The 55,748-nt window shown below is 66.6% G+C and carries 54 protein-coding genes and 1 riboswitch (1 of these 55 only partly in view); of the genes, 36 read left to right on the forward strand and 18 right to left on the reverse strand.

Features of this window, described 5'->3' with window-relative positions; translation table 11 throughout:
• Positions 1–2: 2 nt before the first annotated feature.
• From I8N54_RS03725 to I8N54_RS03745, 5 genes are all read left to right on the forward strand, one after another.
• The gene (locus tag I8N54_RS03725) at positions 3–2,897 is read left to right on the forward strand and encodes a helicase-related protein (RefSeq protein WP_140193856.1); all 2,895 of its coding nucleotides are present in this window, start codon (positions 3–5) and stop codon (positions 2,895–2,897) included.
• A 3-nt stretch (positions 2,898–2,900) separates the two neighbouring features.
• Positions 2,901–3,290, forward strand: coding sequence for an RNA-binding S4 domain-containing protein (locus I8N54_RS03730; protein WP_140193855.1), 390 nt, complete (start codon positions 2,901–2,903; stop codon positions 3,288–3,290).
• 54 nt (positions 3,291–3,344) lie between these two features.
• Positions 3,345–3,680 (forward strand): ferredoxin FdxA, encoded by a 336-nt coding sequence (gene fdxA / locus I8N54_RS03735; RefSeq protein ID WP_140193854.1) that lies wholly within the window; start codon positions 3,345–3,347, stop codon positions 3,678–3,680.
• A 246-nt stretch (positions 3,681–3,926) separates the two neighbouring features.
• A complete protein-coding gene (locus tag I8N54_RS03740) occupies positions 3,927–4,439 on the forward strand; it encodes a CarD family transcriptional regulator (RefSeq protein WP_140193853.1) in 513 nt (170 codons plus the stop codon).
• A 71-nt stretch (positions 4,440–4,510) separates the two neighbouring features.
• Positions 4,511–4,924, forward strand: a complete 414-nt coding sequence (locus tag I8N54_RS03745) for a cupin domain-containing protein (protein WP_197097511.1) — start codon at positions 4,511–4,513, stop codon at positions 4,922–4,924.
• 40 nt (positions 4,925–4,964) lie between these two features.
• Here I8N54_RS03745 and purD read toward each other — a convergent pair whose 3' ends face one another.
• Complete coding sequence (gene purD, locus I8N54_RS03750; RefSeq protein WP_140193852.1) at positions 4,965–6,227, reverse strand: phosphoribosylamine--glycine ligase; 1,263 nt, start codon at positions 6,225–6,227, stop codon at positions 4,965–4,967.
• A gap of 93 nt (positions 6,228–6,320) precedes the next feature.
• On the opposite strand from purD, the gene xseA reads away from it, so the two are divergent.
• Entirely contained in the window at positions 6,321–7,883 is a 1,563-nt protein-coding gene (gene xseA, locus I8N54_RS03755) for an exodeoxyribonuclease VII large subunit (protein ID WP_408635343.1), read from the forward strand.
• A 4-nt stretch (positions 7,884–7,887) separates the two neighbouring features.
• Here the strand turns inward: xseA and I8N54_RS03760 are convergent, their stop codons facing one another.
• Entirely contained in the window at positions 7,888–8,280 is a 393-nt protein-coding gene (locus I8N54_RS03760; protein ID WP_140193851.1) for a hypothetical protein, read from the reverse strand.
• 57 nt (positions 8,281–8,337) lie between these two features.
• The gene (locus I8N54_RS03765; protein ID WP_140193850.1) at positions 8,338–9,387 is read right to left on the reverse strand and encodes an alkane 1-monooxygenase; all 1,050 of its coding nucleotides are present in this window, start codon (positions 9,385–9,387) and stop codon (positions 8,338–8,340) included.
• A gap of 150 nt (positions 9,388–9,537) precedes the next feature.
• Between I8N54_RS03765 and I8N54_RS03770 the strand changes: the two genes are divergently transcribed.
• The 3 genes from I8N54_RS03770 (at position 9,538) to I8N54_RS03780 (ending at position 12,910) form a co-directional block, all read left to right on the forward strand.
• Positions 9,538–11,238 (forward strand): NAD(P)H-dependent oxidoreductase subunit E, encoded by a 1,701-nt coding sequence (locus tag I8N54_RS03770; RefSeq protein ID WP_140193849.1) that lies wholly within the window; start codon positions 9,538–9,540, stop codon positions 11,236–11,238.
• A 73-nt stretch (positions 11,239–11,311) separates the two neighbouring features.
• On the forward strand, positions 11,312–12,469 hold the full coding sequence (ftsY, locus tag I8N54_RS03775; protein ID WP_140193848.1) for a signal recognition particle-docking protein FtsY: 1,158 nt from the start codon (positions 11,312–11,314) through the stop codon (positions 12,467–12,469).
• 48 nt (positions 12,470–12,517) lie between these two features.
• Positions 12,518–12,910, forward strand: a complete 393-nt coding sequence (locus I8N54_RS03780) for a GNAT family N-acetyltransferase (protein WP_140193847.1) — start codon at positions 12,518–12,520, stop codon at positions 12,908–12,910.
• Here I8N54_RS03780 and I8N54_RS03785 read toward each other — a convergent pair whose 3' ends face one another.
• Positions 12,911–13,405: an MgtC/SapB family protein gene (locus tag I8N54_RS03785; protein WP_140193846.1), complete on the reverse strand. Its 495-nt coding sequence runs from the start codon at positions 13,403–13,405 to the stop codon at positions 12,911–12,913.
• 108 nt (positions 13,406–13,513) lie between these two features.
• Between I8N54_RS03785 and I8N54_RS03790 the strand changes: the two genes are divergently transcribed.
• Both I8N54_RS03790 and I8N54_RS03795 read left to right on the forward strand, forming a co-directional pair.
• Positions 13,514–14,416, forward strand: a complete 903-nt coding sequence (locus tag I8N54_RS03790) for a DMT family transporter (protein ID WP_140193845.1) — start codon at positions 13,514–13,516, stop codon at positions 14,414–14,416.
• A 9-nt stretch (positions 14,417–14,425) separates the two neighbouring features.
• A complete protein-coding gene (locus tag I8N54_RS03795) occupies positions 14,426–15,040 on the forward strand; it encodes an inner membrane-spanning protein YciB (RefSeq protein WP_140193844.1) in 615 nt (204 codons plus the stop codon).
• Between the two features lie 4 nt (positions 15,041–15,044).
• Here I8N54_RS03795 and I8N54_RS03800 read toward each other — a convergent pair whose 3' ends face one another.
• Both I8N54_RS03800 and I8N54_RS03805 read right to left on the reverse strand, forming a co-directional pair.
• Positions 15,045–15,356, reverse strand: a complete 312-nt coding sequence (locus I8N54_RS03800) for a PilZ domain-containing protein (RefSeq protein ID WP_140193843.1) — start codon at positions 15,354–15,356, stop codon at positions 15,045–15,047.
• Positions 15,357–15,402: 46 nt separating this feature from the next.
• Complete coding sequence (locus I8N54_RS03805) at positions 15,403–16,284, reverse strand: alpha/beta fold hydrolase (RefSeq protein WP_140193842.1); 882 nt, start codon at positions 16,282–16,284, stop codon at positions 15,403–15,405.
• Positions 16,285–16,414: 130 nt separating this feature from the next.
• Positions 16,415–16,493, forward strand: a riboswitch (SAM riboswitch).
• Between the two features lie 48 nt (positions 16,494–16,541).
• Here I8N54_RS03805 and metZ point away from each other — a divergent pair.
• The 3 genes from metZ to I8N54_RS03820 all read left to right on the forward strand — a co-directional run bounded on the left by metZ (position 16,542) and on the right by I8N54_RS03820 (position 20,432).
• Positions 16,542–17,717 (forward strand): O-succinylhomoserine sulfhydrylase, encoded by a 1,176-nt coding sequence (gene metZ, locus I8N54_RS03810; RefSeq protein WP_140193841.1) that lies wholly within the window; start codon positions 16,542–16,544, stop codon positions 17,715–17,717.
• 90 nt (positions 17,718–17,807) lie between these two features.
• Positions 17,808–18,914: a GTP cyclohydrolase FolE2 gene (gene folE2, locus I8N54_RS03815; RefSeq protein ID WP_140193840.1), complete on the forward strand. Its 1,107-nt coding sequence runs from the start codon at positions 17,808–17,810 to the stop codon at positions 18,912–18,914.
• Positions 18,915–18,983: 69 nt separating this feature from the next.
• Positions 18,984–20,432: a TrkH family potassium uptake protein gene (locus tag I8N54_RS03820; protein ID WP_140193839.1), complete on the forward strand. Its 1,449-nt coding sequence runs from the start codon at positions 18,984–18,986 to the stop codon at positions 20,430–20,432.
• Positions 20,433–20,895: 463 nt separating this feature from the next.
• Here the strand turns inward: I8N54_RS03820 and I8N54_RS03825 are convergent, their stop codons facing one another.
• Positions 20,896–22,701, reverse strand: coding sequence for a trypsin-like peptidase domain-containing protein (locus tag I8N54_RS03825; protein ID WP_140193838.1), 1,806 nt, complete (start codon positions 22,699–22,701; stop codon positions 20,896–20,898).
• 185 nt (positions 22,702–22,886) lie between these two features.
• On the opposite strand from I8N54_RS03825, the gene I8N54_RS03830 reads away from it, so the two are divergent.
• The 8 genes from I8N54_RS03830 (at position 22,887) to glmM (ending at position 33,180) form a co-directional block, all read left to right on the forward strand.
• On the forward strand, positions 22,887–23,807 hold the full coding sequence (locus tag I8N54_RS03830) for a glycine--tRNA ligase subunit alpha (protein ID WP_140193837.1): 921 nt from the start codon (positions 22,887–22,889) through the stop codon (positions 23,805–23,807).
• Positions 23,804–24,334, forward strand: a complete 531-nt coding sequence (locus I8N54_RS03835; RefSeq protein WP_140193836.1) for a DUF6446 family protein — start codon at positions 23,804–23,806, stop codon at positions 24,332–24,334. The genes I8N54_RS03830 and I8N54_RS03835 overlap by 4 nt, the downstream gene beginning before the upstream one ends.
• Positions 24,334–26,448, forward strand: coding sequence for a glycine--tRNA ligase subunit beta (glyS, locus tag I8N54_RS03840; protein WP_140193835.1), 2,115 nt, complete (start codon positions 24,334–24,336; stop codon positions 26,446–26,448). The genes I8N54_RS03835 and glyS overlap by 1 nt, the downstream gene beginning before the upstream one ends.
• 61 nt (positions 26,449–26,509) lie before the next feature.
• On the forward strand, positions 26,510–29,053 hold the full coding sequence (locus I8N54_RS03845) for a putative PEP-binding protein (RefSeq protein WP_140193834.1): 2,544 nt from the start codon (positions 26,510–26,512) through the stop codon (positions 29,051–29,053).
• Positions 29,054–29,242: 189 nt separating this feature from the next.
• Positions 29,243–29,887, forward strand: coding sequence for a cell wall hydrolase (locus tag I8N54_RS03850; protein ID WP_140193833.1), 645 nt, complete (start codon positions 29,243–29,245; stop codon positions 29,885–29,887).
• A 91-nt stretch (positions 29,888–29,978) separates the two neighbouring features.
• Entirely contained in the window at positions 29,979–30,851 is an 873-nt protein-coding gene (locus tag I8N54_RS03855; RefSeq protein ID WP_140193832.1) for a dihydroneopterin aldolase, read from the forward strand.
• Positions 30,848–31,825 (forward strand): dihydropteroate synthase, encoded by a 978-nt coding sequence (folP, locus tag I8N54_RS03860; RefSeq protein ID WP_140193831.1) that lies wholly within the window; start codon positions 30,848–30,850, stop codon positions 31,823–31,825. Before I8N54_RS03855 ends, folP begins: the two co-directional genes overlap by 4 nt.
• A 5-nt stretch (positions 31,826–31,830) precedes the next feature.
• On the forward strand, positions 31,831–33,180 hold the full coding sequence (glmM, locus tag I8N54_RS03865; protein WP_140193830.1) for a phosphoglucosamine mutase: 1,350 nt from the start codon (positions 31,831–31,833) through the stop codon (positions 33,178–33,180).
• Here the strand turns inward: glmM and I8N54_RS03870 are convergent.
• Complete coding sequence (locus I8N54_RS03870; RefSeq protein WP_140193829.1) at positions 33,177–34,076, reverse strand: DMT family transporter; 900 nt, start codon at positions 34,074–34,076, stop codon at positions 33,177–33,179. The two genes, glmM and I8N54_RS03870, sit on opposite strands and share 4 nt — an antisense overlap.
• Positions 34,077–34,817: 741 nt before the next feature.
• Here I8N54_RS03870 and I8N54_RS03875 point away from each other — a divergent pair.
• Positions 34,818–36,014: a hypothetical protein gene (locus tag I8N54_RS03875; protein ID WP_140193828.1), complete on the forward strand. Its 1,197-nt coding sequence runs from the start codon at positions 34,818–34,820 to the stop codon at positions 36,012–36,014.
• A 126-nt stretch (positions 36,015–36,140) separates the two neighbouring features.
• On the opposite strand, the gene I8N54_RS03880 is transcribed toward I8N54_RS03875, so the two are convergent.
• Both I8N54_RS03880 and I8N54_RS03885 read right to left on the reverse strand, forming a co-directional pair.
• Entirely contained in the window at positions 36,141–37,064 is a 924-nt protein-coding gene (locus tag I8N54_RS03880; RefSeq protein WP_140193827.1) for an aminotransferase class IV, read from the reverse strand.
• Between the two features lie 75 nt (positions 37,065–37,139).
• Complete coding sequence (locus I8N54_RS03885) at positions 37,140–37,448, reverse strand: hypothetical protein (RefSeq protein WP_140193826.1); 309 nt, start codon at positions 37,446–37,448, stop codon at positions 37,140–37,142.
• Between the two features lie 217 nt (positions 37,449–37,665).
• On the opposite strand from I8N54_RS03885, the gene ppk2 reads away from it, so the two are divergent.
• Positions 37,666–38,574, forward strand: coding sequence for a polyphosphate kinase 2 (gene ppk2 / locus I8N54_RS03890; protein WP_140195613.1), 909 nt, complete (start codon positions 37,666–37,668; stop codon positions 38,572–38,574).
• Between the two features lie 9 nt (positions 38,575–38,583).
• Here the strand turns inward: ppk2 and I8N54_RS03895 are convergent, their stop codons facing one another.
• A complete protein-coding gene (locus tag I8N54_RS03895) occupies positions 38,584–39,114 on the reverse strand; it encodes a dihydrofolate reductase family protein (protein WP_140193825.1) in 531 nt (176 codons plus the stop codon).
• A 247-nt stretch (positions 39,115–39,361) separates the two neighbouring features.
• On the opposite strand from I8N54_RS03895, the gene I8N54_RS03900 reads away from it, so the two are divergent.
• From I8N54_RS03900 to I8N54_RS03915, 4 genes are all read left to right on the forward strand, one after another.
• Positions 39,362–40,369, forward strand: a complete 1,008-nt coding sequence (locus tag I8N54_RS03900; RefSeq protein ID WP_231592504.1) for an ABC transporter substrate-binding protein — start codon at positions 39,362–39,364, stop codon at positions 40,367–40,369.
• Positions 40,370–40,425: 56 nt separating this feature from the next.
• Positions 40,426–41,229, forward strand: a complete 804-nt coding sequence (locus I8N54_RS03905; RefSeq protein ID WP_140193823.1) for an ABC transporter ATP-binding protein — start codon at positions 40,426–40,428, stop codon at positions 41,227–41,229.
• Entirely contained in the window at positions 41,229–41,993 is a 765-nt protein-coding gene (locus I8N54_RS03910) for an ABC transporter permease (RefSeq protein ID WP_140193822.1), read from the forward strand. Before I8N54_RS03905 ends, I8N54_RS03910 begins: the two co-directional genes overlap by 1 nt.
• Positions 41,994–42,123: 130 nt before the next feature.
• Complete coding sequence (locus I8N54_RS03915) at positions 42,124–43,782, forward strand: NAD+ synthase (protein WP_140193821.1); 1,659 nt, start codon at positions 42,124–42,126, stop codon at positions 43,780–43,782.
• A gap of 6 nt (positions 43,783–43,788) precedes the next feature.
• Here the strand turns inward: I8N54_RS03915 and I8N54_RS03920 are convergent, their stop codons facing one another.
• The gene (locus I8N54_RS03920) at positions 43,789–44,280 is read right to left on the reverse strand and encodes a cupin domain-containing protein (RefSeq protein ID WP_231592501.1); all 492 of its coding nucleotides are present in this window, start codon (positions 44,278–44,280) and stop codon (positions 43,789–43,791) included.
• A gap of 212 nt (positions 44,281–44,492) precedes the next feature.
• On the opposite strand from I8N54_RS03920, the gene I8N54_RS03925 reads away from it, so the two are divergent.
• The 3 genes from I8N54_RS03925 to I8N54_RS03935 all read left to right on the forward strand — a co-directional run bounded on the left by I8N54_RS03925 (position 44,493) and on the right by I8N54_RS03935 (position 46,511).
• Complete coding sequence (locus I8N54_RS03925) at positions 44,493–45,245, forward strand: DUF1236 domain-containing protein (protein ID WP_140193820.1); 753 nt, start codon at positions 44,493–44,495, stop codon at positions 45,243–45,245.
• 193 nt (positions 45,246–45,438) lie between these two features.
• Positions 45,439–46,032, forward strand: a complete 594-nt coding sequence (locus I8N54_RS03930) for an NAD(P)H-dependent oxidoreductase (protein WP_140193819.1) — start codon at positions 45,439–45,441, stop codon at positions 46,030–46,032.
• A 50-nt stretch (positions 46,033–46,082) separates the two neighbouring features.
• Positions 46,083–46,511: a DUF1801 domain-containing protein gene (locus tag I8N54_RS03935; RefSeq protein ID WP_140193818.1), complete on the forward strand. Its 429-nt coding sequence runs from the start codon at positions 46,083–46,085 to the stop codon at positions 46,509–46,511.
• On the opposite strand, the gene I8N54_RS03940 is transcribed toward I8N54_RS03935, so the two are convergent.
• Together I8N54_RS03940 and I8N54_RS03945 are read right to left on the reverse strand one after the other, a co-directional pair.
• The gene (locus tag I8N54_RS03940; RefSeq protein ID WP_140193817.1) at positions 46,508–47,455 is read right to left on the reverse strand and encodes a 1-phosphofructokinase family hexose kinase; all 948 of its coding nucleotides are present in this window, start codon (positions 47,453–47,455) and stop codon (positions 46,508–46,510) included. The two genes, I8N54_RS03935 and I8N54_RS03940, sit on opposite strands and share 4 nt — an antisense overlap.
• Positions 47,456–47,699: 244 nt before the next feature.
• The gene (locus tag I8N54_RS03945; protein WP_140193816.1) at positions 47,700–48,092 is read right to left on the reverse strand and encodes a metallopeptidase family protein; all 393 of its coding nucleotides are present in this window, start codon (positions 48,090–48,092) and stop codon (positions 47,700–47,702) included.
• A 48-nt stretch (positions 48,093–48,140) separates the two neighbouring features.
• On the opposite strand from I8N54_RS03945, the gene gltX reads away from it, so the two are divergent.
• Positions 48,141–49,460 (forward strand): glutamate--tRNA ligase, encoded by a 1,320-nt coding sequence (gltX, locus tag I8N54_RS03950; protein WP_140193815.1) that lies wholly within the window; start codon positions 48,141–48,143, stop codon positions 49,458–49,460.
• A gap of 107 nt (positions 49,461–49,567) precedes the next feature.
• Positions 49,568–49,969: a DoxX family protein gene (locus tag I8N54_RS03955; RefSeq protein WP_140193814.1), complete on the forward strand. Its 402-nt coding sequence runs from the start codon at positions 49,568–49,570 to the stop codon at positions 49,967–49,969.
• Positions 49,970–50,003: 34 nt separating this feature from the next.
• On the opposite strand, the gene I8N54_RS03960 is transcribed toward I8N54_RS03955, so the two are convergent.
• The 3 genes from I8N54_RS03960 to I8N54_RS03970 are packed head-to-tail and all read right to left on the reverse strand — an operon-like array spanning position 50,004 to position 53,799.
• A complete protein-coding gene (locus tag I8N54_RS03960; protein WP_140193813.1) occupies positions 50,004–50,582 on the reverse strand; it encodes a gamma-glutamylcyclotransferase family protein in 579 nt (192 codons plus the stop codon).
• Positions 50,579–53,104, reverse strand: a complete 2,526-nt coding sequence (locus I8N54_RS03965) for an ABC transporter permease (protein WP_140193812.1) — start codon at positions 53,102–53,104, stop codon at positions 50,579–50,581. The genes I8N54_RS03960 and I8N54_RS03965 overlap by 4 nt, the downstream gene beginning before the upstream one ends.
• Positions 53,101–53,799 carry an ABC transporter ATP-binding protein gene (locus I8N54_RS03970; RefSeq protein WP_140193811.1) on the reverse strand — a complete coding sequence of 233 codons (699 nt, stop codon included), beginning with the start codon at positions 53,797–53,799 and terminating at the stop codon, positions 53,101–53,103. Before I8N54_RS03970 ends, I8N54_RS03965 begins: the two co-directional genes overlap by 4 nt.
• A 76-nt stretch (positions 53,800–53,875) precedes the next feature.
• Between I8N54_RS03970 and I8N54_RS03975 the strand changes: the two genes are divergently transcribed.
• Both I8N54_RS03975 and I8N54_RS03980 read left to right on the forward strand, forming a co-directional pair.
• Positions 53,876–54,484, forward strand: a complete 609-nt coding sequence (locus I8N54_RS03975; RefSeq protein WP_231592499.1) for an arylesterase — start codon at positions 53,876–53,878, stop codon at positions 54,482–54,484.
• Position 54,485: 1 nt separating this feature from the next.
• Entirely contained in the window at positions 54,486–55,097 is a 612-nt protein-coding gene (locus tag I8N54_RS03980; RefSeq protein WP_140193809.1) for an SOS response-associated peptidase, read from the forward strand.
• 3 nt (positions 55,098–55,100) lie between these two features.
• Here I8N54_RS03980 and I8N54_RS03985 read toward each other — a convergent pair whose 3' ends face one another.
• On the reverse strand, positions 55,101–55,307 hold the full coding sequence (locus I8N54_RS03985) for a cold-shock protein (protein ID WP_140193808.1): 207 nt from the start codon (positions 55,305–55,307) through the stop codon (positions 55,101–55,103).
• Positions 55,308–55,602: 295 nt separating this feature from the next.
• Between I8N54_RS03985 and I8N54_RS03990 the strand changes: the two genes are divergently transcribed.
• Positions 55,603–55,748 carry the 5' portion of a hypothetical protein gene (locus I8N54_RS03990; protein ID WP_140193807.1) on the forward strand. Its footprint extends 121 nt past the window's final position, so the window shows 146 of its 267 coding nt (coding positions 1–146); it begins with the start codon at positions 55,603–55,605; its stop codon lies off the right edge, out of view.

Raw genomic sequence — 55,748 nt, forward strand, 5'->3', positions numbered from 1 at the left:
TCATGAATTCTGCGTCGCGGATAACCGCTGTGCTCGGCCCGACCAATACGGGCAAAACCCACTACGCCATCGAGAGGATGCTCGGCCATCGGACCGGGATCATCGGGCTGCCGCTGCGCCTGCTGGCGCGCGAGGTCTATGACCGGATCGTCGCCGCACGCGGGCCCTCCTGCGTCGCGCTTCTTACCGGGGAAGAGCGGATCGTACCGGCACGGGCGCAATACTGGGTCTGCACGGTGGAGGCGATGCCTCCGGGGATGGGGTGCGATTTCCTCGCCATCGACGAGATCCAGCTCTGTGCCGATGCCGAGCGGGGCCATGTCTTCACCGACCGTCTGCTGAATGCGCGCGGGCTGCACGAGACGTTGTTCATGGGGGCGGAGACGATGCGCCCGGCCATCGCCGCGATGGTGCCGAAGGTGCAGTTCATGAAACGGGAGCGTTTCAGCCAGCTGTCCTACGCAGGTGCGAAAAAGCTGAGCCGGATGCCCGGGCGGGCGGCGATCGTCGGCTTCTCGGTTGAAAATGTCTATGCCATCGCGGAGCTGCTCCGCCGCCAGAAGGGTGGCGCGGCGGTCGTGATGGGCGCGCTCAGCCCCCGGACGCGGAACGCGCAGGTCGAGATGTACCAGAACGGCGACGTCGACTACCTCGTCGCGACGGACGCGATCGGGATGGGGCTCAACCTCGACATCGATCACGTCGCCTTCTCCTCGCTGGCAAAGTTCGACGGGCGGCGGATGCGGCCGCTCTTCACGGAAGAGCTCGCCCAGATCGCCGGGCGGGCCGGGCGGCACATGAACCATGGCTCCTTCGGGGTGACGGGCGAGGCGCCCGAGCTGGAAGAGGACGTCGTTGAGGCGATCACCAACCATTCCTTCCGGCCGGTGAAGAAGCTGCAGTGGCGCAACTCCAAGATGGAGTTCGGCACGGTCGGCCGGCTGATCGGCAGTCTCGAGAAGAAGACCGACGATCCGTGGCTCACCCGCGTGAGGGAGAGCGACGACCTCGGCGCGCTGAAGGCGCTGGCGGCAGATGCCGAAGTCGGGGCGCGGGCGAGCGATCCCGACTCGGTCCGGCTGCTGTGGGATGTCTGCCGGGTTCCGGACTTTCGCGGCATCAGCCATGCCGAACATACCAACCTGCTCACCCAGCTGTTCGGGTTCCTCCACCAGACGGGCCGAGTGCCCGACGACTGGATGGCGCGGCAGGTCAAGCGGCTCGACCGGGTCGACGGCGACATCGACACGATCAGCAAGCGACTGGCGTATATCCGCACATGGACGTACGTCGCTCAGCGGAAAGGGTGGGTTTCCGATGAAGAGCGTTGGCGTGGCGAGACACGTGCGGTAGAAGACCGCCTGTCGGATGCGCTCCACGGCGCACTGACCCAGAGATTTGTGGACCGGCGGACCAGTATCCTGCTTCGCCGGCTCAAGCAGAAGGAGGCCATGTTGGCCGAGGTGAACGACAAGGGCGAAGTGACTGTCGAAGGTCAGTTCGTGGGGAGGCTCGAAGGGTTCCGGTTCCGTGCGGACAAGACCGGCGCGCCTGATGAGGACAAGACTGTGCGGCAGGCCGCGGTTCAGGCGCTCGCGCCCGAGTTCCACCTTCGGGCGGACAGGTTCTACAACGCGCCCGATCCGGAGATCGACTTTACCGAGCAGGGCGGCCTCATGTGGGGCGACCAGGCGATCGGCAAGCTCGTCGCCGGGGACGACCCGCTGAAACCGCGGGTGCAGGCCTTCGTCGACGAGGCCGCGGGCCCCGACGTCGCCGCCAAGGTCGAGCGCCGGTTGCAGCATTTCATCGACCGCAAGATCGCCTCGGCGTTCGAACCGCTCTTGAAGATGAGCGGCGACGAGACGTTGCAGGGGCTCGCGCGGGGCTTTGCCTTCCGCATGGTCGAGAACTTCGGGATCATCCCGCGCGGCGACGTCGCGCAGGAGGTCAAGGGCCTCGACCAGGACGCGCGCGCCTCGCTGCGCAAGCACGGCGTGCGGTTCGGGCAGTTCACCATCTTCCAGCCGCTGCTTCTGAAGCCCGCGCCGACGCGGCTGCGGCTCGTTCTGTGGTCGCTGACCAAGGGGCTCGACGTGTTCCCCGAAGCGCCGCCGGCCGGCCTCGTCACCGTGCCGAGCGTCGATGACGCCGTGCCGGGTGTCTACGCGATGTCCGGATACCGCGCCGCGGGTGAGCGGGCGATCCGCATCGACATGCTGGAGCGGCTCGCCGACATGCTGCGCGATCAGGATACGCGCGGCGGGTTCGAGGCGACGGCGGACATGCTGTCGATCACCGGCATGACGCTGGAGCAGTTCGCGAACCTGATGCAGGGCCTCGGCTACAAGGCGGAGAAGGGCGAGCGGGCGAAAGTGCGGCCCGCCCCCGTCGAGACGCCGGTGGAGGCCCCTGTGGAGGCAACCGATCCTCCCGATCCGCAGCAGCCGGACGTGCCGATGCCGCCGGACCCGGTCCCCGACCAGCCCGACGTGCCTGCGCCCGATCCCTCGCCGGTCGAGCCGGACCTTCCGCCGGAAGCTCCGCCCGCCGCGCCGGACGAGAGCGTGCCGACGCCGCCCCCCGAAATGCCCGAGGACACCGCCGCCGCAGAGGCGCTGGCCGAGGACGCGGTCGCGGATGCGCCGGCCGAGGACGAGGTCGAGGTCTACTACACCTTCGTCTGGGCCGGTCGTGCGCGGACCGAGAACCGGGGACGCGACAACGCGCAGGGCAACCGTGGCCGCGGCAAGAAGCCGAAGGGCAAGGGCGGCAGCAAGGGCGGACCGCCGAACAAGGGCCCCCGGACCGCCGAGGCGCGCCCGCCCCGCAAGGAAAAGAAGATCGATCCCGACAATCCCTTCGCGGCGGCACTCGCCGGGTTCAAGACGAACTGAGCCTTGAGCGGCGAGCCTCGCCCGACGATCCGGCTCGACAAGTGGCTGTGGCAGGCGCGGTTCTTCAAGTCGCGCAGCCTTGCCGCCGGTGTTGTCGGCGCAGGCAAGGTGCGGGTCGGCGGGCAGCCGGTCTCCAAGCCGTCGCGGTCGGTCGGGCCGCAGGACGTGCTGACCTTCCCGCAAGGCAAGGCCGTCCGGGTCGTGCGCATCCTCGAGATCGGAACGAGGCGCGGTCCGGCGACCGAGGCGCAGGCGCTCTACGAGGACCTGTCGCCGCCGCCGCCTCCCAAAACGCCTGAAAATCCGCGTTACGAGGGTAAGGGGCGCCCGACAGGCAAGCAACGGCGGGACATGCAGAAGGGGGTGTTCGGGGATGAACCGGGCGACGCTTGAAGCCCCGGCGGCATTGGTCTAGCTAGCCCCGAAGAGAACCTGGACCGAGACGGCATGACATACATCGTCAACGACAATTGCATCGCCTGCAAATATACCGACTGCGTCGAGGTTTGCCCCGTGGATTGCTTCTACGAGGGTGAGAACATGCTGGTGATCCACCCCGACGAGTGCATCGACTGCGGCGTGTGCGAGCCGGAATGCCCGGCGGACGCGATCCGGCCCGACACGGAGCCGGACATGGAGAAGTGGGTGGAGTTCAACCGCAAGTACTCCGAGATGTGGCCGGTCATCATCACCAAGAAGGATCCGCTGCCGAACGCCGAAGAGATGGACGGCAAGGACGGCAAGATGGAGCTCTTCTCGGAGAAGGCCGGCGAAGGCGGCTGACGAATCGGCCCGGCCCGCTTTTTGACCGGGAGGTCAATAAACTGGCGGTGGCAAGTCGTTGAAACCGAAGCGTTTCAGGGGCGGCTTCTGCTGTGATGCTTCCATTGGGCGCATTTTTGTGGTATGGTTCCAACAATGCTGCCAACTAAATGACCCTGACATGAAGACGACCGCACCATCCGGACAGTTTTGCCCGGTGCTTTCGTCGTTGTCGTCGGGGTTTCGGTGCCGCCTGGAAGGACCAAGATGACCAAGAACAAGAACGATTTCAGCGCCAACGACTTCGTCGTCTATCCGGCGCACGGTGTCGGCCAGATCGTCTCGATCGAAAAGCAGGAGGTCGCGGGCTTCGAACTGGAGCTGTTCGTGATCTCCTTCGAGAAGGACAAGATGACCCTCCGCGTTCCGACTCACAAGGCCGAGGAAGTGGGCATGCGCTCGCTCTCGTCGCCGGATGTCGTCGCGCACGCGATGAAAACCCTGAAGGGCAAGGCGAAGGTCAAGAAGGCCATGTGGTCCCGCCGCGCGCAGGAATATGAACAGAAGATCAACTCGGGCGACCTGATCGCGATCGCCGAGGTGGTGCGCGACCTGCACCGCGCCGACGACCAGCGGGAGCAGTCGTATTCCGAGCGTCAGCTTTACGAAGCCGCGCTCGAGCGTCTGACCCGCGAAATCGCGGCCGTCGGCGGCAACGACGAGAAGTCCGCCGCCAAGGAGATCGACGACGTTCTGGTGAGCCGCGCCGCCGCGGCCTGAGGCTCGTCATTGACGAATTGATCCACGCCGCTCCGGTTTCGGGGCGGCGTTTTTCGTTTGGAGGAGTGGCGATGGCGGGGACGGTCCTGGGGCCGGGGCAAGGTCGAGACTGGGCGATGGGCCGGATCGGCGCGACCTTCAAGGCGGACGCCGCCGAGACGGGGGGCCGAAGCTCCGTCTCTGAGTGGCGGTTGGAGCCGGATTGCGCGGGTCCCGGGGCACACCGGCACGAGGCGGAGGACGAGGTCTTCTACGTGCTGGCGGGACAGCCGAGCGTGCTGGTCGGCGACACGTGGCACAGGCTGAAGCCGGGGGCCTGCGTCTATGTCCCGGCCGGGGTCATGCACGATTTCTGCAATCCGGGCGCGGAGGCCGCGGTCTTGCTCAATGTCTTCATCGGGGCAGGGTTCGAAAAGGACATGCCCATGGTGTCGGCCTGGTTCGCGGAGAACCCGGTTGGCGCGGCTCCGGAGGCGGCAGGCTGATCGCGCCACCGCGCCACGTCGCCACGTGGCGGATTTGGGATCAGAGCGCGCGCCAGCCGATGTCCGTCCGGTGGAAGCCCTCGGGCCAATCGACGGCGTGGGCCAGGGCATAGGCGGCGTCGCGGGCCTCTTGCAGGGACGCGCCGCGCGCGGTCGCGTTCAGGACGCGGCCTCCGGTTGCGACGGTCTTGCCGTCCCGTGACGCAGTCCCCGCGTGGAACATCATGCGGTGGCTGTCCTCGGGCAGCGCGTCGAGGCCCCGGATCTCGGTGCCCTTCTCGTAGACACCGGGATAGCCCTGGGCTGCCAGAACCACGGTCATCGCGTGATCTTCGGCCCAGGTCGGGCGGACGTCGGACAGGCGGCCCTCGGCGGCGGCCTGGAACAGGTCGAGCACCTGCCCGCCGAGCCGCATCATGATGACCTGCGCCTCGGGGTCGCCGAAACGGACGTTGTATTCGACGAGGCGGGGCTGACCGTCCTTTATCATAAGGCCGGCGAACAGGATGCCGGTGAAGGGGGTGCCACGCTCGACCATCGCTTTCATCGTGGGGCGGATGATCTCGTCCACTGTGCGACGGGCGATCTCGTCGGTGAGGACCGGCGCGGGGGAGTAGGCGCCCATGCCGCCGGTGTTCGGCCCCTCGTCGCCGTCGAAGGCACGCTTGTGGTCCTGCGCGGTGCCGACGGCCAGCACGTCCTCGCCGTCGACGAGGAAGAAGTAGGAGGCTTCCTCGCCCTCCATGAACTCCTCGATCACGACTTCGGCGCCCGCGTCGCCGTAGGCGCCGGAGAACATGTCGTCGAGCGCTCCGAGCGCCTCGTCCAAAGTCATGGCGACGGTGACGCCCTTGCCTGCGGCGAGGCCGTCGGCCTTGATGACGATGGGCGCGCCCTGCGCGGTGACGTAGTCCCGCGCGGCGCCGGCCTCGCTGAAGCGGGCGTAGGCGGCGGTCGGCGCGCCGGCGATGTCGCAGATTTCCTTGGTGAAGGCCTTCGAGGATTCGAGCTGCGCCGCTTCCGCCGAAGGGCCGAGCACGGTGAGGCCGGCAGCGCGCAGGCGGTCGGCGACGCCGGCGGCGAGCGGCGCTTCCGGGCCGACGATGGTGAGGTCGATGGCCTGATCGCCGGCGAATTCCGCCACCGCGTCACCGTCGAGTATGTCGAGGTCCGCGCATTCCGCGATCCGGGCGATCCCGGCATTGCCCGGCGCGACGATCAGTCGGTCGCATTTCGGGTTCTGGGAGATGGCCCAGGCGATGGCGTGCTCCCGCCCGCCGCTGCCGAGGATCAGGATGTTCATGCGCGCCTCCGTCCGGTTCGCGGTTCTCCTAGCCGCGCCGGGAGTGGCGGGCAACCGTTGAACGCGGGGCCCGACCGGGGCTATCAGGTGGGCATGATGGACCTTTTCGAAGACGGCACCGGAAACGCCCCGGAATTCACGGTGTCCGAGATCTCGGGCGCGGTGAAGAAGACGCTCGAGGACAGCTTCGGCCGGATCCGCGTGCGCGGTGAGGTGGGGCGCGTGTTCAAGGCGCGCTCCGGGCACCTCTATTACGACATCAAGGACGACCGGAACGTGCTGGCCTGCACGACGTGGAAGGGCCAGATCGCGAGCCTGTCGGTCACCCCGGAAGAGGGGATGGAGGTCATCGTCACCGGACGGCTGACGAGCTTCGGCGCGCAGTCGAAATACAACCTGAACGTCGACGAGGTCTCGGTCGCCGGGGTCGGCGCACTGATGGCGATGTTCGAGAAGCGCAAGAAGGCGCTGGAGGCGGAGGGCCTCTTCGCGGCGGAACGCAAGCGGCCCGTCCCCTACCTGCCGGAAGTGATCGGCGTCGTGACCTCGCCCTCGGGCGCGGTGATCCGCGACATCCTGCACCGGCTGCGGGAGCGCTTCCCGCGCAAGGTGCTGGTCTGGCCGGTCGCGGTGCAGGGCAAGGCCTGCGCGCCGGAAGTCGCCCGCGCGATCGAGGGGTTCAACGCGATGACGCCGGGCGGCGCGCTGCCCCGGCCCGACCTGCTGATCGTTGCGCGGGGCGGCGGCTCGATCGAGGATCTGTGGGGCTTCAACGAAGAGATCGTCGCCCGCGCCGCCGCCGCGTCGGACATCCCACTGATCTCCGCCGTGGGGCACGAGACCGACACGACGCTGATCGACTTCGTCTCCGACCGCCGCGCGCCGACGCCGACCGCCGCGGCGGAGATGGCGGTGCCGGTGCGGCTGGAGCTGATGGCGCTGAACGACCAGCAGGGCGCGCGGCTGACGCGGGCGCTGGGTCAGGGCGTGATGAGCCGGCGGCAGAGGCTGACCGACCTTGCCCGCGGGCTTGGCCGGCCGGAATCGCTGACGGAGGGCGCGCGGCAGCGGCTCGATTCGTTTGACACGCGGTTGCCGGTGGCGCTGCGGGCGCTCGCCTCGCGCAAGGAGGCGGCACTTTCGTCGGTCGCGGGGGCGTTGCGGCCCGGTGCGCTGCGGCGGCTCATCGGGCAGAATCGGCGGACGGCGGACGCGCTGGCGGGGCGTCTCGGCCCCGCACTCGGCCGTGTCGCGGCGACCCGGCGGGAGCGGTTCGACGGGGTGGCCGGGCGACTGCGGCCGGATCGGCTGTCGCGGGGCGTGGTGGATCAGCGGCGGTCCTTCGATGCCTTGTCACTGCGCCTGTCGCGGGCGGCCGTGACGGATCACGCGGCGCGGCGCGACCGGCTGGCGGCGATGGATCGCCTGCGCGAGACGCTCGGCTACAAGCAGACACTGGCGCGCGGATATGCGGTGGTCTGGGGCGACGACGGCGTGGTCACCACTGTTGCGGGTGCGCAGGCGGCCTCTAAACTCGAGATCCAGTTCGCGGACGGTCGGATGGAGGCCGGCAGTGGCGTCGCCGCCACGACCGCCCCGAAGCCGGCGCGAAAGAAGGGTGACGACGGCCCCGAAGGTCAGGGCGAGCTGTTCTGATCGGTCAGGAGCCGAAGTTCTCGCAGACCAGTTCCTCGTCCCCTTGCCGCGCTTCGTAGTCGAGGCTGCGGGCGGGCTCTTCGAGGAAGACGGTGCGCAGTCCGACGTCGGTCTCGTAGATTTCCCAGCATTGCGGGTTTTCGGGGTCGTGGTCGTAGCGGAAACAGATCGCCTCGCCCTCGGGATACCACGTGCCGAGGCTGCACTCGCCGTCGAGGAACGACCAGATCACCTTCTGGTCGGCCATGTAGCGCTCGATCCCGTAGGGCTCTCCGTCCAGCAGAAAGGTGTAGGTGTTGCCGTCCGTGATCTCGGCGAATTCGTCGGGGCCGAGCATGTCCTGCGCGGCGAGCGTGGCCGGGGCCAACAGGAGGGCGATCAGAAGCGCGTGTCTCATGGCGCGGAGATTGCCCGATGCCGTGGCGGCTGGCCAGCGCGAAGCGGTCGCGTCGGTTCACTGAGCCGCGAGCGGCCGGGTGCGGTTGCGCCATTCGGCGGCGCGGGGGTCCATCACCTTGCGCCAGCGCGGCGGGATCAGTGCGAGGCAGGCCATGATCGGCAGCGAGCGCGGCAGCATCGGCGCATCCTCCGGCAGGGTCAGCGCGGGGTAGGGCGTCGTCGGGTGCGCGTGGTGGTCGGAATGTCGCGGTGCGTTCAGCATCAGCGCCGAGGAGAACCAGTGCGGCGCGTTCCAGCTGTGCCGGGCGGCGATCGGTTCGGGCTTGCCGGACGGCAGGATCTCGCGCGTGAGGCCATAGTGCTGGACATAGTCGGAGAGCAGAAGCTGGCTCTGCGCGAAAGTGCCGAGCGCGAGGACGGCGAAGGCGCCCCACCAGCCGCCGATCAGCGCGCCGAGCAGCAGCGTCAGGCCGGCGCCGGCGAAGTAGGTGACGTACGGGTGTCGCCACGCGGGGCGATCTGTGCGGGCCATCCGCTCGGTTTCGACCTTCAGCCCCTCGCGGAACGACCCGCGCCATGCGCGCAGGGCGAAGCGGTAATAGCCTTCGCCCGGCCGGGCGGAGTTCGGGTCCATCCGTGTCGCGACGTAGCGGTGGTGGACCAGCGGATGCGCGGACGTGTGGTGGCCGAACAGCAGCGTGATGTAGACCCATTTGCCCAGCCCGTGCAGCAGGCGGGAGGTCCGGTGGATCAGCTCGTGCGCGTTGGAATTGCTGATCTGCCCGAAGAACAGCCCGGCGGCGAGGAACAGCGAGAGCTTCTCGATCAGCGACAGCTGCTCGCCGGAGATCGCGGCAACCGCAGCCGCGAGGATCGCGAAGTGGCCGAGCGCGAGCGCGACGGACAGCGTGTCGGCGGCGGGAAACTCCGCGCCCGGATCGTCCTCGGGCAGGACCATCGCCACCAGTTCGTCCAAGGCCGCGGCGATCACCGTGATCCAGAGGAGCGCGAGCACGCACCAGATGCCGCCGAAGGCCGCCGCCAGCAGGATCAGCGGGATCGGCATCAGGGTCGCCACGGTGAAATAGGGCATGGGGCGGGTCATGAGCGTCATCGTACCACGTTTGGCCCCGCCGTGAAGCGGTGGCGACTGTCGCGACCGGGCTTCGCGCGCACCGTCATTCATGTCGTTTTTGCATGGTGTTGGCCCGGGCCGGGCGGCTAGGGTCCGGCCAGTCGTGAAGGGAGAGACGACATGGCGCTCGACAGCAAGGACGGTGTCTGGAAGTCCGGTCGTGGCAAGGGGCGGCGCACGCCGAAAGGCCGCCAGCTCGATGACGCGGCGCTGGCCGAGGTTCAGGCGCTGGTTGGCGACGGCCCGCTGCGGCGCGATCTCCTGATCGAGTATCTTCACCTGATCCAGGACGCTCGCGGGCACCTGTCCGCCGCGCACATGCGCGCTCTGGCGGAGCTTTTGCGTGTCGGGCAGGCGGAGGTCTGGGAAGTCGCCTCCTTCTACGCCCATTTCGACCTCGTGAAGGAGGACGAGCCGCCACCGCCTGCGCTGACGATCCGGGTCTGCGACTCGCTGTCGTGCGAGCTTGCGGGGGCCGAGGCGCTGTTGTCGGCGCTGGAGGAGGGTATGGATCCGGTGGAGGTGCGCGTGCTGCGCGCGCCCTGCATGGGGCGCTGCGATACCGCCCCGGTGCTGGAGCTTGGGCACTACCACCTCGACCACGCCACGCCGGAGGGGGCGCGCGAAGCCGTGGCGGCGCAACACACGCATCCCGTGATCCCGGAGTACGAGGCATTCGACGCCTACCGGGCAGGTGGCGGTTACGAAACGCTCGTCCGGCTGCGTGAGGGCGGAGACTGGGAAGAGGTGCAGCAGACGGTGCTGGACTCCGGGCTGCGCGGGCTTGGCGGCGCGGGCTTTCCGTCCGGCAAGAAGTGGGGTTTCGTGCGGGGCAATCCGGGGCCGCGCTACCTTGCCGTGAACGGCGACGAGGGGGAGCCGGGGACCTTCAAGGACCGCCACTACCTCGAGCGGGAGCCGCACCTGTTCCTGGAAGGCATGCTGATCGCCGCGTGGGCGGTCGAGGCGGACCGGGTGTTCCTCTACATGCGCGACGAATATCCGGCGGTTCTGGCGATCCTGCGGGAGGAGCTCGCCGCGCTGGAAGAGGCGGGGCTGATCGCGCCGGGGTTTGTCGAGTTGCGGCGCGGGGCCGGGGCCTACATCTGCGGCGAAGAGAGCGCGATGATCGAGTCGATCGAGGGCAAGCGGGGCATTCCGCGCCACCGGCCGCCCTATGTCGCGCAGGTCGGCGTCTTCGGCCGGCCGACGCTGGTCCACAATGTCGAGACGCTGCACTGGATCGCGCGGGTCTGCCGCGAGGGGCCGGAGGTGCTCGCCGCGACCGAGAAGAACGGGCGAACGGGACTGCGGTCCTTTTCCGTCTCGGGTCGCGTCGCTGCGCCGGGGGTCTACCTGATGCCGGCTGGGTCCACGATCGTCGACGTGATCGACGCGGCGGGCGGCATGGCGGAGGGCCATAGCTTCGCGGCCTACCAGCCGGGCGGGCCGTCTTCGGGGCTTCTGCCGGCCAGCATGGATGGGGTGCCGCTCGACTTCGACACGTTGCAGCCGCACGGCAGCTTCATCGGCTCGGCGGCGGTCGTGGTCCTGTCGGACCGGGACAGCGTGAAGGACGCCGCGCTCAACATGCTGCGGTTCTTCGAGAGCGAGAGCTGCGGGCAATGCACGCCCTGCCGGGTCGGCTGCGAGAAGGCGGTGAAGCTGATGCAGGCGGACCGCTGGGACGCGGCGCTGCTGGAGGACCTCTGCACGGTGATGCAGGATGCCTCGATCTGCGGGTTGGGGCAGGCGGCGCCGAACCCCATCCGGCTGGTGATGAAGCACTTCCCCGACGTGGTCGGCACGTCGGAGCGCTGAGCGCCGCTGCGCCCCGCCCTTTCAAATCCGGGGGCGGGGGGTTAGGTCATGTGAAATCCCGTAGCGAGGCACCATGGCTTTTTTCCAGAAGCTTAAAGACCGTCTGTTCAACTCGTCCTCGAAGCTCGAGAAGGGCATCGACGCGATCGTCGAGGAGGGCGGTGACGACGCGCCGGACGACAGGTCGGAAGCGCAGGCGCCCGCCGAGCCGACGGTCGAGACACCGCCGCCGCCCGCCGATCCGGTCATTCCGCGCCCGAGCCCGGAACCGATCCCGCAGGACGCGCTCGATCCTGAGCCTGAGCCTGAACCGGAGCCCGAGCCGCAACCGGCGAGCAAGCCGCGGGGCGGGCTGGTCGACCGGCTGGTCGGTCGCGCGCCGGAGGCGCCGGTCGTGCGGCGCGTCATGGACGACGAGATGCTCGAAAGCCTCGAGGAGCTGCTCATCACGGCGGACCTCGGCGTCGACACGGCGGTCCGGGTGACCGCGAACCTCGCGGAGGGGCGCTATGGCCGCCGGATCTCGACCGCCGAGATCAAGACCGCGCTCGCCGCCGAGATCACCCGCATCATGGAGCCGGTGGCGCGTCCGCTGCCGCTCTACCCGGAAAAGCCGCAGGTTGTTCTGGTCGTCGGTGTCAACGGGTCGGGCAAGACGACGACGATCGGCAAGCTCGCCAGCCAGTTCCGCGCGGCGGGCAAGAAGGTGGTGATCGCGGCCGGCGACACGTTCCGCGCCGCGGCGGTGGAACAGCTTCAGGTCTGGGGCGACCGGGCCGGGGTGCCGGTGATGACCGCGCCGGAAGGCTCCGATCCCGCGAGCCTCGCCTTCGATGCGTTGACCAAGGCGCAGGCCGACGGTGCCGACCTCCTGATGATCGACACGGCCGGGCGGCTCCAGAACCGGGCCGACCTGATGGAGGAACTCGCCAAGATCATCCGCGTGATCCGCAAGAAGAACCCGGAGGCGCCGCACAACACGCTGCTCGTGCTCGATGCGACGACGGGGCAGAATGCGCTGAGCCAGGTGAAGACGTTCCAGCAGATGGCCGACATTTCCGGCCTCGTGATGACCAAGCTCGACGGCACCGCGAAGGGCGGGGTGCTGGTGGCGCTGGCCGACAAGTTCGGCCTGCCGATCCACGCGATCGGCGTTGGCGAGCAGATCGACGACCTCGCGGCGTTCGATCCGGAGGAGTTCTCCGCGGCCCTGGTTGGCCTCGAAGAGTAAGAACAGGGCGGCAGCGAACCGCCCGGCGAAAACAGGAAGGATCACCCCATGAGTCTGGACTGGTTGGAAGAGAGCCCGTCAGCAGAGGAGTATGTCGCGCTGCGCGAGCATTGCGGATTGAGCCCGAAGACCGTGCAGGCGGCCGAGATCGGACTGGCGAACTCGCTCTACGTCGTGTCGCTCAAGGACGGCGACGCGCTGGCCGGCTTCGCGCGGCTGGTGGGGGACGGCGGCTGCTACGTGCAGCTTGTCGACGTGATGGTGCGGGCGGGCTACCGGGGGCACGGCTACGGCGCGCACCTCGTCCAGCATTGCCTCGCCTGGGCCAAGGATGAATTGCCGGAGAGCTGCTACCTCAGCCTGATCGCCGACGCGCGAGCGGAGTCGCTCTACCTGCGGGCGGGGTTCAAACGCTCCGTGGGGATGGAGCTGTTCCTCTAGTCACTCCTCCGGGCCGGCGCCGGGCCAGAGGTGCCGTTCCGCCCAGCCGAGCACCGCGATCACCCCGATGGTGATGAGCGTCGCCATCGCGGCGAGCGGCACCTGTCCGACACCGCAAGTCAGCCCGATCGCCCCGGCGAGCCACATGCTCGCTCCCGTGGTGACGTTGCGCACCTTGCCCTGGTGCTGGAAGATCAGGCCCGCACCGAGGAAGGCGACACCGGCGGTCACCGCCTCGATCAGGCGGATCGGGTCGGTGCGCTTGGAGTCGTTGCCGAAATCGAGCGCCGAGATCTCCTGCCCGACGAGGACGAAAAGCGCCGCGGCGATCCCGATCAGCATGTGCGTGCGCAGGCCCGCCGTCTTGGCGCGCCACTCCCGCTCGAAGCCGATGGCGCCTGCCAGCACCAGTGCCGCGACCAGCCGCACCACGGCGGAGGTCGGAGAGACGACCGCGAAATGCGGGGTCACCTCGTCTGCCAGCGTTGACCACATCGGATGACACTCCTCCTGCTTTCCTGAAGGCTCAAACGGGCGAGGGGAGCGCTTCGTTCCGTCCGCAATGCCTTGCCATTCCCGGCGTTTGGCGCAACGAAGCGCCGCATGGGCGAATGGCTGGTCTCCATCTCGGGCACGCCGGAGGGCGCGCATCTCGCGACGATTCTCGCGCTCGTCTCGGCATTGGCGCATGCGGCGTTCGGGGCGATCCAGAAGGGCCGGCACGACCCCTGGCTGTCGCGCGGGGCGATCGATTTCTGGCTCGTCGTGTTCAGCGCGCCGGTGGCGTTCTTCCTCGTCCCGTGGCCGACGGCGACGACGGCACTGATCCTCGCCGGCAGCCTCGTCATCCATTTCGGTTACAAGCTGACGGTCGCGCTCGCTTACGAGCGGGCGGCCTACACGGTGGTCTACCCGGTGATCCGGGGGACGGGGCCGCTGGTGACGGTGATCTTCGCGACGATCTTCTTCAACGAGCATTTCACGCTGGTGCAGTGGCTCGGGGTGGCCTGTCTGTCGGGGGGCATCCTGCTGCTGGCGGCGCGCAACCTCAGCGAAGAGAAGATCGACGCGCGGGCGTTGAAGATCGGGCTGATCTGGGCGGCGGCCGGGGGCGGGATGGTCGCGCTCTACACGACGTACGACGCGTTCGGCATCCGGTCCTCGCTCGATCCGTTCACGTTCCTTGCGTGGTTCTTCTTCATCACCGCGATCGATTTCCCGGTGCTGGCGTGGTTCCGCTACCGGCGGCTCGGCGCGCCGGGCGGCGTGTCCTCGCTGATGTGGCGGGGCGCGGTGGGCGCGTTGATCGCCTGGGTGTCCTTCGGCGGCGTGATGTTGGCGACCCGGCTGGACAAGGTGGGCGAGGCAGCGGTCCTGCGCGAGACGTCCACGGTGTTCGCCGCACTGATCGGGTGGTTCATCCTCGGCGAGACCGTAGGGCCACGCCGGCTCTTTCTCATGAGTTTGATCGCGCTCGGGGCTGTCATCGTCGAGATGGGAGGGTAAACGGACATCATGAGCGAAAAGCAGATCAATCCCGTCCTGAAGCAGGTCCTCGAACTGGGGCCGACGCTGGTATTCTTCCTGATCTACCTGCGGCTGCGGGACAGGAGCTTCGACGTCGCGGGCGTCGAGTATTCCGGCTTCATCGTCGCCACGCTGATCTTCGTGCCGATCCTGTTGATCGCGATGGGCATCCTCTGGGCGCTGACGAAGAAGCTGAGCCGCATGCAGGTCTTCACGGCCTTCATGGTGATCTTCTTCGGCGGGCTGACCGCCTGGTTCAACGACGAGCGGTTCTTCAAGATGAAGACCTCCATCGTCTACGGGATCATGGCGCTCCTGCTCGGCATCGGGCTGCTGCGCAGGCAGAGCTGGCTCGAGTGGGTGATGGGGGAGCTCCTGCCGATGAAGCACGAGGGCTGGATGATCCTTACCCGGCGGCTGTGTTTCTTCTTCCTCGCGCTGGCGGCGGCGAACGAGTTCATCTGGCGGACGCAGAGCACGGACCTCTGGGTCAAGCTCGAGACTTTCGCGCTGCCGGCGGCGCTGATGGTGTTCCTGTGGGTGCAGATCATCGCGCTGCAGAAGTACCTGATCGAGCCGCCGGGCGACGAGACCAAGGGCTGATTGGTCAGAGTGACCGGTAGCGGTGGTGCGACGGAGCGGCGGGGCCGGGGGTCTTGCCGCGCAACCGGAGAAGCTCCTCCGGGTCGATCTCGCGGAGGAAGCGCAGACCGCAGGCGCCACCCCGCACCCACCTGACACGCGCACCGATCGCATCGCTGCCCGAGCGCAGGGCGATTTCCTCTCCCAGCGGGAGGGAGACGCCGGTGACGCGGCCGCCGACCGAGCAGACATTGCGGAGAGTGGCGCGCACGGGGCCCCGGGATGTGTCGAGCCGCACGTCGCAGTCACAAGGCAGGCGCATCTCGCGGTATCGCATCCGGTTCCTCCCGCGGGCAGTCTGCCTGACAATCCTTACCAGGCCCCTAAGCCCGGTTGAGGCGGAGTGGACTGCGTGCCGTCTCGGGCGGTGTCGCAGCTTCGGGGCGGTCGACGAGGCCGCGCAGGAGGTCGAGGGGCAGACGTTCGGGCGTCAGCAAGAGCGCCTTGTAGAACCGCCAGACGCCGGGGCGGAGGTAGCCGGACCAGTGGCAGACTCGCGCCTTCGGCGGCGCGATACGATGGCCGAGCGCGCGGAACGCGGCGAGATTGCCGGGGCGGTCAAGCGCGAGGTCGAGCCAGTTCCGCTGTTCCGGCCCGCGATGCCCGACGGTCGGCCCGGCCAAGGGCAGGGCGAGTCGCAGCAGGATGTCGAACAATGCGTTCTCGCGGCCCGTGACGTTCAGCACCTCGGCCGCACGGCCGGCGGGTGAGGCGACCAGCCGCGCGCTCTCGGCGCGGAACAGGGCGGCGGAAATCAGGATCAGCCGCTGCACCGCGCCGGGTGGCAGGCCGGGCAGGGCGGCGAGCGCCACGCGTGCGCCGAGGCTGTGACCTACGAGATGCACCGGACGGTCGGGGTCGAGCTCATACAGCAGCGCGAGCAGCCGGGACAGGCGCCGCGCCGCGTGGGACGACGCGCGCCACGCCCGCCAGATGGAGCCACGCGCCGACCAGCCGAAGGCGATGCCGAGCCCGGCATCGCCGCCGAGGCCGAGGTGACGCGGCCAGGAGATCGCCTTCCAGCAGTCGATCGCCGGGTCGAGCGACAGAATATGGCGGTGCGGATCGCTTTGCGGGCGGTCGGGGCAGAACTTGAACCCGTGGATCATCACGACGACCGGCGCACGGGGCGGCAGGGCCTGTACGGCGAAGCCGAGCTCCGCGCGGTCGATGGAATCGGTGCCGTTGATCGACAGGAGTGCCATGACGGTCCCACAACATCTTGCGGAGGTCGTAGCGGTAGCCTGCGACAAGGGCTTGAAGGTGGTGTTACACCACCGTGACGGTGCCACAGCGCCAGGGCTGGCGCTTGACGGACCGCCGGCGCGGGTCTAGGCAAAGGTCAGTGGCGCTTTGTTCACCGGATTGCGGGCCACTCTAAACATTCCGCTAAAGAGGTCAGGGGTCCGCCCCGATACCTTGCCCGGTGTCGGGGTTTTTGTTTGAAAGGAAGGGACCCGCGATGACCGACTACAAACGCCGCACCAAAGCCGTCCACGGCGGTATCCGCCGCTCGCAATATGGCGAAGTCTCCGAGGCGATGTTCCTCACCCAGGGCTTCGTCTACGAGACCGCCGAATCCGCCGAAGCTCGGTTCATCGAGTGCGGCGAGGACGAGTTCATCTATGCCCGCTACGGCAATCCGACGGTGCGGATGTTCGAGGAACGCGTTGCAGCGCTCGAAGGGGCGGAGGATGCTTTCGCCACCGCCTCGGGCATGGCCGCCGTCAATGCGGCGCTGACCGCGATGCTGAAGGCCGGGGACCATGTCGTTTCCGCCAAGGCGCTGTTCGGTTCCTGTCTCTACATTCTCGAGACGGTGCTGACCCGTTACGGCGTAGAGGTGACCTTCGTCGACGGCACCGACCTCGACGCGTGGAAGGCCGCGATCCGGCCCGACACGAAGGCGGTTTTCTTTGAAAGCGTGTCGAACCCGACGCTGGAAGTGATCGACATCGAGGCCGTCTCCAGGCTCGGCCACGAGGTCGGCGCGACGGTGATCGTCGACAACGTCTTCGCAACCCCGACCTTTTCGCGCTCCATCGAGCTGGGCGCCGACGTCGTGGTCTATTCCGCCACGAAGCATATCGACGGGCAGGGGCGTGTTCTCGGCGGGGTGATCCTCGGCACGCGGGAGTTCATCCGCAAGGTCGCCGAACCCTACCTGAAGCACACCGGCGGCAGCATGTCGCCCTTCTCGGCGTGGCTGCTGTTGAAGTCGCTGGAGACAATGGACCTTCGCGTTCGGGCACAGGCGGAAACGGCGCTCGCGCTGGCGAAGGGGCTGGAGGGTAATCCCAAGCTCGACCGCGTGATCTATCCCGGCCTGCCGGCGCACCCGAACCACGCGCTCGCGATGGAGCAGACGGGCAGTGGCGGCACGGTGCTGTCGGTCGATTGCGGATCGAAGGAGGCGGCGTTCAAGGTTCTGAATGCACTGGAGATCTGGACGATTTCCAACAACCTCGGCGATGCGAAGTCGATCGTGACGCACCCCGCGACCACGACCCACCAGAGGCTGACGGAAGAACAGCGCGCCGACCTCGGCATCACGCCCGGCCTCATCCGGTTGAGCGCGGGGCTGGAGGATGCGGGCGACCTGCTCTCCGATCTCGAAACGGCGATCGCGCAGGCCTGACCGGCGCGACACCGGGCTGCCCGGCGGTTTGGGTGGAATCGCCGGGCGCCCTGCCCATATGGTAGGGCGGGGAGCGAGGGGGACGACCAGATGAATATCTTCACACCCGACGTGGACAAGGACCCGACGCGCCAGGACCTCGAGGACGCGCTGCGCGTGATCCGCAAGTGGGCGGCGAACGCGACGGCGGAAGAGATCGACGCGCTCGATCCCGCCATCGCGCGGACGCTTCCGGGCTACAACGCGCGGAATTATCCCGACCTGTCCCGCATCTACGATCCCGACTTCCGGGCCGACGACGCTTATCGCGAGACGCTGCCGGACCTGCAGAACGGGCCGGCCTCGCTGATCCGGGGCGAGGCGACGCAGATCCAGCATGTCGGGATCTCGAATTTCCGACTTCCTGTGCGCTATCGCCTGCGCTGCGGCGGGGAGACGACCCTCGAGACCAGCGTGACCGGGACCGTCAGCCTCGAGGCCGAGAAGAAGGGCATCAACATGTCCCGGATCATGCGGTCGTTCTACAAGCACGCGGAAGAGACGTTTTCCTTCGGGGTGATGAGCCGGGCGCTCGACGACTACATGAGCGATCTCGACAGTTTCGATGCCCGTATACAAATGCGCTTTTCCTTCCCGATGAAGGTCGAGAGCCTTCGCTCGGGGCTGCAGGGCTACCAGTATTACGACTTCGCGATGGAACTGGTGGAACGGGCCGGGGTGCGGAAGAAGATCTTCCACCTCGACTATGTCTACTCTTCGACCTGCCCCTGCTCGCTGGAGCTGTCGGAACATGCGCGTCAGTATCGCGGCCAGCTCGCCACGCCGCATTCGCAGCGCTCGGTCGCGCGGCTCAGCGTGCTGGTCGATCCGGAGGCGGACGAGCGGCTGTGGTTCGAGGACATGGTCGACATGGCCCGCGCCGCGGTGCCGACCGAAACTCAGGTCATGGTGAAGCGCGAGGACGAGCAGGCGTTCGCGGAACTGAACGCGGCGAACCCGATCTTCGTGGAGGACGCGGCCCGGCTGTTCTGCGAACAGCTCCGCGCGGACCCCAGGATCGGTGACTTCCGGGTCATCGCCAGCCACCAGGAGAGTCTGCACAGCCATGATGCGGTCTCGGTTCTCACGAACGGGCCCACCTTCGCGGCGGAGAGCCTCGATCCGAAGCTCTTCACCTCACTGTTCCACGTCGGCTAGGCGGGTGGGTCGTCGGCACGGCGCGGTGCCGCTTGACACTCCGCGCGGGCGGGGCCAACGGTTTGCGTCATGCTCGACCTGCGCCCCGTAGGATATGTGATCGGTCTGCTTGTGGCGTGTCTCGGGCTTACGATGCTCGCGCCGCTGATCTCGGACCTGACGGTGAACAACGGTCACTGGCCGGTGTTCCTCGAGGCGTCGGTGATTACCGTGTTCTCGGGCGGGCTGACCGCGCTGTCCTGCCGGAACGGCGTGACCGAGGGGCTGTCCATCCGTCAGACCTTCCTGCTGACGACACTGGTCTGGCTGGCGCTGCCCTTCTTCGGCTCGATCCCCTTCGTGATCGGCGCGACGAACCTGTCTTTCACCAATGCCTTCTTCGAAGCGATGTCAGGCCTGACCACTACCGGCGCCACGGTAATCGGCGGGATCGAGGCGCTGCCCGAAGGGCTGAAGCTGTGGCGGGGGATCCTGCAATGGCTCGGCGGGATCGGCATCATCGTCATGGCGATGGTTTTCCTCCCCGAGCTGAAGGTCGGGGGGATGCAGGTGTTCCGCTCCGAAGCGTTCGAGACGATGGGAAAGATCCTGCCGCGGGCGACCGAGATCGCGTCGCGCATCTCCGTGATCTACGTCGGGCTGACGCTCACCTGCGCGCTCGCCTACTCGGCGACGGGCATGAACAGCTTCGACGCAATGGTGCATGCCATGACCACCGTCTCGACCGGGGGCATGGCGAACACAGACAGTTCCTTCGGCATCTACAGCGCCGGTGCGCACTACGTCGCCTGCGTCTTCATGGTCCTCGCGGCGCTGCCGTTCGTCCGCTACGTGCAGATCATCACCGGCAGTGCGAAACCTTTGTTCCGCGATCCGCAGGTGCGGGCGTTCCTCGCAACGATCGGCATCATCGTCTGCGTGCTGAGCGTCTTCCTGTTCGAAACGTTCCACGGCTACAACGAGATCGCCTTTCGCGAGGCGCTGTTCAATGTCGTCTCGATCATGACCGGGACAGGCTATTCGAGCGCCGACTACATGCAGTGGGGGCCCTTCGCGGCCGTCCTGTTCTTCCTCGTCGGCCTGATCGGCGGCTGTGCCGGCTCGACCGCCTGCTCGATCAAGATCTTCCGCTACCAGCTGCTGTTTGCCTCCATCAAGACGCAGATCAAGCGCATCCACACGCCACACGGGGTCTTCACGCCGCGTTTCGACGGGCGACCGGTGGGGCAGGACGTGCTGAACTCGGTCATGGCGTTCTTCGTCGCCTTCATCGTGACCATGGGTCTCATCACCGTCGCATTGGGGCTGACGGGGCTCGACTTCATCACCTCCGTGTCGGGCGCGGCGACGGCGCTTGCCAACATCGGGCCGGGCCTCGGGGACGAGATCGGACCGGCGGGCAACTTCCAGGGACTGAACGACGCAGCAAAGTGGATCCTGTCGATCGCGATGCTGGTCGGTCGCCTCGAAGTGCTGTCCGTCTTTACGCTGCTGACATGGTATTTCTGGCGCAGTTAATGCCTGGTTAACCATGCTTGGGCCGGGTTCGGTGGTCCGCGCATTCCCCCTCCCTACCACCCTTCATCTTGGACCGAGTCGGTTTCGGAAGAGTGTATCCGGGCGATATTCTTGAGAGGTTGAGAGGTTGAGAGGTTGAGAGGTTGAGAGGTTGAGAGGTCGAGAGGTTGAGAGGTTGATCGCGGGCGAGAGGTGTGGACCGCTTTCCGGGCTCCGGGCTCCGGGCTCCGGGCTCCGGGCTCCGGGCTCCGGGCTCCGGGCTCCGGGCTCCGGGCTCCGGGCTCCGGGATTGATCGACCAAGGTGGCGGAACGCTGGCGTGACACTCACGCCATTGCTGGCCTCGCCCTTGGCAGCCCCGGCGGCGAGGGGGCTGTCTGCCCCCTCTGGGCCTGCGGCCCATTCACCCCCGAGAGATATTTGAAGCCCGAAGAAGGCCGGGGCCGGTCACGTCGTTCAGGCCCTCACCAGCAGGTCACGAGCACCGTCATCTCCGACGCGCGCAGCGTCAGCGCTTCGGGTTCGATCCGGTTCATGGTGCCGGTGGTGGAGATACGGATGCCGGCGCCGCTCAGCGAGCCGAGGATTGCATCGGTGTCGACCGCGAATGCCACGTCCGGCGGCAGGACCGTGGAGCCGCCGTCTTCCCGCGGCAACATCATGCCGAGCACCGCGCCACCATCGTCGAGGATCGGACCGCCGGCGTCGCCGGACTGGGCCGTGAGCGACAGGCGCTTGATCTCTTCCTCGCCGTTCAGTCCGCGGATGTCGGCCAGCGTGCCGAAGGTCATCGCGGGCGCGGCCATCACGCCACCGAACGGGTAGCCCGCGACGGCGACGGGCGCCTGAATCCGTGGGACGTTGGTCTGGAAGCGGGCGTAGTTGAGCGGGGACAGGACCTCGTTCGGGCGCAGCACGGCAATGCCGAGTTCGGGGTCGTTGTGGACGACGCGGCTCTCGAACAGCCCGTCTACAAGCACCTGCTCACAGCCTTCGACCACCTCGGACGCGGTCAGCACGCTCCCGGCCGGGTCGATGTAGAAGCCGGAGCGCGCCATCACCGGGCGGCGCATTTCGAGGCCGGAGACGAGGTTGATCCCCTGGTTCTCATCCGGCGGCGCGACCGCGGGGTCGAGCGTCCCGGGCAGGGTCGTCAGGCTGGCGCGCATGTTCTGCAGGATGCGCTCGCGCCGTTCCTCGTCACCGGTCGGCCAGACGAACATGAAGCCCTTGATCTCGTCGCCGGTACGAGTGGCGTGGACGTAGGTGCGAACGTCGGAGCCGATCGCGTCGATCGTGAACTCGTTGGAGGAGCGGGACCGTTCGCCCTCGGCCGGGACGATCTCCAATGTCTGGAGGATCTCGTAGAGGCCGTAGAACCGGTCCTCGTCGCCCTGCTGGGAAATCAGGATCACCCGCGCCGGCAGATCCTCGGACACCGGGCCGTACATCGCGAAGGGCGGGTCGTAGCGGTCGAACTTGACCGCGCCGGTGGGCATGGTCATCGAGATGCCGGCCTGCCGGTCCTGAACGGTGGCGAGGTCCATGCCTTCCAGCACGGCGTTGTAATCGGCGATCAGGTTGGCCCGCTGCGACGTCGTCAGCACGCCGGTCGGCTCGTAGCCCTTCTCCTGCTGCCAGGTCACCATCGCGCTGCGGGTGCCACGACCATAGAGGCCGTCGATCGAGGAATTGTAGTGGCCCGCCCATCTCAGGGCGACCTGCAGCATCATCTTCTCCTCGCGGGTCAGCAGCGCTTCGCTCTGCTGGGCCTCCGCGACCGTCTCTTCCACGAAGGCGGGTTCTTCGGGGTCCGGCGCCGGGTCCTCGACGATGACGGGCTCCTGTGGCACCTCGGCTTCCGTCTCGGCGCGGGCGGTGGTCACGTCCTCTTCCGGACCGCCGAGCGCTTCGGGCAGTTCCTGCGTGGCGCGCGTCGTCTCCGCGCCGATCGGCCAGAACTGCTGTTCGTAGCGTTCGCCAGTGACGATGTAGGAATCCGGCGGGATCGCGCCGCGCGCCTTGAGCTGGCGCACCACTTCGAGCGCGTCGGACTGCGAATAGGGCCCGAGGGCGATACCGTAATATCCGCCGCCGAGGTTGAAGCCGCTGACGTTCTCCAGCTCGCTCGCGTAGTTCCGCGCGGCGGCCTGTGCACCCGACAGGGTGCGCCGTGCCTCGAGCTGTACCCAGACGCCGTCCTGTGCCCAGCCGGCGGCCGGAAGGGACATCACCGTCCCCAGGATCAGCCCCATCAGTCGTCTCTTCATCTCGTCCCCATCACTGTCCGTGTCGCAGCTTGGCCGGTCGGCCAAAGGAAACCTATCAAAGCCGGCGTCGTCGTCAGCCAAAATCAACCGTGCCCCGCAAGGATTTGATCAGGCGTGGCGAGATTGACCCTTTGGCTGGCGCGGCCTATTGCTCCCCCGGATTTCAAGACCCGACGGAGCGCCCCATGGCCCAGAAGCCGAAGTCATTCCAGGAGATCATCCTGCGCCTCCAGAGCTACTGGGCGGAACAGGGCTGCGCCGTGCTGCAGCCTTACGACATGGAAGTGGGCGCGGGGACCTTCCACCCGGCGACGACGCTTCGTGCACTTGGCACCAACCGGTGGGCCGCGGCCTACGTGCAGCCGTCGCGGCGACCGACGGACGGGCGCTACGGCGAGAACCCGAACCGGATGCAGCATTACTACCAGTTCCAGGTGCTCATCAAACCGTCCCCGCCGGACCTGCAGGAACTCTACCTAGGTTCGCTCGAGGCGATCGGCATCGATATGGGGCTGCACGACATCCGCTTCGTCGAGGACGACTGGGAGAGCCCGACGCTCGGCGCATGGGGGCTTGGCTGGGAGGTCTGGTGCGACGGGATGGAAGTCTCGCAGTTCACCTATTTCCAGCAGGTCGGCGGCCACGACTGCCACCCCGTCTCGGGCGAGCTGACCTACGGGCTGGAACGGCTGGCGATGTACGTGCTCGGCATCGATCACGTGATGGACATGCCCTACAACGATCCTCAGACGCCGATCGCGCTGACCTATGGCGACGTGTTCCGCCAGACGGAGCGGGAATATTCCCGCTGGAACTTCGATGTGGCCGACACGGACCTGTTGTTCCGTCACTTCGAGGAGGCCGAGGCCGAGTGCCAGCGCATCCTCGCCGCGGAAGACATCGATCCCAAGACCGGTCGCGCGATCATCATGGCGCACCCGGCCTATGACCAGTGCATCAAGGCTTCGCACCTGTTCAATCTGCTCGACGCGCGGGGCGTGATCTCCGTCACCGAGCGGCAGGCCTACATCGGGCGGGTCCGGGCGCTGGCGAAGGCCTGCGCGGATGCCTTCGTGAAGACCGAAGCGGGCGGGGCCGCCGCATGACCGGGCGCATCGCCATCCTGATGATCGTTGTCGCCGCGATCGCCGCCGGGGTCGGGCTCTACTATACGCAGGTCTACGCCTATTACGACGAGATCCCGGCCGAGGTCGCAGAAGTGAAACTGACGGCCATCGAAACCGGGGAGGCGGTGCCTGTCGGGTTCGAAAACTACAAGGGGATCGACTCCGACTCCTCGCCGATCCGGTTCCGGGCGTGCTTCGAGCTGGGCGAGGGTCCGGACATGCTGGCCGAAACGTTCCAGCGCTACGACGCCGAGCCGGTGCCGCTTGTCGCGCCCGGCTGGTTCGACTGTTTCGACGCGGCCGAGATCGGCGCGGACCTCGAAGCCGGGACGGCGGTGGCCTTCCTCGGCACGACAAACGAACCCTATGGGATCGACCGCGTGGTGGCGGCCTACGAAGACGGCCGCGCCTACGAGTGGACCCAGATCAACCATTGCGGCGAGGTCGTCTTCGACGGCGATCCCGCACCCGAAGACTGCCCGCCTGCACCGGAAGGGGTGAACTGATGCCCGACTTGCTGATCGAACTGTTCTCCGAGGAAATCCCGGCGCGGATGCAGGGTAAGGCCTCGGACGACCTGAAGAAACTGGTCACCGACGGGCTGGTCGAGGCCGGTCTGACCTATGCCTCCGCCGCCGCTTTCGCGACGCCCCGGCGGCTTGCGCTGCATCTCGAGGGCCTCACGGCGCGGAGCGCCGACAGCCGGGAAGAGCGGCGCGGGCCGAAGGTCGGCGCGCCCGACAAGGCCGTCGAGGGCTTCTGCCGTGGCGCTGGTGTCGAGCGGGACCAGCTTGAGAAGCGCGATACCGGCAAGGGCGAATTCTGGTTCGCCGTGGTCGAGAAGAAGGGCCGCGATGCGTCCGAGATCATCGCGGACGTGCTCGACGGAAAGATCCGCAACTTCCCCTGGCCGAAGTCGATGCGCTGGGGCGACGGCACGCTGCGCTGGGTGCGGCCGCTCAAGTCGATCCTCTGCATCCTGAGCGACGAGAACGGTGCGACCGTGGTTCCGTTCGAGATCGAGGGGATCAGAGCGGGCGACAAGACGATGGGTCATCGGTCGGTCGGATCCACGCCGATTTCCGTCACGGATTTCGATGATTACGAGGCGAAGCTCAAGCGCGCCAAGGTCATCCTGCGTCCTGACGAGCGGGCGGAGATCATCGAGAACGACGCCGCGAACCTCGCCTTTGCTGCGGGGCTCGAGGTGGTCGAGGACAAAGGCCTGCTCACCGAGGTCGCGGGGCTGGTCGAATGGCCGGTCGTGTTGATGGGCGGGATCGGCGAGGCCTTCCTCGAGTTGCCGCCGGAGGTGCTGCAGACCTCCATGAAAGAGCACCAGAAGTTCTTCTCGGTCGGCAAGGCGGCGGGGGGCGCGGGCACCAACAGGATCACCCATTTCATCACGGTCGCCAATATCGAGACCGCCGACGACGGCGCGACGATCCTGGCCGGGAACCAGAAGGTGCTGTCGGCGCGTCTGTCGGATGCGAAGTTCTTCTGGGAGAACGACCTGCGCATCGCGAAGGACGGGATGGGCCCGTGGATGGAGGCGCTCGAGTCCCGCACTTTCGAACGGCGGCTCGGCTCGGAATCCCAGCGGGTCGCGCGGATCACCGCGCTGGCCGGGGACCTGTCGGGGGCGATCGGGGCAAACCCCGGGCTGGCAGAGCAGGCGGCGCAACTCGCCAAGGCCGACCTGTCGTCCGAGATGGTCTACGAGTTCCCGGAGTTGCAGGGCCTGATGGGCCGCTACTACAGCGAGGCGGCGGGCTATCCGTCGGAGGTCGCCGCAGCGTGCGAGGAGCATTATTCGCCGCTCGGCCCGAACGACCGGGTGCCGACGGCGCCCGTCTCGATCGCCGTGGCGCTGGCCGACAAGCTCGACACGCTGGCCGGGTTCTGGGCGATCGACGAAAAGCCGACCGGCTCCAAGGACCCATTCGCGCTGCGTCGCGCGGCGCTGGGCGTGATCCGGCTGGTGCTGGTGAACGAGCTGCGGCTCGGGCTGGAACCGCTGTTCGATGCCGCCATCGGCTCTGCCTCCTCCGCGCTGGACGGGGAACCGGACAGCGACAAGATCGCCGCGCAGGCCTCTGATCTGCTGTCGTTTTTCCACGACCGGCTCAAGGTCTACCTGCGGGACGAGGGCGTGCGGCACGACGTGATCGACGCCTGCCTCGCGATGCCGGGCAGTGACGATCTGACCCTTCTGGTGAAGCGGGCGACCGCGCTGTCGGACTTCCTGAAGACCGACGACGGGGAGAACCTGTTGCAGGGCTTCAAGCGCGCCAACAATATCCTCAGCCAAGCCGAAGAGGCCGACGGTGTCGAATATTCCTTTGGAGCGGATGTGAAGTTCGCCGAACAAGACGAGGAAAAGGCGCTGTTTTCCGCGCTGGACGCGGCAGGTGGCAGAATCGATGCGGCGATGGCGGCCGAGGACTTCGGAACGGCGATGGGGGCGATGGCGGACCTGCGCGGACCGATCGACGCCTTCTTCGAGGCGGTGCAGGTGAACGCGCAAAGCCAGGTGCTGCGCCGCAACCGGCTGAACCTGCTGTCGCGCATCCGCGACATCTGTCTGAACGTGGCGGACCTGCGTCGAATCGAGGGATAAATTCTCGCAGCCATTGCGGCGAATCGCTGGCGGGTTATGTTGACCCCGAAAGGATGCCGCAGTGCAGAAACAACGCACGTTCGACGAGATCACGCTGATCACGGCGCAGGCCGACATGACGGCTGCGATCCACGGCGGTCGGGCAAAGTGTCTGCAGCGGCTCGTGCGCCTCGACATGCCGGTGCCCACGACCGTCGCGCTGACCTTCGGTGCGGTGCGGCGGATCGCGAACGGACAGCTGCCCGACATCGCCGAAATCCTCAATCATTTCGGGCCTGAACCGCTCGTCTCGGTGCGGCCGTCCAGCCAGGATCCCGATTGGGGCGGGCCGGGTGCTGTGCTCAACATCGGGATGTGTGACGCGCGGCACGCCAGCCTGTGCCAGCAGCTGGGCGAGGCGGCGGCGACGTCGCTCTACCTGCGGTTCATCTTCGCCTACGCGACCGAGGTCGCGCGGCTGGGCGCCGACCGGTTCGAACTGCCGGACTGTCCCGACCGTGCCGCGCTCGACCGGGCGCTGGCCGCCTACGAAGAGGAAATGGATGAACCCTTCCCGCAGGATCCGGCGCGGCAGTTGAGCGACGTGCTCAACTCCATGGCCCGGGCGTGGGAGGGGACGACTGCCCGGCTATTGCGGGAGGCGAAGGGAGCACCGGCGGACGCCGGCCTCGGCCTCGTCGTGCAGGCGATGTCGCTCGGCGTCGGGCGGGGCGAGTGCGGCTCGGGCGTGATCCAGTTCATCGACGGCACTACCGGTCAGCGCCGCGTCACCGGCCGCTACCTGTCTCAGAGCCAGGGGCGCGAGGCGCTGACGGCGGAGAGCGGCGCGCTCTACCTCACGCGAGATCCGCGCGGCCTGTCGCTGGAAGAGGCGCACCCGGCGACCTTCGCGACGCTCGTCGATTACGGCGCCCGGACACGGACGCGCCTGAAGGAAGAGATGGAAATCGAGTTCACGGTCGAAGACGGACAATTGTCCATCCTCGATGCCGTACGGGTGCCCCGGAACAGCCAGGCGGCTGTCCGGATCGCCGTCGACCTCACCGAGGACAACATCATCCGCCCGGAAGAAGCGGTCATGCGCATCCAGCCGCAGACGCTGTCGGAGCTGCTGCACCAGCAGGTCGACCCGCGCGCGGTGCGCGATGTCATCACCCGCGGCATCGCGGCCAGTCCCGGCGGTGCGCGCGGGCGTATCGTCTTTTCCGCCACCGACGCGCAGGCCGCTGCCTCGCGGGGTGAGAGCTGCATTCTCGTCCGGCGCGAAACCACGCCCGAGGACATCCGCGGGATGCATGCGGCGGCGGCCGTTCTGACGATCCGGGGCGGCGTAACGAGCCATGCCGCGGTGATCGGCCGGGGGCTTGGCCTGCCCTGCGTCGTGGGCGCGTCGCAGCTTCGGATCGACCGCAAGAAGGCCGCCATCATCGCCCCCGACGGGCGGCGCTTCGCCGAGGGCGAGACGATCACTGTGGACGGTACGACCGGCGAAGTACTCGCCGGGGAGCCGCCGATGCTGGAAGCCGCGATCGACGGGGCGTTCGGCACGCTGCTCGACTGGGCCGACCGGTTCCGCGACATCGGGGTGCGGGCAAACGCCGACACGCCAGCGGACGCGCAGACGGCGCGGAACTTCGCTGCGGAGGGGATCGGGCTCTGCCGGACCGAGCATATGTTCTTCGAGGGCGAGCGCCTGAGCCTGATGCGGGAGATGATCTTCGCCGACACACCGGAGGACCGGAAAGCGGTGCTGGCGCGGCTCCTGCCGATGCAGCGGGCCGACTTCATCGAGCTCTTCCAGATCATGGCTGGCCATCCGGTCTGCATCCGGCTGTTCGATCCGCCGCTGCACGAGTTCCTGCCCGCCGACAAGAGCGGCATTCGGGAGCTCGCGGACCTGCTGAACCTGCCGTTGGCGGATGTCACCGCGCGGGTGGAGGCGCTGGAGGAATACAACCCGATGCTGGGGCTTCGGGGGGTGCGGCTCGGTGTGACCGTGCCCGAAATCTACGAGATGCAGGCCCGCGCGATCTTCGAGGCGACCATCGCCGCCTCCCGCAAGGGCGAGGCGGTCGTTCCCGAGATCATGATCCCGCTGGTTTCCGCGATGCGCGAAGTCGAGCTGGTGAAGAACCGGATCGACGCGGTGGCGGTCAATGTCCACAACATGACCGGCGCGACCTTCGACTACCGGCTCGGTGTCATGGTGGAGACGCCGCGTGCCGCACTGCGCGCAGGCGACATAGCGCTGCATTCCTCGTTCCTGTCATTCGGGACCAACGATCTCACGCAGATGACCTATGGGCTGTCGCGCGACGACGCGGGGCGGTTCATGTCGACCTACGTCCAGAAGGGCGTCTACGAGGAAGACCCGTTTCATACGCTGGACCTCGAAGGGGTCGGCGAACTGCTGACCATCGGGGCCGAGCGGGCACGTGCCACGCGTCCCGAGATCACGCTGTCGATCTGCGGTGAGCATGGCGGAAGCCGGTCGGCGATCGCCTTCAGCCGGCAGCGGGGACTGAACTACGTCTCCTGTTCTCCGTTCCGGGTGCCGCTGGCGCGGCTCGCGGCGGCGCAGATCGCCCTTTCCGACCGGGGGTGACGCGGCGGGTCTCGTAGGGTCAACTGGCTGGCCCTCGATATCTTGTATGTCTTTCGACATCTTGGTTGCCTGGTTCATGCAGTGCGTGATCTTCGGGCTGGAACTTATGGAATTCCCTGAACTTTCTTGGTAGCGCCTCTCGCGTCCGGGGCTTTTCTGTCACTGGATCGAGGTACAGAGGGGCCAGGAATGTGGGGATTTCGACATTTTGCCAGCGGACTTGCAGCCATAGTCGCGGTGCCGGGATTCGCGGCAGCCGAAGGGGCAATCGCCGATCGGCTGGGCGCGGTCCTGACGCAGGAGCGGGCGTCGCTCGACGCGGTGCCTGCCGCGCGGCTGGATGAGATCGGGGAGGCGCAGGTCATCGCCCGCGCGTCGACTGCCGGAACCTTTCCCTACGATTCCGCCTACCTCGCCGGCCTGCCGGCGGCGAGCGGAGGGTCACAATGGTATTGCCTGACGGAGGCGCTCTATTTCGAGGCGCGGGGTGAGAGCGTCGAGGGGCTCTTTGCCGTCGGTGAAGTCATCCTGAACCGGACCGAGGACCCGCGCTTTCCGGGTAGCGTCTGTGGCGTTGTGAACGAGGGGACAGGGCGCCAGTTCGCCTGTCAGTTCACCTACACCTGCGACGGACGGCCCGAACATATCGGTGAAAGCGTGGCATGGGACCGGGTCGGCAAGATCGCGCGCCTCCTGATGGACGGGGCGCCGCGCGCGCTGACCTCAGGCGCAACGCACTATCACACCCATCAGGTCGCGCCGAACTGGTCGCGGGCCTATCCGCGCACCACGACGGTGGGACTGCACCACTTCTACCGCTGGCCGTCACGTTGAGTCAGGGGTGGGCAGGCGGCCGGAATAGGGCTTTCACCCAACACCTGCAGTTGTAGTCTGCCCCCCGACGACAGGAAGACGAGGGGCAGGCATGGCCGAAGACGCGAGGCTGGCGTTCGCGCATCCCGAGGAGCGGTCCGAAGCGACCGCCGAGGGTCCGCGCGATCGCATCTCCGTGCGCGACTACGTGGTCGAAGTCGAGATCGGCGCGTTCCAGGCGGAGCGCGACATGCTCCAGACGTTGCGCTTCAACATCGTGGTGGAGGTGCTGCCGCCGCCGCCGGACCTCGACGACAATGTCGACCGCATCCTCTCCTACGACAAGCTGACCGAGGCCGTGACCATCGAGCTGGCGGCGGAGCGGCTCAACCTGCTGGAGACGCTGGCCGAACGGATCGCCGCCCGCATCCTTGCCGAGCCGCTGGCCGCCCGGGTGTTCGTGCGGATCGAGAAGACCGACCGGGGGCCGTTCGACCTTGGCGTGGAGATCGTGCGCTCCGCCGGGGAGATTCAGGCCATTGGCGGTGAGCGGATGTCGCCGCGCGTGCTCTTCCTCGCCCCGGGCGAGACGGGCGGGATCGCCGAACGGCTGGAGGCGCTCTCCGACATGCCGCTGATCGTCTGCGTCGGCGCGGCCGTGGGCCGGCCCCAGGTCGAGACGCCGGGCGCGCAGCGGCGGATCGACCTCCTCGCCATCGAACAATCGGCATGGGAGTTGTCGTCGGCGGAGCCGCGCTGTGTCGTGGCGGGCTCACGGACCGAACTCGAATGGGCGTTGCGAAACGGACAGGTGTCCGTCTGGGCCCCGTCGCGGATGGTCCTGGATTCCGTCGGGGCGGCGCCGGACCTCGCCGAGCCGGTCAGCCTGGCCGCGTGGCTGGCCGAAGTGCTCGAGGCGCGGGAGCTGGTGCTGGTCGGGGCCGAGCCGCCCTCGACCTCCGTGCCCGTCCGGGTGATGACATGATCCCCCGGCCGCTGCCTTCCGCCGGGATCGGGTTGCCGCTGGCCGGCAGCGAGATCGTGCGCTTCGATCGCGTGATGGGCGAGGCCGGACCTCTCGGACTCGAGGTGCTGAGCGACCGCGATCTCGACCTGCTGACCGCCGCGCGGGCACCGGTCGCCGGGCTCGACCTGTCGTCGCCGCGGGTGATGGGCATCCTCAACGTGACGCCGGACAGTTTCTCCGACGGGGGAGACCTGTCGACGATCGAGAAGATCGTCGAGCGGGCGAAACGGATGGCGGGCGAGGCAGACATCCTCGACATCGGCGGCGAGAGCACGCGCCCCGGCGCCGCGGAAGTGCCCCTTCGGGAGGAGATCGACCGCGTCGCCCCGGCGATCCGTGCGATCCGCGAGGCCGGGATCACGACGCCGATCTCGGTCGACACACGCAAGGCGGCGGTCGCGGAGGCGGCGCTCGACGCGGGCGCCGATCTGGTCAACGACGTCACCGCGATGCGCTTCGATCCGGATATGGCAGGCCTCGTCGCGGCGCGCGGTGTGCCGGTCTGCCTGATGCACTCGGTCGCCGATCCGGAGACGATGCAGCAGCACGCGCAGTACGACGACGTGGTGGCGTCGGTCTTCGATCACCTGGCGGAGCGGATTTCCGCCGCGGAGCAGGCTGGCATCCCGCTCAGCCGCATCGTGGTTGATCCCGGAATCGGCTTCGGTAAGACGATGCAACATAACTTGAGGTTGCTTCGCGAGCTGACACTATATCATGCGCTCGGAGCCGCCATTCTGGTCGGCGCCTCGCGCAAGCGCTTCATCGGGGACCTCGGTGACGCGCCGGAGGCGAAGGACCGGCTGGGCGGTTCCCTGGCGGTGGCGTTGCACGCGGCCGCGAACGGCGCGCAAATCCTGCGCGTCCACGACACATACGAGACCAGGCAGGCACTGCGCCTGCACCTGGCCCTGGACGGAAGAGGCGAGTGACGCAGATGGGCAAGCTATTCGGAACCGACGGTGTTCGCGGCACGGCGAACGACTGGCCCATGACCGCAGAGATGGCGCTCAAGATCGGCGCGGCGGCGGGACGGTATTTCCGCAACGACGGCGACAACGGCCACCGGGTGGTGATCGGCAAGGACACGCGGCTGTCGGGCTACATGTTCGAGAACGCGCTGACCGCCGGTCTCACCTCGACGGGGATGAACGTCCTTCTGCTCGGCCCCGTGCCGACGCCGGCTGTCGGCCTGCTGACGACCTCCATGCGGGCGGACGTCGGGATCATGATCTCGGCCAGCCACAACCCGCACCAGGACAACGGGATCAAGTTCTTCGGCCCCGACGGGTTCAAGCTGTCGGATCACGCCGAGGAGGAGATCGAGGCGATCGTCGCGGCCGAGATCGCGCCCGCGCAGGCCGAGAACATCGGCCGGGCCAAGCGGATCGACGATGGCCGCTTCCGCTATGCCGAGCGTCTGAAGTCGACCTTCCCCGCGGGGATGCGGCTCGACGGGCTGAAGGTCGTCATAGATTGCGCCAACGGGGCGGCCTACAAGGTCGCGCCCGAAGTGCTTTGGGAACTCGGCGCCGAGGTGATCCCGGTGGGCACGCACCCGAACGGTCTGAACATCAACCAGGACTGCGGCTCGACCTCGACCGCGACGGCGGCGGAGACGATCGTCGCGCATGGCGCGGACGTCGGCATCTGCCTCGACGGGGACGCCGACCGGGTGATGATCCTCGACGAGCGGGGGCAGGTGGCCGACGGCGACCAGCTGATGGCGCTGTTCGCGACCCGCTGGGCGGAGCAGCAGCGCCTGAAGGACGGCGTGCTTGTGGCGACGGTGATGTCGAACCTCGGGCTCGAGCGCTACCTCGGCGGACGCGGGCTGCGGCTCGAACGGACGAAGGTCGGCGACCGCTACGTGGTCGAGGCGATGCGCGCCGGGGGCTGGAACCTCGGCGGGGAGCAGTCGGGGCACATCGTGATGACCGACTTCGCGACGACCGGGGACGGGCTGCTCGCAGGCCTGCAGTACCTCGCCGCGATGGTCGAGACGGGGTGCCGCGCGTCGGAGCTCGCCGTGACCTTCGACCGGGTGCCGCAGCTGCTGCAGAACGTGCGCTACGCGGCGGGGCAGGACCCGCTGGCGGCGGCGTCGGTGAAGGCGGCAATCCGCGACGCGGAAGCGGAGATGGGCGCGACGGGGCGGCTGCTGATCCGCAAGTCGGGAACCGAGCCGCTGATCCGCGTCATGGCGGAGTGCGAGGACGAGGCGCTTCTTACCAAGGTGGTCGAGGGGATCGTCGACGAGGTGAAAGCGGCGACCGTCGCGGCTTAGCGGCTCATCAGACGCAGGAGCGTGCGCCACTGGCTGACGGCGAGGCCGAACAGGATCAGGGCGAGCGCGTAGAAGAAGCGGCCTGGCAGGGCCTCGGACAGGACCAGCCAGCCGAACAGCATCGACCAGAGCGGGACCTGGTAGTTCACCAGCGTCATGAAGACCGGGCCCGCGCTGCGGATCACGGTGATGCGCAGCACGGCGGCGAGCGCGGTCGGAAACAGCCCCAGCACGATGATCGCGATCCCCGAACGCGGGTCGGCCCATGTCGGCACGCCCTCGACCAGCAGCATCAGCGGCACCAGCACGCAGGCCCCGATGGTCAGCGTCAGCGCGGAGAGCGAGATCGGGTCCACCGGCGGGCAGCGCCGGGTGAGGGTCGAGGAGATCGCGTAGGCCAGCGTCGCGCCGAGGCAGGCGAGCAGGCCGAGCGGCTCTCCCCCCTCGGCGAGGTCGGTGAGGCCCGGCCCGATCAGCACCAGCGCCCCCGAAAAGCCGAGCACGACGCCCCAGAGCTTCGGCCAGGACAGGCGGTCGTCGGCGAAGAAGTGGGCGAGCGGCAGCAGGAACAGCGGCACGGCGGCGATGGTGAGGCCGGCGAAGGCAGAGGGGACATATTGCTGCCCCCAGCTGAGCAGGAAGAAGGGCAGCGCGGTCGACAGCAGCCCGATCGCGACGATATGCGGCCAGAGCCCCGGCGCGCGGCCGGGCAGGGGCCGCCTGAGGGCGCGCATCAGCAGCAGCGTCGCCGCCGCCCCGAGCGTGGTCCGCGCGGCAGCCACGGTGACCGGCCCGTAGCCGTCGAGCGCGAAGCGGACCACCATGAAGGTGCCGCCCCAGATCAGCCCCAGTCCGAAGATGGAGATCCAGTTCGCTGTCGTCGGCTTGTCGGGCAAGGGGAGGGCCTTCGGGTCGTTACCGGGTGGGTGGACGACGTGGGGCGGTGGGAGTCAAGGGGGGGAGTATTCTCTTCGTATTAATGGCTGCTTCATCGTCACGGCGGACCCAATTATAGTGGCGGCCTGCCGTCATCCATCGCTCAACTTTTCCGGCTACGAGGTCCCGACTTGGATTGTACAAGCTTGGTGGTGTGCTCTACTTGCATCTCATTTGCTCCGCGGACGATGAGTTTATCGATGCGCCGAAAGTTCAACAAATCGTTGCGGACTCGAGAGGTTATATGCGAGTAAAGCTCCTTAGGTGAGAGGTTGAAGGGGTGCAAATTTGCTCGAGACCCAAGTGGACTTCTCGTGTCCCAGAACACGAAAATCGACTACTTATGTCTATCAACATTCTACAAAACACCGAGATGGCCATCCTGGGAAATCACAGTGGACAATCTCTCTTGATGATGAAGCTCTGTCATTTCGATGTTCTTGTGAAGGAGGGTGGATTATCGGATCTAGTGGATGGGGGATTTACCTTGTTGAAGGAGTTATCTCTTATCTCGGATACGACCGGGAGGCTGGTGAGGTGTTCTTCGCTAAGTTTGATAACCACGCTCAAGACCTTTGGCATGGTTATCCGTGCGATTATAAGAAGAATAACCAATGCCCTTCTCCAGATATCTTACAAGATTGGGTTCATCGCGGCTATCTTAGGCTCGCTCAGATGCGGAAGATCACTAAGGGGCAGAGATGCGTGATCTGAAAATAGCCGTTGAAGGACGTTGGTGGGATACGTTGCTTTATAAAGGGAAGCTCCACGCCCTTACTCCAGAAGGTGACTGGGAAATTTTCGACTGGGATGCCGTGATTGCTGAGCTTGCAGAGACGGTAGAGGAACGCGCTGGAGCCGCTATTCAATACGCATTTCGATCGAGTAATGCTATTAGCAACGGCAATTTAAATCGTGACGACGTTATAGAGGGGTTCTCAAGAGTTCCAACGGAAAGTTTTGAGATCTCGTCTAAAAAGCTGCGAAGACACCTTCTTCTTAAGGGTAGTGCAGTAAGCTCATTCCCTAGCACATCAATGCTTATGCATTATGACAGAATGGTGATTTCATCTCTGGGTGGCGTCTACACTGAATACATAAACCCGAACGACGTTTCAATTGGCTCATTAAAAAGGATAACATCTGTCGCTACGCGACAAATTTCCGCAGCATATGGGAGGATCGCATGTGCTTCAGGCGAAGCTGGCTTGCGCCAACTTGATCTACAGCTCGAAAGCGGATTTCATCCGAATGAAAGTGATGGGTATCAGCTGACTCAAGAAAGCTGTGACGCATGTGATTGGATGTATCAGAACGTATCGGCGATGTCGTATCATGGAAATAGCATTATCGCGAAGTTTGATAGAACAAATGAGTTCTTCCAGCCAGCAGGCGCCCAGCAATCAGGAGGTGAAATTGAAGAGGGCGGTGTTGAAAGGCTTGAGTTTTCGGGAATAGAAAGTTTGACCGAAGGTCTTAACGAGAATAGGCGCAATGGAAAGGTTATAGCTTGGGGATCACACGATAAGATTTATCGAATTTCTGGAAGTATTTTGGAGTCTTTCAGGTTCATTTCGTCAGGGAAAAGATACGACTTAGGTGCGGTCGAGCTACCAAGTTCCGCAGGCGAAATTGTGTCGGTCAAAGCGGCACTATTTGGCGTCGTGGTTGAGTTTGACGCTAGTGTTGTGGTCATAAGAGGTGGTGGTGATTGTTTGATAATTGAGGGTGAGCCAATAAATACATCGACTTTCCCCCGGTCGAAAAGCTACGAAAATCAGCTTCACTTAATATTCGATGATCAGTTGTCAGTTGTTTCATTGAATTCGCCTATTGAAAGCGAGGACTTTTATCAGAAGAAGTTTGGTTCTAAGGCTCCCTCAGGGTGGTTTGGATGATTAGCGTTGCAGACAAATTGAACTTTGTTTAGTGTGAGCCCCAGTACATTGCCTCGGACTCGCATTCAGTCAACCGGTAGCCATGCGACCATAAGCTAAGACAGCTAAGCGGTATTCCCCCCCCCCTCACGCCGTATCCTCCGCCACTGCCGCCTTGTACAACTCGCGGATGCGGGTGAGCACGGGGCCGCGGCCTCCGTCGGGGCCGATGGGGCGGCCGTCGATCTCGGCGACCGGGGTCTGGGCGCCGAAGGTGCCGGTCAGGAAGGCCTCGTCGGCGCCGTAGGCCTCGACCAGGGAATAGTTCTTCTCGAACACGGGGATGTCGTTGGCGCGGCAGAGGTCGATGACCTTGCGGCGGGTGACTCCGTTCATGCAGTAGTCGCCGGTGCTGGTCCACACCTCGCCCTTCCTCACGATGAAGAAGTTGCAGGCGTTGGTCGTGTTCACGAAGCCATGCGGGTCGAGCATCAGCCCCTCGTCGGCGCCCGCCTGCTCGGCCTGCAGACAGGCGATCACGCAGTTCAGCTTGGAGTGGCTGTTGTACTTGGCGTCCTGGCTCATCGGCAGGCCGCGCACCTGCGGCACGGTGGCGAGGCGGATGCCCTTCTTCTGGAGCGCGTCGACGGGCTTGGAATGCTCGAGGATCATCACGATCGTCGGCCCGGTGCGGCTGAGCGAGGGGTGCTGGAACGGCCGCACCTTCACGCCGCGCGTCACCATGAGGCGGCAGTGGACGTCGGTCTCCATCCCGTTGGCCTCGCGCGTCCGCTCGAGCTCGGCCACCAGCGTCTCGCGGTCTAGGCCGATGTCGAGCGCGACCGCCTTGCAGGCCTCGTAGAGCCGGTCCATGTGATCGTCGAGAAACGCCCACTTGCCGTTGTAGAGGCGCAGCCCCTCCCACATGCCGTCGCCCAGCATGAAGCCTGAATCGTAGACCGAGACCTTCGCCTCGTCCCGGTGCTTCAGCTCCCCGTCGACGTAGATCAGGATGTCGCGGTTGCGGGGATCGTCCTCGGCGGAGTGGGTGGTCGTTTCCTGGTCGTGCATCGGGGGTCCTGCCTGTTCGTGTTCAGGCGGACAATGCGCCGGGGCGGCGCGGCATTCAATCGGGGCGGTCGTGCCTCAGCTGCACATGCTCTCGGCGGTGTCGATGAAGCGGGAGTAGCGGCGCCAGGCCTCGTCGGCGTGGGGCCGGTCGTCGAGTTTCATCCGCTGGAGCCGCTCGGGGTCGGAGAAGTAGCGCGCCGTCTCGCGCTGTTCGCTGCGGTTGAGCGTCTGGTGCGCGGCGCGCTGCACGCAGCCGCACAGCGCGGCGTTGTTGTTGCCGCGGTCGGACGCCATGCAGGCGTTGGCCACGGGTCCGGTGCTGCCACGCTCCCCGCCGCAGGATGCCACTGCGAGGATCGCCACCACGAGGATCAGGCGTTTCATGTGTTGGGACTGCCCCGGTCTGTTCTGCTCTGCCTTTTCGGGTCGCCACGGCCCCGTTTCCCGCGTGTCTCGGTCGCGTCCCACGTTCGGATTCTGCCTCAGCCGGTCGCCGCAGGCAACCGGGGGCCGGACGGAAAACACGACGGGGGCCAACAAAACCGTCACACTCGTGTGATCTTAAGCGCGTCGCAACGACGGGAGATCCGCAATGGACGATATGGGCAAGGACAGCGGACAGGACTGGCTGGAGGCGGAGCTCGCCGACACGCTCGACGAGGATTACGAGATCGAGCTCGAGGACGCGGTCCTGTCGATGAAGATCAAGGAAATCTACCGGAACGCTCATGGCGAGACGCTGCCGCGCCCGGAGTATTTCCGGGCGCTGCTGCAGCTCCAGTCCGAGCTCATCAAGCTGCAGGACTGGGTGGTGCACAACCGGGAGAAGGTGGTCGTCCTCTTCGAGGGCCGCGACTCGGCGGGGAAGGGCGGCGTCATTAAGCGGATCACGCAGCGGCTCAATCCCCGCGTCGCGCGGGTCGTGGCGCTGCCCGCGCCGACGGATCGCGAGAAGAGCCAGTGGTATTTCCAGCGCTACGTGCCGCACCTTCCGGCGGGCGGCGAAATGGTGTTCTTCGACCGCTCCTGGTACAACCGGGCGGGCGTCGAGCGGGTGATGGGCTTCGCCGACGAGGACCAGGTGGAACAGTTCTTCACCGACGTGCCGGAGTTCGAGCGGATGCTTGTCCGCTCCGGAATCCGGCTGGTGAAATACTGGTTCTCGATCACGGATGAAGAGCAGCAGATGCGCTTTCTCGTGCGGATCCACGATCCGCTGAAGCAGTGGAAGCTGTCGCCGATGGACCTGCAGAGCCGGGTAAAGTGGGAGAGCTACACCAAGGCCAAGGAAGAGATGTTCGCCCGCACCAACATCCCCGAAAGCCCGTGGTACATCGTTCCCGGCAACGACAAGAAGCGGGCCCGGCTGAACTGCATGGACCACCTGCTGTCGCTGTTTCCCTACGAGGACGTGCCCCACGAGGAGATCACGCTGCCCGAGCGGGTCTACAATTCGGATTACGAGCGGTCCGTCCTGCCGCCCGAGCTTTACGTGCCGTCGAAATACTAGGGCAGGGGGCTAGGCCGGCGCGTAGCTCAGACAGACGGTCTGCGCGCCGAACCTTTCGGTCCCGATGAGCCGCAGCGGCGGAAGCGGGCCGGCGAAGAAGGGTTTGCCCGAGCCGACGACAGTGGGCGACAGGTAGAGACGATATTCGTCGATGAGGCCGAGTTCCCCGAGCGTGTGGGCGAGTGCCGGGCCGCCGACATCGACTTCGCCCTCGAGTTCGGCCTTCAACTGGCCGAGCGCGGGGCCAAGATCGCCGCGGATCAGCGTCGCGTTCGGTCCGACAGACGTCAGCGTCTTCGAGACCACCCATTTCGGGCAGCGCCGCCAGGCTGTCGCGAAGGCCCGTTCCGGCTCCGACCAGTCGGGATTGTCGTCGTCCCAGTAGCGCATGATTTCGTAGAGGCGGCGTCCATACAGGCTGCCGGCAATGCCGCCGACGTAGCGGACCCAATGGTCGAACAGACCGGGCTCCGGCGCGAAGGAGTCGTGATCGACGTAGCCGTCGAGCGAGACGTTCATCCCGAACACAAACCTTGCCACCGCACATTCCTCCTGCCCGGTGGCCTGATCTTACAGCGTCACCGCGCGCCCGGCGACCATTTTCGCGCGGGGCTGCCGGGCACCGCGTGGGGGACCGCCAGACACGAGGTGCCTGCTTTCAGGGCAAACTGCGCGGTAACGTCACAGGCGATGCGCCGGTGCGCTGCATTGGCTTTGACCACCTCGGTGCGGCCTGCATGATGTCGGTCGGCGACGCGCGCGCCGCCACATGATATGGGAGACGAATTTGCTGACACGCCTGGTACCTGCCGCTTTTGCCACCTTTGCCCTGGCCGCCCCGGCCCTGGCGCAGACCGACATGCCCTTCGCGCTCGACTGGCGCTTCGAGGGGCCGTCCGCGCCTTACTTCCTTGCCATCGACAACGGATATTTCTCCGATGCCGACCTGAACGTTGAGATCACCGAGGGCAACGGGTCGCTCGACGCCATTCCGAAGGTCGCCACCGGCGCCTTCCCGGTCGGGTTCGCCGACATCAACAGCCTGATGCGCTTCCTCGACCAGAACCCCGGTGCGCCGGTGACCGCCGTGATGATGATCTACGACAAGCCGCCCTTTGCGGTCGTCGGGCGCAAGTCGCTCGGCATCGAAGAGCCGGCGGATCTCGAGGGCTCCGTTCTCGGCGCGCCGCCGCCGGACGGTGCATGGGCGCAGTTCCCGATCTTCGCTGCAGAGAACGATCTCGACATGGATGCGATCACGGTTGAGGAAGTCGGCTTCCCGACGCGCGAGCCGATGCTGGCGGAAGAGCAGGTCGACTCCGTGACCGGCTTCTCCTTCTCGTCCACGCTGAACCTGCTGCGCCTCGGCGTGCCGGAGGATGACCTCACCGTGCTGCTGATGGCGGATCACGGCGTCGACCTTTATGGCAACGCGGTCATCGTGAACACCGACTTCGCGGCCGAGAACCCGGAGGCGGTGACCGCCTTCCTCGGCGCCATCGCGGAGGGCTGGAAGGCGGCGATCGCCGATCCGGACGCCGCCATCGTGTCGCTGCTGGAGCGCAACCCGGCGGCCGATGCCGAGCTCGAGACGCAGCGCCTGCAGATGTCGATCGACGACAACGTGCTGACCGACTACGTGGCCGAGAACGGCCTCGGCGGGATCGACGAGGACCGGATGGCCGGCGCGATCGAGCAGACACAGACTGTCTACGAGTTCCAGAACGAGCCCGACGCCGCACTCTACTTCGATGGCAGCTACCTGCCGCCCGCCGAAGAGCTGATGCTTCAATAAGACCTCAAGGGACCGGCCCCCCGATGCGGGGCCGGTCCGCCAAGACCGGGCGCCCCATGACAAACCTCATCGACATCAAGGGCGTGACCCACGCCTATCGCACGCCGAACGGTCCGCTGCCGGTGCTCGACAACCTCGAAATCGGCGTACCCGAAGGCGAGTTCGCCGCCGTCGTCGGCCCCTCGGGCTGCGGGAAGTCCACGCTGACCCGCCTGGTCGCCGGGCTGATGAAGCCCGACGCGGGTGAAGTCTGGCTGCATGGCGAGCTGGTAAAGAGCCCTCGCAAGACGGTCGGCATGGCCTTCCAGAACCCGGTGCTGCTGGAGTGGCGCAGCATCCTCGACAACGTGATCCTTCCGCTCGAGATCGTGTCGCCCTCCATGCCGCGCGCGAAACGGCGCGAGCGGGCGGAGGAGTTGCTGGAGCTCGTCGGCCTGACGGGGTTCGAGGACAAGCGGCCGTCCGAACTGTCGGGCGGCATGCGCCAGCGGGCCTCGCTCTGCCGGGCGATCGTGCACAAGCCGGATGTCCTCATCATGGACGAGCCGTTCGGCGCGCTCGACGCCTTCACGCGCGAGGACCTGTGGCAGACGATGCACGAGCTTCGCGCGAAGGAGCCGTTCACCGCCGTTCTCATCACGCATGACCTGCGGGAGAGCGTCTACCTCGGCGACCAGGTGATCGTGCTGTCCGGGCGGCCTGCGACGACGCAATATATCATGGACGTGAAATATCCCGGGGAGGGGCTGCGCAAGCTCGACGGGCTCTACACGCCCGAGGCGGCCGAGATGCTGTCGATCCTGCGCGAGCAGATCCGCATCGCGCAGGGCCGCCAGCCCGGTGAAGAGGGGGCACACTGATGGAGCGGTTCCAGAAAGTCGCGGTGCCCGTCGCCGCAATCGTCGCATTTCTTCTCCTGTGGGAGCTGTTGGTCTGGGCGAACGGCTGGCCGAACTACGTGATGGCGTCGCCCTCCGACCTGCCGGCGGCCTACGCGCGCTTTGCAGGGCTGTTCATCGAGGGCAGCTGGCAGACGCTCTGGCGGACCGTGGCGGGGCTTGGCCTTGCCGTGATCTTCGGCACGCTGCTCGGCATGGTCATGGGCTTCTCGCGGATCGCGCGGGATGCGCTCTATCCACTTCTCGTCGGGTTCAACGCGGTCCCGAAGGCGACGCTGGTGCCGGTGCTGGCGCTCCTGTTCATCGGCCAGCACAATTTCAACACGGTGCTGATGGCGTTCCTGATCTCGTTCTTCCCGATCGCGGTGTCCGTCGGGATCGGGCTGTCGACGCTGGAGCCGGAGTACCGCGACATCCTGCGCTCACTCGGGGCGAGCCGGCTGACGATCTTCTACAAGATCGCGCTGCCCAAGACCCTGCCGGAGTTCTTCGGCGCGCTGAAAGTCTCGGTTACGCTGGCCTTCATCGGCACCAACCTCGTCGAGATCATCTCGCCCCACGGGCGGGGGCTGGGCGCGCTGTTCCTGTCGGGGCAAACCAATTCCAACTACCCGCTGATGTTCGCCGTTCTGATCGCGCTCGCCGTGCTCGGGATCATCCTCTACTACGCGGTGGTCTGGCTGGAACGTACCTTCGCGGGCTGGGCCGAACGGCCGCAGGGCTGAGGCCAACGGGGCCGGGCCCTCGGGCGACGCTCGCCTGCGGCGTCGCCCCGCCCGCCGTCCCGCGGGCCGGTGCCCTTTCCTCCGGGCGCGGACCTGATACATGGGAGCCGAGGCAGCAAGGACCCGACCTATGACCGACCGACTTCGCCTGACCATCGCGCAGATCAACGCGACCGTGGGGGACCTCGCCGGCAATGCCGCGAAGGCCCGCGCCGCGTGGGACGCAGGCAAGGCCGCCGGCGCCGACATGGTGGTCATGCCCGAGATGTTCCTGTCCGGCTACCAGGCGCAGGACCTCGTGATGAAGCCGGCCTTCGTGATCGATTGCGACCGCTACATCCGCCAGCTCGCCGCCGAATGCGCCGACGGGCCGGCCCTCGGCATCGGGGCGCCGGGCTACGAGGGGACCGAGCTCTACAATTGCTACTTCGTGCTGCAGGGCGGGGAAATCCGGGTCGTCCAGCAGAAGCACGACCTGCCGAACTTCACCGTGTTCGACGAGAAGCGCCTGTTCTCCTCCGGTCCGCTGACCGGTCCCTTCGATCTGAACGGGGTGCGGATCGGTCTGCCGATCTGTGAAGATGCGTGGCACGAAGAAGTGCCCGAGGCGATGGTCGAAAGCGGGGCGGAGATCCTCGTCGTGCCCAACGGCTCCCCCTATTTCCGGGACAAGTTCGACGTGCGGATGAACCAGATGGTCGCCCGCGTCGTGGAGAACGACGTGCCACTCGTCTACCTCAACCAGGTCGGGGGACAGGACGACCAGGTTTTCGATGGCGGCTCTTTCGTGCTCAACCGGCACGGGGTGCTGGCGATGCGGCTGCCGATCTTCCTCGAAGAGATCGCCCATGTCGATTTCGAACGTGGCGACGACGGCTGGCAGGCCACGCCGGGCGAGATCGCCGAGCTGCCTGACAGCCTCGAGCAGGACTGGCACTGCATGGTGCTCGCCCTGCGGGACTACATGGCTAAGACGGGTTTCCGGAAAGTGCTTCTGGGCCTGTCGGGCGGAATCGATTCCGCCTGCGTCGCTGCGGTCGCCGTCGATGCGCTCGGGCCCGAGAACGTGCGCTGCGTGATGCTGCCGTCGGAATACACCTCCGAGCACAGTCTCGAGGATGCGAAGGCGGTCGCGAAGAATCTCGGTTCGACCTACGATTTCGTGCCCATCAAGGAGGTGCGCGATGCCGTGACCGGCACGCTCGCGCCGCTGTTCGAAGGCTACGATGCCGACCTGACAGAAGAGAACATCCAGTCGCGGATCCGGGGGCTGCTCCTGATGGCGCAGTCGAACAAGTTCGGCGAGATGCTTCTGACCACCGGCAACAAGTCCGAGGTCGCGGTCGGCTACGCGACGATCTACGGCGACATGTCGGGCGGCTACAATCCGATCAAGGACCTCTACAAAACGCGGGTCTTCGACATCTGCCGCTGGCGCAACGCCAATCACCGGGACTGGATGGACGGCCCGGCGGGCGAGGTGATCCCGACCCGCGTGATCGACAAGCCGCCGAGCGCCGAACTGCGCGCCGACCAGAAGGACGAGGACAGCCTGCCGCCCTACGAGGTGCTCGACGGCATCCTGACGATGCTGGTGGACGACGACCGTTCGGTCGCGGATTGCGTCGACGCAGGCTACGACCGGGAGATCGTGAAGAAGGTCGAGCACTTACTCTACATCAGCGAATACAAGCGCTTCCAGTCGGCACCGGGGACGCGGCTCTCGATGCGGGCCTTCTGGCTCGACCGGCGCTACCCGATCGTGAACCGCTGGCGCGACCCGAGCTGACGGCCCTTACGTCCAGCTATCGTCGGTGAGCCGGCGCCCGAGCGGGCAGTCGGGGCGCGGCACCTCGGCGACGCGTGCGACCATCTGAACCACCGAAGCGGGGTCGGCGCGGCAGATCTCCGGGCTTTCCTGTCCGGGCGGATAGGCCCCGATCACCGCGAAGTCCGACGAGGCGGAGACCCGTTTGTGGCCGACCCCGGCCGGCAGGATCATCACGTCGCCCGCCTGAACGTCGAGTTGCGGCCCGTCGGGACCGCCGACATGGATCACGGCGCTGCCGGCGGCGACGCCAAGGACTTCGTGACTGGCGGGGTGAAAATGGTGGTAGTCGTAAACGCTCCAGCGCCACGTGCCGCGCCATCCGTTCGCCAGAAACGTCTCTTCAATCTGATCGGGTGCTACGGCGCTGCGGACCAGCAGGGCAGGCCAGGCGGGGTGGTTCGGGATGCCTCCGTTGGCCGGGACCATCACCTGGTCGAGGTCGATTTCTGCTGACATTGCGATGGCTCCACTCTCTCTGCGTGTATGCTTGCTTTGCATTTCAATCTGACATGCCACGTGAGGTTCGATCAACGTGATAGGCGCTTTTGCGCCTGTCGCTGCGTCAACGCCGGAACGAATAGCATGGCTCGTTGCTTCCTCCAGTCATCAGACGGCCCGCACCAGCGACTGCATCCGGTCGGACGGGTCGACCATTTGGAGGAAGATAAATGAAACATCTCAAAACTCTCACCGCTTCGGCCCTCGCGATTGCCGTGGCCGCTCCCGTTGCCGCCGCTCCGTTCGATGCCGGCGTCATCACAGACCTCAACATTCGCCGCGGCCCGGGCCCGGACTTTGAAGTGGTGGGCGTGATCCCCGCCGATGGCACCGTCACCGTGAACGGCTGTCTCGAAGACGCCGGCTGGTGCGAAGTGTCGTTCGACGGGCAGACCGGCTGGGCCTATGACCAGTACCTTGCCGTCGAGCCCGGCATGGCCGACCCGATCGACGAAGAGGGTGTCGAAGCCGACATCGTGGCCGACGCCGAAGCCGACGTGGCAAACCCGGAGCGCGTGATCGTCGCGCAGCGTCCGTCCACGGTCGAAGTCGACACGATCACCTACCAAGATGAAGCCACGGAAGGTGAACAGTCGCTCGGTGCCGGGATCGGTGCGACGGCGGGTGCCCTTACGGCCTACGCTCTTGGTGGTCCGGCGGCCGGTATCGTGGCCGGTGGGATCTTCGGTGGCGCCGCGGGTGCGGAAGCCAGCGACGAAGTCGAGCGCACCGTGACCTATGTTCGCGAGAACCCGGTCGAGACGGTTTACCTCGACGGCGAAGTCGTGGTCGGCGCGCAGGTCCCGAACAGCGTGCAGACCTATGAGCTGCCCGATGCGGACGGCTACGACTACCTCACGGTCAACCAGGTTCCGGTGATCGTCGATGCCGAGACCGGCACGATCGTTCGCGCAATCCGGTAATCGTTCCGATGCCGACACGACGCACATTGTGCGTCTGAAAGGGCCTCCACCCAGCCGGGTGGAGGCTCGTTTCGTTCCTGGAGGTGCGACCTTGCGCGAATGCGCACAGGATCGTCGCTTACATGCCAATTCCCTTCCTGCCGGTCAGGACTAGGTCGCAGGGAGATTGCAACTCTCGACAGAAAGGTTTGCCATGAGCGCTCCGAAAATTCTCGTCCTGTTCTACACGACCTACGGCACCAACCACGCCATCGCCGAAGCCGCGGCTGATGCCGCCCGCGAAGCTGGCGCTGAAGTGAAAGTCGTCCGTGCCCGCGAGACCGCCCCGCAAGAGGCGATCGACGGCCAGGAGCCCTGGAAAGCGCAGATCGAGAAGATGGCGCATATTCCCGAGGCGACCGCCGACGACATGGTCTGGGCCGATGGCTACTTCGTCTCCGTGCCGACTCGCTACGGCGTTCCGGCCAGCCAGATGCGCGCCTTCATCGACACGCTCGGCCCCATCTGGCAAGAGGGCAAGCTCGCCAACAAGACCTTCACGGCGACTACGTCCGCCCAGAACGTGCACGGCGGACAGGAGACGACGATCCACTCGCTCTACACCACCGCCATGCACTGGGGGACGATCATCGTCGCACCGGGATATGCCGATCCGGTGAAGTTCGAGGACGGCGGCAACCCCTACGGCTACTCGGCCCAGGCCGGCTCCTTCGACGAGAAGGGCAAGGAATCGGTCGCCTACCAGGCGAAGCGTCTCGTCGAATTCACGAAGAAGCTGACCGCCTGACGTCATGGTAAAGCTCCCCGGTCGTGCTAGGCTCGGCCGGGGAGACCGCCATGACAGAGAACAAGACGCAGCCGACCGGGTCCGACGTGACCGCTTTTCTCGAAGCGGTGGAGAATCCGGTCCGGCGCGCCGACGGCCTGGCGCTCGACGCGCTGTTTCGCGACGTCACAGGCTATGGTCCCCGCATGTGGGGGCCTACGATCGTCGGCTATGGCCGCTACCACTACCGCTACGACAGTGGCCGCGAGGGCGATTTCCTCGCCACCGGGTTCAGCCCCCGCAAGGCCAACCTCTCCATCTACATCATGCCCGGCTATCAGGACTACGGCACGATTCTCGCGCGGCTCGGCAAGCATAAACTGGGCAAATCGTGCCTCTACGTGAACCGGCTCTCCGACATCGACACCGACGTCTTGTCCGAGCTGATCCGCGCCGGGCTTCGCGATCTCGACGCCAGATGGCCGGTCAGCGGCCCCTAGAGCTCGCTCACCACGCAGGCCGGCAGCAGCCGGTCGAGGTCGACCCGATGACAGAGCTGCGTGCCCGGCGTCGTCACGGCCGCGCTCGCCGCGGCGGCACCCCATGACAAGGCTGTCTCCACCGGCTCTCCGCTGGCGAGCGCCATCGTGAAGCCGCCGACGAAGCTGTCGCCCGCGCCGACCTTGCTGTTCACCACGACCGGCGCGGCCGAGACGTGCAGCAGCCGGTCGGCCTCCGCCATCACGGAGCCATCTGCGCCCCGTGCCACGATCACCATCCGCGCCGCGCCGCGCTGGACCAGACTGCGGGCGAAAATCGCACTGTCGCGGCGGCTGGCAAGCGGGCGGCGTGCCAGTTCCTCGGCCTCGTGCTGATCCATGCGCAAGACGAAGGGCGGCTTTTCCTGCCCGGCGGCGAGGTGGGCAAGTGCCGGACCCGAGGTGTCGAGGATGATCTCTTCCGACGTTCCGGCGAAGTCGTGGCAGATGCGCGCGTAGAGGTCCGGCGCGGCGCCCGACGGTCCGCTTCCCGACAGGACGAGGTAACCGTCCCCGGTCGCGGCGTCGAGGATCGCCTGCCGCACGGCGGCGATGTCGCGGCTCTCCCATTCCGGGCCGGGCAGCATGAAGCGGAATTGGTCGTTGGTGGAAAGATCGGTGACGGCGAGGCTCTGCCGCGTCTCGCCGGGCGCGGCATGAACGACCGGGTTGAGCCCGGCCCGGCTCAGCAGGTTCAACAGGGATTGCCCGGTATCCCCGCCGAGCGCGACGAAGCAGCGGGCCTCTCCGCCAAGCTGGTGGATCGCGCGCGCCACGTTGAGGCCCCCGCCGCCGGGATCGGTGTCGGGCGGGCCGCAGCGCAGTTTCACGTTCGGCTGGGCATGCGCGACCGAGGTCGCGAGGTCGAGCGCGGGATTCAGGGTGACGGTCAGGATATCGCGCATGTGAGCGGCCTTCGGTGACGTTGCCGCGGGAGAGTGCCAGTCGCCGCGCGACCTGCCAAGCCTTTGTCAGTCGGGCGGCCTTCGCCCGTCTCGCGCGTCTCCGGTCTTCTTTGGGCTTTCAAATATTCGCGGGGGTGAATTGGCCGAAGGCCAAGAGGGGGCAGAAAGCCCCCTGTTTCGCCCGATCGTCAGGGAGGGCGCCCAAGGCGCGCGCGCGAGCGCGCTCCGCCGGATCAGGCCTGCGTCAGTCCCACCACTGGTCGATGGCGGCGATGTCGTCGTCGGACCAGCCGAAGTGGTGGGCGAACTCGTGCACCGTCACATGCGCGACGAGGTCGGTGAAGGTGACGTTGCCGCGCTCCGCCCACTCGTCCAGCAACGCGCGGCGGAACAGCCAGACCGTGTCCGGCCCCGACGGCACGTCCATCACCGATTTCTGGGTCAGCGGCACGCCGTCATACAGGCCCGAGATGTCGAACGGCCCGGCTTCCATGTCCTCGAGCACATCGTCGGGCGGAAACTCCACGACGCGCAGGCTGACCGCGCGCGCGGCGTCGCGGAAGGTCTCGGGCAGCGTCTCCACCGTGTCGCGGGCGATCTGCTCTATCTCGTCGAGGGTCGGTGCGGTCAGGTCCATGGGCTTCGATATGGACAAAAGCCCGGCCTTGTGAAAGAGCCTCGGCGCATGACAACCACCCGTTTCGCCCCTTCGCCGACCGGCTACCTGCACATCGGCAACCTGCGCGCCGCGCTGTTCAACTTCGCCATCGCCCGCAAGGCCGGCGGAACGTTCATCCTGCGCATCGACGACACCGATCCCGAGCGGTCGAAGCAGGAGTACGTGGATGCGATCCGCGAGGACCTGACGTGGCTCGGCCTGAGCTGGGACCGGGAGGAACGGCAATCGGACCGGATCGCGCGCTACATGGAGGTCAAGCAGCAGCTGATCGACATGGGGCGGCTCTACGAGTGTTTCGAAAGCCCGACCGAGCTGGACCTGAAGCGGAAGAAGCAGCTCAACATGGGCCGCCCGCCGGTTTATGACCGCGCCGCTCTCGACCTCTCCGAGGCGGAGAAGGACAAGCTGCGCGAGGAACGCGGCGGCTACTGGCGCTTCAAGCTGGACCATGCGCGGATCGAGTGGACCGACGGCATCCTCGGCGATATCTCCATCGACGCAGCGAGCGTGTCGGACCCGGTGCTGATCCGCGCGGACGGGCAGGTGCTGTATACCTTCGCGTCGGTCGTGGACGACACCGACTTCGGGATCACCGACGTCGTGCGCGGCTCGGACCACGTGACCAACACGGCGACGCAGATCCAGATCATCGAGGCGATCGGCGGCACGGTTCCGGCCTTCGCGCACCATTCGCTGCTGACCGGCCCGCAGGGTGAGGCGCTGTCGAAGCGGCTCGGCACCCTGTCGCTGCGCGATTTGCGCGCGCGGGGCATCGCGCCGATGGCGATCCTGTCGCTGATGGCGCGGCTCGGCTCCTCCGATCCGGTCGAACTGCGTGAGACGGTGGACGAGATCGTCGAGGGCTTCGACATCGGCAGCTTCGGCTCCGCCCCGACCAAGTTCGACAGCGAGGACCTGATCCCGCTCACTCACCGCTGGCTGTCCCATCGACCATACGAGGCCGTGAAGGCAGACGTGCTGGCGCTTGGCGTGCCGGAAGAGCTCGGCCCCACATTCTGGGACGTCGTCCGCGAGAATATCGACACGCTTGAGAGCATGTCGGGCTGGTGGGCGCTGTTCAACGAAGGCGGCGAGGCCAAGGTCGATGACGAGGACCGCGCCTTCGTGGACGAGGCGTTCGCCATGCTGGGCGAACCGCCGTACGGCCCCGAAACCTGGAGCGAGTGGACTTCCGCGGTGAAGGAGGCGACGGGCCGCAAGGGCAAGGGGCTGTTCATGCCGCTCCGCCGCGCGGTGACCGGCATGGATCGCGGCCCGGAAATGGCCGACGTCATGCGGCTGATGCAGGTGAAGCCCAAACCTTGATCTGTGCGGTATCGCACTAGTGATGCGTGGGTTTCGGGAATTACGTGCGCCGAAGCAGAGGTTATCTGTCGGCGCATCGTAGACCCAACCAACTGGACCAGATCCGAATGACCGAGACCCTCGACCGCTACGCGCCGCAGATGCTGAGCGTGTTCCGCATTGCCATCGCGCTGCCCTTCATCGCGCACGGCACCCAGAAACTCCTCAACTTTCCGGCGTCCGAGATGTCGGCGCCGCTGTTCTCGCTGCTTGGCCTTGCCGGCTTCCTCGAGATTGTCGGTGGAATCCTCGTGCTGATCGGCCTGTTCACCCGCGCGACGTCGTTCGTTCTGTCCGGCCTGATGGCCGTCGCCTACTTCATGGCCCACGCGCCGGCGAGCTTCTTCCCGGCCCTTAACGGCGGCGACGCGGCGATCCTGTGGTGCTTCGCGTTCCTCTACCTTGTCTTCGCGGGCCCGGGTCCATGGAGCGTCGACGCGAGCCGCAGCGGCTCGACTGTCGCGGCATGATCCAGAACGGGGGCCTTCGGGTCCCCGTTTTCGTTCAGGAGCCGACCGCCTCGGCTGCGATAAGGCGGCAGTCGAGGTCGCGCAGCAGGCTGTCGATGTAGCTTCGTTGCTCGGACGTCGGCTGCTGGAAGCGCGGGTAGATCGGCATCTCGCGGTCGTTCATCACCGGGGCATGCCAGCCGGTCGTCGTTTCGCAGAACCGTATGACGCCATCCTCTCCGAACAGCTCGAGATAGCCGAGGATCACCGTCTCGAGGTAGCTCAGCAGGATTGGGTGCGCCGTGTCGGGCGGGGAGAGCAGCCCTTCGGCGACTTCGTAAACGGCGGTGTCGGCACGCTCGCCGTCATTGGTGACCTCGTGCGTCACATCGCGGCGCAGGTAGGCGCGCTCGCGCTCGTCCAGCGCCTCCCAATCGGCACCTGGGACATCGGCGACGACGCCTTCGATCTCTGCATCCTCGTGACGCTCGACCGACAGGAAGGCGAGGGGGCGCAGCGTCGAGTGCCGCCAGACCCGGCGCCAGCCTGAGAGGCGGGCGATCCGGGCGTTGGGATAGTCATGCGTGGCGAGGTTGACGAGGCTGCCGTAGCCGAAAAATCTGGGTGTACTCATTCCCGAGCCCGTAACACGCGGGCAGGGCGCGCGGCCAGCGGACGGAGCGCGAAGAGAAGCCCGGCAAGCAGCGTCGCGAGCACTCCGCCCACGATGACGGCGATTGCCGAAGGCCAGACGACGGAAAAGCTCGTCTCCATGATGAAATGGCAGACGGCCCATCCCCCCGCGATTCCGGCGGCGAGCGCGACGAGCCCGGCGGCGAGGCCGAGCAGGGCGGAGCGTAGCGCGAAGCTTGCGAGGATGCGCGACCGGCTTGCGCCGAGCGTCTTCAATACCGCGCTTTCGTAGGTGCGGGTCCTCTCACCCGCCGCAGCTGCCCCGATCAGCACGAGGAAGCCGGTCAGCAGCGTCGCTGCCGCGCCGTAGCGCGTGGCCGCCGCGATCCCGCCGAGGAGTTCGACCACCCGGTCGATCGCGTCGCGCACGCGGATCGCGGTGATGTTGGGATAGGCGTCGGCGAGGTCGCGCAAGATCGCGGCTTCCGCCTCCGGCTCGGCGTAGACCGTGGAGATCCAGCTGTGCGGGGCGCCCGCCAGCGTGTTCGGGCTCATCGAGATGATGAAGCCGATGCCAGCCGTCTCGAAGTTCACTTCCCGGAAGGAGGCGATCTCGGCGGTGAACTCACGCCCGAGGATGTTGACTGTCACGGTGTCGCCGAGTTGCAGGCCGATCTCCGCGGCTTCATCCGCCGAGAAGGACATGAGGGGTGGGCCATCGTAATTTTCCGGCCACCATTCGCCTGCGGTGATGGATGTGTTGTCGGGCAGCTCTTCGGAGTAGGTGATGCCCCGGTCACCCTGGATCACCCAGTGGCCGCCGGCGACCTCGGTCGCGGGCTGGCCGTTGATCTGCGTGATGACGCCGCGCAGCATCGGGGCGCTGTCGACCCGAGACACGGCGGGATCGCCGTCGAGCCGTTCGCGGAAGCCGTCGATCTGGTCGGGCTGAATGTCGACGAAGAAGTAGCTCGGTGCGACGTCGGGCAGTTCGGTCGAGATCGCGTTGCGCAGGTTCCCGTCAATCTGTCCGACGGAGGCGAGCACCGTCAGGCCGAGACCGAGCGACAGGACGACAGACGTCGTCTCCCCTCCGCGCGCGCCGATGGCGCCGAGGGCAAGCCGCAGGGCAGGGCGGCCCCGGCTGACGCGGGCCAAGCCCCGAGAGACCCGCCGGGCGAGGAGGGCCGCCAGCGCGAGCACGATCAGCGCGCCGACGATGCCGCCGGCAGTTATCAGCGTCAGCTCGACCGTTCCGGAAAAGAGCACCGCCGCCCCGACGAGCAGTGCGAAGAGCACCGCCGTGATCGCGAGGTAGCGTGGCGCGGGCAACGCGCGGCCGCCGGAGAAGGCATCGCGGAACAGGGTCGCGGCGCGGATCTCTTCGGCGCGGGCGAGGGGCCAAAGCGTGAAGATCAGCGCGGCGAGGATGCCGTAAAGCGACGCCTCGATCAGCGGGCGGGCATAGATGCCGAATTCCGCCGGTATCGGCAGGTTCGCCTGGATCAGCGGCGAGAACAGGTTGGGCACGCCGACGCCGAGAATGAGACCGATCACCAAGCCGACGATGGTCAGCACGCCGATCTGGATGAAGTAGGTCTGGAACACGGTCGCACGGGTCGCACCGAGCGTCTTGAGCGTGGCGATGACCTCTGTCTTGCCGGCGAGGTAGGAGCGAACGGCGGAACTCACCCCGACGCCGCCGACCGCAAGGCCGGACAGCCCGACGAGGATGAGGAACGCGCCAAGCCGCTCGACGAACTCGCTGATGCCGGGGGCGCCTTCGCGGGCATCGCGCCATCGCAGGCCGTCGTTGCGGAACCGCTCTTCCGCTTCGGCCTCCAGCGCGGCGAGGTCGGCGCCCTCGGGCAGGTCGAGGCGGTATTGCGTGTCGAACAGCGTGCCTTCCTGCAGCAGGCCGGACTGGCCAAGGTCCTCCGTCCGGACCAGCGACACGGGGCCGAGGCCGAAGCCGCTGCCGGAATTGTCGGGATAGCGTTCGAGGATCGCAGTCAGAACGAAGTCCTGATCGCCGAGGCGGAACGTGTCACCGGGGGACAGGCCAAGCCGGTCGGCGAGCACGCGCTGCATCAGCCCGCCGGGCAGGGTGCCGTCGCCCTCGAACGCTTCGGCAAGCGGAATTTCGGGGTCCAGCACGGCGGTGCCGGCGAGGGGGTAGAGGTCGTCGACCGCCTTCACCTGGGTGAGCGCGCGCTCGGGCTCGTCCCGGTCGACCACGGCGAGAGAGCGGAACTCGACCACTTCGGAGATGCGGTCGGCGATGCTCTCCATCCACTCGAGCTCCACATCGCGGGCGAAGCGGTAAGTGAATTGAACCTCCGCATCGCCACCGAGCAGGGCCGCGCCTTCCCGCGTCAAGCCCGCTTCGATCGCGGAGCGGACAGTGCCGACCGCGGCGATGGCCGCGACGCCGAGAGCGAGGCAGGCGATGAAGATGCGAAAGCCGGAGAGGCCGCCGCGCAGCTCCCTCCGGGCGATGCGGGCGGCGACCGGCCAGCTCATTCGGCGGCGCTCGCCGTGGCGGCGGAGCTTTCGATCCGTCCATCGCGAAGGCCGACGACCCGGTCACAGCGGCGGGCGAGATCGAGCGAGTGCGTCACCATGATGAGCGTCGCGCCGTGCCGGTCGCGCAGGCCGAAGAGCAGATCCATGATCGCGCCGCCGTTCGTCTCGTCCAGATTGCCGGTCGGTTCGTCAGCAAGAAGGATGGCCGGCCGCGGCGCGGAGGCACGGGCGAGCGCGACGCGCTGCTGTTCGCCCCCGGACAATTGCGAGGGGTAGTGGTCGCCGCGATGGCCGAGGCCGACGGCCTCGAGTTCCGCCGCCGCGCGGTCGAACGCATCGCGTATGCCGGCCAGTTCCAGCGGTGTCGCGACATTCTCAAGCGCGGTCATTGTCGGGATCAGGTGGAAGCTTTGGAAGACGACCCCCATATTATCCCTGCGAAACCGGGCGAGCGCGTCTTCGTTCATGGAGGTAAGGTCTTGGCCGAGCGCCATGATCGATCCCGACGATGCGCTTTCGAGCCCGCCCATGAGCATGAGGAGCGACGACTTGCCCGACCCGCTTGGCCCCACGAGACCCAGCGTCTCCCCCCTGTTCACCGACATCGAGATGTCGTGCAGGATGTCGACCCGACCCGCGTTGCCCATCAGGGACAATGAAACGTCGGACAGCGAAAGAATGGACTCTGGCATACGGGGTCTTTCGGCTCTGTTCGGCTCATTCCGATATGGGGCTGTTCGCCGCGCCTGCAATATAGGCGCCGTTGTCATGGTTGCCGGATGCGCCACCGCAGACGCCGATACGATCACGATTGCGGCGTTTGGCGACAGCCTTACCCAAGGCTACGGACTGCCCGCACAGCAAGGCTTTGTGCCCCAGCTCGAAGAGTGGCTGCGCGCGAATGGCGCAGACGTGACCGTGGTTAACGCGGGGGTCTCGGGCGACACGACGGCGGGGGGGCTCAGCCGCGTCGACTGGGCGATCACGCCCGAGACGGACGCGATGATCCTGGAACTCGGCGCGAACGACTTCCTGCGCGGTATCGACCCCGCAGTGAGCCGGGAGAACCTCGACGGCATTCTCTCCGTCGCAGACGAGGCCGGGCTGGAGACGCTGCTGGTCGCCATCCCCGCGTCCACCAACTACGGCACTGAATTCAAGACACAATTCGACGGCATGTACGTCGACCTCGCCGAGAAATACGACGTGCCGCTCTACCCGAATTTCATGGAGCCACTGGGCGAGGGCGAGACGGTCGCCGGGGCGGCGGAACAGTATCTTCAGTCCGACGGCCTGCATCCGACGGCGGAGGGCGTCGCCCTGATCGTCGAGGGGATCGGGCCGTCCGTGCTCGAGCTTATCGAGGGGCTCGAGTGAGGTGCCCGGCCGGTTTTTCCTAACCCGGCCGATGGACGAGGTCGCCGATTTCCTCGGCGTTCGCGACGTCCCGAACGATCCGCCGCGTCACAACATCCAGCCGGGGCAGGAGGTGCTCACCCTCACCCCCGGCGGTGTCGAACGGATGCGGTGGGGGCTGATCCCGGTCGGTCGCAAGAACGCGCGTGGCCGTCCGGTGATGGAAACCCTCGTGAACGCGCGCTCTGAGACCGTCTTCGACAAGTCGGCCTATGAGGGTGTCCGTCGGGCGATCGTCGCGGTCGACGGCTGGTACGAGTGGACTGGCAAGCCGCGAAACAAGACCGCATGGCGTATCTCTGCGAAGGACAGCGGGATGCTCGCCTTCGCGGCGATCTACGACGTTTGGACTGCGCCGGGCGGGCTGCAATTGCCTCAACTGGCGACAGTGACGTGTGCGCCCAATGACGATGTCGCGCCGATCCACGACAGGATGGGCGTGCTGCTGCGGCCTTCCGACTTTGACACGTGGCTGCACGGCGGCGAAGACGCCGCCGCCGCGCTCATGGCGCCCTGGCCCGACGGTCTGCTGGAGATCGCCGAGGCGGAAGGCGTCGACTGGTCCGGGCCCTGAGGCTCAGATCAGCTCGAGGTTGACCGCGCTTTCGCGACCGTCCCGGCCGCTCTGAAGCTCGAAGGACACCTTCTGGTTATCCTTGAGGCCGGTCAGGCCAGAACGCTCCACCGCGCTGATATGCACGAAAATGTCCTTGCTCCCGCCATCGGGGGCAATGAACCCGTATCCCTTGGTCGTGTTGAACCATTTGACGGTTCCGGTCGCCATCGTCTTCTCCGTATCTTTCCGCTCGCAGGATGCAGCGGGTCGGCTCGTCAGTGCTCGTCGTTCACTGGGCCGGGTCGCGGAGACAGCAGGTAACCGAGATAACGCGCAGTCAGATTTTATCGTGGGCACCCTGTTTCGGGCAAGAGTTTTTGCCGGATCGACGTGCGAACGCTCAAGAGGTCATCGTTGCGTCGCCGGTGGCCGACAAGATTGGGCACGACGGGGACCAGCCCTTCAATCGCAGAACGGCGTAAGTCACACTCAAGCGGTACCGGAAGAATAGAGGAGCGAGGGTATGTTCAAGTTTCTGTTCGGACGAAAATCCGATGTGCCGCAAGTGGTGCGGGAAACTCAGCGAGAGACGATCGAGCGCGCCCTTGGCGAAATCAACGAGATCACGGCGCTGATGGACCCGAAGCCCAAGTTCGTCGTCGACGGCCA

It is taken from the genome of Pelagovum pacificum (genome assembly GCF_016134045.1).
Lineage (GTDB): Bacteria > Pseudomonadota > Alphaproteobacteria > Rhodobacterales > Rhodobacteraceae > Oceanicola > Oceanicola pacificus_A.

Bases quoted from the DNA above. Each gene is read 5' to 3' on its own strand.
- metZ (WP_140193841.1), top strand. From the start codon at position 16,542: ATGACCGACTACAAACGCCGCACCAAAGCCGTCCACGGCGGTATCCGC.
- glmM (WP_140193830.1), top strand. From the start codon at position 31,831: ATGGGCAAGCTATTCGGAACCGACGGTGTTCGCGGCACGGCGAACGAC.
- glyS (WP_140193835.1), top strand. From the start codon at position 24,334: ATGCCCGACTTGCTGATCGAACTGTTCTCCGAGGAAATCCCGGCGCGG.
- I8N54_RS03930 (WP_140193819.1), top strand. From the start codon at position 45,439: ATGAGCGCTCCGAAAATTCTCGTCCTGTTCTACACGACCTACGGCACC.
- I8N54_RS03920 (WP_231592501.1), bottom strand. From the start codon at position 44,280: ATGTCAGCAGAAATCGACCTCGACCAGGTGATGGTCCCGGCCAACGGA.
- I8N54_RS03985 (WP_140193808.1), bottom strand. From the start codon at position 55,307: ATGGCGACCGGAACCGTCAAATGGTTCAACACGACCAAGGGATACGGG.
- I8N54_RS03905 (WP_140193823.1), top strand. From the start codon at position 40,426: ATGACAAACCTCATCGACATCAAGGGCGTGACCCACGCCTATCGCACG.
- I8N54_RS03785 (WP_140193846.1), bottom strand. From the start codon at position 13,405: ATGTGGTCAACGCTGGCAGACGAGGTGACCCCGCATTTCGCGGTCGTC.
- ftsY (WP_140193848.1), top strand. From the start codon at position 11,312: ATGGCTTTTTTCCAGAAGCTTAAAGACCGTCTGTTCAACTCGTCCTCG.
- fdxA (WP_140193854.1), top strand. From the start codon at position 3,345: ATGACATACATCGTCAACGACAATTGCATCGCCTGCAAATATACCGAC.
- I8N54_RS03770 (WP_140193849.1), top strand. From the start codon at position 9,538: ATGGCGCTCGACAGCAAGGACGGTGTCTGGAAGTCCGGTCGTGGCAAG.
- I8N54_RS03945 (WP_140193816.1), bottom strand. From the start codon at position 48,092: ATGGACCTGACCGCACCGACCCTCGACGAGATAGAGCAGATCGCCCGC.
- I8N54_RS03925 (WP_140193820.1), top strand. From the start codon at position 44,493: ATGAAACATCTCAAAACTCTCACCGCTTCGGCCCTCGCGATTGCCGTG.
- I8N54_RS03875 (WP_140193828.1), top strand. From the start codon at position 34,818: ATGCGTGATCTGAAAATAGCCGTTGAAGGACGTTGGTGGGATACGTTG.
- I8N54_RS03780 (WP_140193847.1), top strand. From the start codon at position 12,518: ATGAGTCTGGACTGGTTGGAAGAGAGCCCGTCAGCAGAGGAGTATGTC.
- I8N54_RS03740 (WP_140193853.1), top strand. From the start codon at position 3,927: ATGACCAAGAACAAGAACGATTTCAGCGCCAACGACTTCGTCGTCTAT.
- folP (WP_140193831.1), top strand. From the start codon at position 30,848: ATGATCCCCCGGCCGCTGCCTTCCGCCGGGATCGGGTTGCCGCTGGCC.
- xseA (WP_408635343.1), top strand. From the start codon at position 6,321: ATGATGGACCTTTTCGAAGACGGCACCGGAAACGCCCCGGAATTCACG.
- I8N54_RS03975 (WP_231592499.1), top strand. From the start codon at position 53,876: ATGGTTGCCGGATGCGCCACCGCAGACGCCGATACGATCACGATTGCG.
- I8N54_RS03955 (WP_140193814.1), top strand. From the start codon at position 49,568: ATGACCGAGACCCTCGACCGCTACGCGCCGCAGATGCTGAGCGTGTTC.
- I8N54_RS03965 (WP_140193812.1), bottom strand. From the start codon at position 53,104: ATGAGCTGGCCGGTCGCCGCCCGCATCGCCCGGAGGGAGCTGCGCGGC.
- I8N54_RS03805 (WP_140193842.1), bottom strand. From the start codon at position 16,284: ATGGCACTCCTGTCGATCAACGGCACCGATTCCATCGACCGCGCGGAG.
- I8N54_RS03800 (WP_140193843.1), bottom strand. From the start codon at position 15,356: ATGCGATACCGCGAGATGCGCCTGCCTTGTGACTGCGACGTGCGGCTC.
- I8N54_RS03960 (WP_140193813.1), bottom strand. From the start codon at position 50,582: ATGAGTACACCCAGATTTTTCGGCTACGGCAGCCTCGTCAACCTCGCC.
- I8N54_RS03970 (WP_140193811.1), bottom strand. From the start codon at position 53,799: ATGCCAGAGTCCATTCTTTCGCTGTCCGACGTTTCATTGTCCCTGATG.
- I8N54_RS03790 (WP_140193845.1), top strand. From the start codon at position 13,514: ATGGGCGAATGGCTGGTCTCCATCTCGGGCACGCCGGAGGGCGCGCAT.
- I8N54_RS03880 (WP_140193827.1), bottom strand. From the start codon at position 37,064: ATGCACGACCAGGAAACGACCACCCACTCCGCCGAGGACGATCCCCGC.
- I8N54_RS03745 (WP_197097511.1), top strand. From the start codon at position 4,511: ATGGCGGGGACGGTCCTGGGGCCGGGGCAAGGTCGAGACTGGGCGATG.
- gltX (WP_140193815.1), top strand. From the start codon at position 48,141: ATGACAACCACCCGTTTCGCCCCTTCGCCGACCGGCTACCTGCACATC.
- I8N54_RS03765 (WP_140193850.1), bottom strand. From the start codon at position 9,387: ATGACCCGCCCCATGCCCTATTTCACCGTGGCGACCCTGATGCCGATC.
- I8N54_RS03935 (WP_140193818.1), top strand. From the start codon at position 46,083: ATGACAGAGAACAAGACGCAGCCGACCGGGTCCGACGTGACCGCTTTT.
- I8N54_RS03855 (WP_140193832.1), top strand. From the start codon at position 29,979: ATGGCCGAAGACGCGAGGCTGGCGTTCGCGCATCCCGAGGAGCGGTCC.
- I8N54_RS03940 (WP_140193817.1), bottom strand. From the start codon at position 47,455: ATGCGCGATATCCTGACCGTCACCCTGAATCCCGCGCTCGACCTCGCG.
- I8N54_RS03915 (WP_140193821.1), top strand. From the start codon at position 42,124: ATGACCGACCGACTTCGCCTGACCATCGCGCAGATCAACGCGACCGTG.
- I8N54_RS03830 (WP_140193837.1), top strand. From the start codon at position 22,887: ATGGCCCAGAAGCCGAAGTCATTCCAGGAGATCATCCTGCGCCTCCAG.
- ppk2 (WP_140195613.1), top strand. From the start codon at position 37,666: ATGGGCAAGGACAGCGGACAGGACTGGCTGGAGGCGGAGCTCGCCGAC.
- I8N54_RS03825 (WP_140193838.1), bottom strand. From the start codon at position 22,701: ATGAAGAGACGACTGATGGGGCTGATCCTGGGGACGGTGATGTCCCTT.
- I8N54_RS03820 (WP_140193839.1), top strand. From the start codon at position 18,984: ATGCTCGACCTGCGCCCCGTAGGATATGTGATCGGTCTGCTTGTGGCG.
- I8N54_RS03885 (WP_140193826.1), bottom strand. From the start codon at position 37,448: ATGAAACGCCTGATCCTCGTGGTGGCGATCCTCGCAGTGGCATCCTGC.
- I8N54_RS03795 (WP_140193844.1), top strand. From the start codon at position 14,426: ATGAGCGAAAAGCAGATCAATCCCGTCCTGAAGCAGGTCCTCGAACTG.
- I8N54_RS03910 (WP_140193822.1), top strand. From the start codon at position 41,229: ATGGAGCGGTTCCAGAAAGTCGCGGTGCCCGTCGCCGCAATCGTCGCA.
- I8N54_RS03725 (WP_140193856.1), top strand. From the start codon at position 3: ATGAATTCTGCGTCGCGGATAACCGCTGTGCTCGGCCCGACCAATACG.
- I8N54_RS03835 (WP_140193836.1), top strand. From the start codon at position 23,804: ATGACCGGGCGCATCGCCATCCTGATGATCGTTGTCGCCGCGATCGCC.
- folE2 (WP_140193840.1), top strand. From the start codon at position 17,808: ATGAATATCTTCACACCCGACGTGGACAAGGACCCGACGCGCCAGGAC.
- I8N54_RS03850 (WP_140193833.1), top strand. From the start codon at position 29,243: ATGTGGGGATTTCGACATTTTGCCAGCGGACTTGCAGCCATAGTCGCG.
- I8N54_RS03760 (WP_140193851.1), bottom strand. From the start codon at position 8,280: ATGAGACACGCGCTTCTGATCGCCCTCCTGTTGGCCCCGGCCACGCTC.
- purD (WP_140193852.1), bottom strand. From the start codon at position 6,227: ATGAACATCCTGATCCTCGGCAGCGGCGGGCGGGAGCACGCCATCGCC.